This window comes from Ruegeria sp. AF2 (assembly GCF_056542025.1).
This window is the reverse complement of sequence record NZ_JBQFZC010000003.1, coordinates 1-56,033: the sequence shown is the minus strand read 5'-3', so window position 1 is coordinate 56,033 and position 56,033 is coordinate 1. Positions and strand designations below refer to the sequence as shown.

The 56,033-nt window shown below is 58.3% G+C and carries 52 protein-coding genes, 1 tRNA gene and 1 riboswitch (1 of these 54 running past the window's edge); of the genes, 21 read left to right on the top strand and 32 right to left on the bottom strand.

Features of this window, described 5'->3' with window-relative positions; all coding sequences use genetic code 11:
• The 3 genes in view from ACR0NM_RS11005 to ACR0NM_RS10995 are tightly spaced (each overlapping or abutting the next) and all read right to left on the bottom strand, a layout consistent with a single transcriptional unit that may run on beyond the window.
• Positions 1 to 1,385, bottom strand: the 5' portion of a protein-coding gene (locus tag ACR0NM_RS11005; RefSeq protein WP_480614687.1) for a monovalent cation/H+ antiporter subunit D. It extends 154 nt beyond the left edge of the window; the window shows 1,385 of its 1,539 coding nt (coding positions 1-1,385); it begins with the start codon at positions 1,383 to 1,385; its stop codon lies beyond the left edge, outside the window.
• Entirely contained in the window at positions 1,382 to 1,741 is a 360-nt protein-coding gene (locus tag ACR0NM_RS11000; RefSeq protein ID WP_170391885.1) for a Na+/H+ antiporter subunit C, read from the bottom strand. The genes ACR0NM_RS11005 and ACR0NM_RS11000 overlap by 4 nt, the downstream gene beginning before the upstream one ends.
• On the bottom strand, positions 1,741 to 4,611 hold the full coding sequence (locus ACR0NM_RS10995; RefSeq protein ID WP_170401275.1) for a monovalent cation/H+ antiporter subunit A: 2,871 nt from the start codon (positions 4,609 to 4,611) through the stop codon (positions 1,741 to 1,743). The genes ACR0NM_RS11000 and ACR0NM_RS10995 overlap by 1 nt, the downstream gene beginning before the upstream one ends.
• A gap of 220 nt (positions 4,612 to 4,831) precedes the next feature.
• Between ACR0NM_RS10995 and ACR0NM_RS10990 the strand changes: the two genes are divergently transcribed.
• Together ACR0NM_RS10990 and ACR0NM_RS10985 are read left to right on the top strand one after the other, a co-directional pair.
• Positions 4,832 to 5,305, top strand: coding sequence for a rhodanese-like domain-containing protein (locus ACR0NM_RS10990; protein ID WP_170401273.1), 474 nt, complete (start codon positions 4,832 to 4,834; stop codon positions 5,303 to 5,305).
• The gene (locus tag ACR0NM_RS10985) at positions 5,302 to 6,117 is read left to right on the top strand and encodes a PHB depolymerase family esterase (protein ID WP_170391879.1); all 816 of its coding nucleotides are present in this window, start codon (positions 5,302 to 5,304) and stop codon (positions 6,115 to 6,117) included. The genes ACR0NM_RS10990 and ACR0NM_RS10985 overlap by 4 nt, the downstream gene beginning before the upstream one ends.
• On the opposite strand, the gene mdoH is transcribed toward ACR0NM_RS10985, so the two are convergent.
• The 13 genes from mdoH to cbiE form a co-directional block, all read right to left on the bottom strand.
• Positions 6,118 to 7,989 carry a glucans biosynthesis glucosyltransferase MdoH gene (mdoH, locus tag ACR0NM_RS10980; RefSeq protein WP_480614684.1) on the bottom strand — a complete coding sequence of 624 codons (1,872 nt, stop codon included), beginning with the start codon at positions 7,987 to 7,989 and terminating at the stop codon, positions 6,118 to 6,120. It abuts the gene before it with no gap.
• Entirely contained in the window at positions 7,986 to 9,485 is a 1,500-nt protein-coding gene (locus tag ACR0NM_RS10975) for an OpgD/OpgG family glucan biosynthesis protein (protein WP_480614681.1), read from the bottom strand. The genes mdoH and ACR0NM_RS10975 overlap by 4 nt, the downstream gene beginning before the upstream one ends.
• Positions 9,482 to 10,699, bottom strand: a complete 1,218-nt coding sequence (locus ACR0NM_RS10970; RefSeq protein ID WP_170594865.1) for an OpgC family protein — start codon at positions 10,697 to 10,699, stop codon at positions 9,482 to 9,484. Before ACR0NM_RS10970 ends, ACR0NM_RS10975 begins: the two co-directional genes overlap by 4 nt.
• A 33-nt stretch (positions 10,700 to 10,732) precedes the next feature.
• The gene (locus ACR0NM_RS10965; RefSeq protein WP_480567158.1) at positions 10,733 to 12,103 is read right to left on the bottom strand and encodes a tetratricopeptide repeat protein; all 1,371 of its coding nucleotides are present in this window, start codon (positions 12,101 to 12,103) and stop codon (positions 10,733 to 10,735) included.
• A gap of 180 nt (positions 12,104 to 12,283) precedes the next feature.
• Positions 12,284 to 13,468 (bottom strand): CaiB/BaiF CoA transferase family protein, encoded by a 1,185-nt coding sequence (locus tag ACR0NM_RS10960; RefSeq protein WP_480614678.1) that lies wholly within the window; start codon positions 13,466 to 13,468, stop codon positions 12,284 to 12,286.
• Entirely contained in the window at positions 13,455 to 15,074 is a 1,620-nt protein-coding gene (locus ACR0NM_RS10955) for a thiamine pyrophosphate-binding protein (RefSeq protein WP_480614675.1), read from the bottom strand. The genes ACR0NM_RS10960 and ACR0NM_RS10955 overlap by 14 nt, the downstream gene beginning before the upstream one ends.
• A gap of 79 nt (positions 15,075 to 15,153) precedes the next feature.
• Positions 15,154 to 15,618: a DUF302 domain-containing protein gene (locus ACR0NM_RS10950; RefSeq protein ID WP_170594872.1), complete on the bottom strand. Its 465-nt coding sequence runs from the start codon at positions 15,616 to 15,618 to the stop codon at positions 15,154 to 15,156.
• Positions 15,619 to 15,694: 76 nt separating this feature from the next.
• Entirely contained in the window at positions 15,695 to 16,438 is a 744-nt protein-coding gene (cobF, locus tag ACR0NM_RS10945; RefSeq protein WP_480614673.1) for a precorrin-6A synthase (deacetylating), read from the bottom strand.
• Positions 16,431 to 17,159, bottom strand: coding sequence for a uroporphyrinogen-III C-methyltransferase (gene cobA / locus ACR0NM_RS10940; RefSeq protein ID WP_170512197.1), 729 nt, complete (start codon positions 17,157 to 17,159; stop codon positions 16,431 to 16,433). The genes cobF and cobA overlap by 8 nt, the downstream gene beginning before the upstream one ends.
• Positions 17,156 to 18,478: a cobyrinic acid a,c-diamide synthase CobB gene (locus tag ACR0NM_RS10935; protein WP_480614670.1), complete on the bottom strand. Its 1,323-nt coding sequence runs from the start codon at positions 18,476 to 18,478 to the stop codon at positions 17,156 to 17,158. The genes cobA and ACR0NM_RS10935 overlap by 4 nt, the downstream gene beginning before the upstream one ends.
• On the bottom strand, positions 18,465 to 19,259 hold the full coding sequence (cobM, locus tag ACR0NM_RS10930) for a precorrin-4 C(11)-methyltransferase (RefSeq protein ID WP_170735399.1): 795 nt from the start codon (positions 19,257 to 19,259) through the stop codon (positions 18,465 to 18,467). Before cobM ends, ACR0NM_RS10935 begins: the two co-directional genes overlap by 14 nt.
• On the bottom strand, positions 19,256 to 19,624 hold the full coding sequence (locus ACR0NM_RS10925) for a cobalamin biosynthesis protein (protein ID WP_170391855.1): 369 nt from the start codon (positions 19,622 to 19,624) through the stop codon (positions 19,256 to 19,258). Before ACR0NM_RS10925 ends, cobM begins: the two co-directional genes overlap by 4 nt.
• Positions 19,621 to 20,820 carry a precorrin-6y C5,15-methyltransferase (decarboxylating) subunit CbiE gene (cbiE, locus tag ACR0NM_RS10920; protein ID WP_480614667.1) on the bottom strand — a complete coding sequence of 400 codons (1,200 nt, stop codon included), beginning with the start codon at positions 20,818 to 20,820 and terminating at the stop codon, positions 19,621 to 19,623. Before cbiE ends, ACR0NM_RS10925 begins: the two co-directional genes overlap by 4 nt.
• Here cbiE and ACR0NM_RS10915 point away from each other — a divergent pair.
• Positions 20,819 to 21,550, top strand: coding sequence for a cobalt-precorrin-6A reductase (locus ACR0NM_RS10915; protein ID WP_170401244.1), 732 nt, complete (start codon positions 20,819 to 20,821; stop codon positions 21,548 to 21,550). The two genes, cbiE and ACR0NM_RS10915, sit on opposite strands and share 2 nt — an antisense overlap.
• Here ACR0NM_RS10915 and cobJ read toward each other — a convergent pair.
• Genes cobJ through ACR0NM_RS10880 form a run of 7 tightly spaced genes read right to left on the bottom strand, consistent with a single transcriptional unit; the run spans position 21,547 to position 29,511 of the window.
• Positions 21,547 to 22,305 (bottom strand): precorrin-3B C(17)-methyltransferase, encoded by a 759-nt coding sequence (cobJ, locus tag ACR0NM_RS10910; protein ID WP_170401242.1) that lies wholly within the window; start codon positions 22,303 to 22,305, stop codon positions 21,547 to 21,549. The genes ACR0NM_RS10915 and cobJ overlap by 4 nt on opposite strands.
• Positions 22,302 to 23,030, bottom strand: a complete 729-nt coding sequence (locus tag ACR0NM_RS10905; protein WP_170401239.1) for a precorrin-2 C(20)-methyltransferase — start codon at positions 23,028 to 23,030, stop codon at positions 22,302 to 22,304. Before ACR0NM_RS10905 ends, cobJ begins: the two co-directional genes overlap by 4 nt.
• The gene (locus tag ACR0NM_RS10900; protein ID WP_170391845.1) at positions 23,027 to 23,656 is read right to left on the bottom strand and encodes a precorrin-8X methylmutase; all 630 of its coding nucleotides are present in this window, start codon (positions 23,654 to 23,656) and stop codon (positions 23,027 to 23,029) included. The genes ACR0NM_RS10905 and ACR0NM_RS10900 overlap by 4 nt, the downstream gene beginning before the upstream one ends.
• Positions 23,656 to 24,783, bottom strand: a complete 1,128-nt coding sequence (cobG, locus tag ACR0NM_RS10895; RefSeq protein ID WP_480614664.1) for a precorrin-3B synthase — start codon at positions 24,781 to 24,783, stop codon at positions 23,656 to 23,658. Before cobG ends, ACR0NM_RS10900 begins: the two co-directional genes overlap by 1 nt.
• The gene (cobN, locus tag ACR0NM_RS10890; RefSeq protein ID WP_480614662.1) at positions 24,780 to 28,073 is read right to left on the bottom strand and encodes a cobaltochelatase subunit CobN; all 3,294 of its coding nucleotides are present in this window, start codon (positions 28,071 to 28,073) and stop codon (positions 24,780 to 24,782) included. The genes cobG and cobN overlap by 4 nt, the downstream gene beginning before the upstream one ends.
• A 5-nt stretch (positions 28,074 to 28,078) precedes the next feature.
• A complete protein-coding gene (cobW, locus tag ACR0NM_RS10885; RefSeq protein ID WP_480614659.1) occupies positions 28,079 to 29,134 on the bottom strand; it encodes a cobalamin biosynthesis protein CobW in 1,056 nt (351 codons plus the stop codon).
• Entirely contained in the window at positions 29,131 to 29,511 is a 381-nt protein-coding gene (locus ACR0NM_RS10880; RefSeq protein ID WP_170391837.1) for a DUF1636 family protein, read from the bottom strand. Before ACR0NM_RS10880 ends, cobW begins: the two co-directional genes overlap by 4 nt.
• 85 nt (positions 29,512 to 29,596) lie before the next feature.
• Positions 29,597 to 29,803: riboswitch (cobalamin riboswitch) on the bottom strand.
• A 105-nt stretch (positions 29,804 to 29,908) separates the two neighbouring features.
• Here ACR0NM_RS10880 and ACR0NM_RS10875 point away from each other — a divergent pair.
• The 3 genes from ACR0NM_RS10875 (at position 29,909) to ACR0NM_RS10865 (ending at position 32,621) form a co-directional block, all read left to right on the top strand.
• Positions 29,909 to 30,895, top strand: a complete 987-nt coding sequence (locus ACR0NM_RS10875; RefSeq protein WP_480615119.1) for an NAD(P)-dependent oxidoreductase — start codon at positions 29,909 to 29,911, stop codon at positions 30,893 to 30,895.
• Between the two features lie 114 nt (positions 30,896 to 31,009).
• Positions 31,010 to 32,017, top strand: a complete 1,008-nt coding sequence (locus ACR0NM_RS10870) for a glycosyltransferase family 2 protein (protein ID WP_480614656.1) — start codon at positions 31,010 to 31,012, stop codon at positions 32,015 to 32,017.
• On the top strand, positions 32,010 to 32,621 hold the full coding sequence (locus ACR0NM_RS10865; RefSeq protein WP_170391833.1) for a class I SAM-dependent methyltransferase: 612 nt from the start codon (positions 32,010 to 32,012) through the stop codon (positions 32,619 to 32,621). The genes ACR0NM_RS10870 and ACR0NM_RS10865 overlap by 8 nt, the downstream gene beginning before the upstream one ends.
• A 124-nt stretch (positions 32,622 to 32,745) precedes the next feature.
• Here ACR0NM_RS10865 and ACR0NM_RS10860 read toward each other — a convergent pair whose 3' ends face one another.
• Genes ACR0NM_RS10860 through ACR0NM_RS10850 form a run of 3 tightly spaced genes read right to left on the bottom strand, consistent with a single transcriptional unit; the run spans position 32,746 to position 35,748 of the window.
• Positions 32,746 to 33,744 carry an ABC transporter substrate-binding protein gene (locus ACR0NM_RS10860; protein WP_170464927.1) on the bottom strand — a complete coding sequence of 333 codons (999 nt, stop codon included), beginning with the start codon at positions 33,742 to 33,744 and terminating at the stop codon, positions 32,746 to 32,748.
• A complete protein-coding gene (locus ACR0NM_RS10855) occupies positions 33,723 to 35,090 on the bottom strand; it encodes a sensor histidine kinase (protein WP_170420953.1) in 1,368 nt (455 codons plus the stop codon). The genes ACR0NM_RS10860 and ACR0NM_RS10855 overlap by 22 nt, the downstream gene beginning before the upstream one ends.
• Positions 35,080 to 35,748 carry a response regulator transcription factor gene (locus ACR0NM_RS10850; protein WP_170609335.1) on the bottom strand — a complete coding sequence of 223 codons (669 nt, stop codon included), beginning with the start codon at positions 35,746 to 35,748 and terminating at the stop codon, positions 35,080 to 35,082. Before ACR0NM_RS10850 ends, ACR0NM_RS10855 begins: the two co-directional genes overlap by 11 nt.
• Before the next feature lie 108 nt (positions 35,749 to 35,856).
• Here ACR0NM_RS10850 and ACR0NM_RS10845 point away from each other — a divergent pair, with 108 nt between their 5' ends.
• The 5 genes from ACR0NM_RS10845 to ACR0NM_RS10825 all read left to right on the top strand — a co-directional run bounded on the left by ACR0NM_RS10845 (position 35,857) and on the right by ACR0NM_RS10825 (position 40,843).
• Positions 35,857 to 36,834: a tripartite tricarboxylate transporter substrate-binding protein gene (locus ACR0NM_RS10845; protein ID WP_170391824.1), complete on the top strand. Its 978-nt coding sequence runs from the start codon at positions 35,857 to 35,859 to the stop codon at positions 36,832 to 36,834.
• A 66-nt stretch (positions 36,835 to 36,900) separates the two neighbouring features.
• The gene (locus ACR0NM_RS10840) at positions 36,901 to 37,383 is read left to right on the top strand and encodes a tripartite tricarboxylate transporter TctB family protein (protein ID WP_170401217.1); all 483 of its coding nucleotides are present in this window, start codon (positions 36,901 to 36,903) and stop codon (positions 37,381 to 37,383) included.
• Position 37,384: 1 nt separating this feature from the next.
• A complete protein-coding gene (locus ACR0NM_RS10835) occupies positions 37,385 to 38,896 on the top strand; it encodes a tripartite tricarboxylate transporter permease (protein WP_170391820.1) in 1,512 nt (503 codons plus the stop codon).
• Positions 38,886 to 40,073, top strand: a complete 1,188-nt coding sequence (locus ACR0NM_RS10830) for a CoA transferase (RefSeq protein ID WP_170401215.1) — start codon at positions 38,886 to 38,888, stop codon at positions 40,071 to 40,073. Before ACR0NM_RS10835 ends, ACR0NM_RS10830 begins: the two co-directional genes overlap by 11 nt.
• A complete protein-coding gene (locus tag ACR0NM_RS10825) occupies positions 40,070 to 40,843 on the top strand; it encodes a citryl-CoA lyase (RefSeq protein ID WP_480614653.1) in 774 nt (257 codons plus the stop codon). Before ACR0NM_RS10830 ends, ACR0NM_RS10825 begins: the two co-directional genes overlap by 4 nt.
• 257 nt (positions 40,844 to 41,100) lie before the next feature.
• On the opposite strand, the gene ACR0NM_RS10820 is transcribed toward ACR0NM_RS10825, so the two are convergent.
• Positions 41,101 to 41,174 (bottom strand) — tRNA-Cys (locus ACR0NM_RS10820).
• A gap of 225 nt (positions 41,175 to 41,399) precedes the next feature.
• Here ACR0NM_RS10820 and ACR0NM_RS10815 point away from each other — a divergent pair.
• The 3 genes from ACR0NM_RS10815 to ACR0NM_RS10805 all read left to right on the top strand — a co-directional run bounded on the left by ACR0NM_RS10815 (position 41,400) and on the right by ACR0NM_RS10805 (position 44,378).
• A complete protein-coding gene (locus ACR0NM_RS10815) occupies positions 41,400 to 42,053 on the top strand; it encodes a protein-L-isoaspartate O-methyltransferase family protein (RefSeq protein ID WP_170401191.1) in 654 nt (217 codons plus the stop codon).
• A gap of 95 nt (positions 42,054 to 42,148) precedes the next feature.
• Positions 42,149 to 43,567, top strand: a complete 1,419-nt coding sequence (locus ACR0NM_RS10810; RefSeq protein WP_170391809.1) for a TolC family outer membrane protein — start codon at positions 42,149 to 42,151, stop codon at positions 43,565 to 43,567.
• A gap of 73 nt (positions 43,568 to 43,640) precedes the next feature.
• Positions 43,641 to 44,378: a hypothetical protein gene (locus ACR0NM_RS10805; RefSeq protein WP_170391807.1), complete on the top strand. Its 738-nt coding sequence runs from the start codon at positions 43,641 to 43,643 to the stop codon at positions 44,376 to 44,378.
• Between the two features lie 3 nt (positions 44,379 to 44,381).
• Here ACR0NM_RS10805 and ACR0NM_RS10800 read toward each other — a convergent pair whose 3' ends face one another.
• Complete coding sequence (locus ACR0NM_RS10800; protein ID WP_480614650.1) at positions 44,382 to 45,839, bottom strand: cobyric acid synthase; 1,458 nt, start codon at positions 45,837 to 45,839, stop codon at positions 44,382 to 44,384.
• A gap of 60 nt (positions 45,840 to 45,899) precedes the next feature.
• On the opposite strand from ACR0NM_RS10800, the gene ACR0NM_RS10795 reads away from it, so the two are divergent.
• The gene (locus ACR0NM_RS10795; protein WP_480614647.1) at positions 45,900 to 46,469 is read left to right on the top strand and encodes a cobalamin biosynthesis protein CobQ; all 570 of its coding nucleotides are present in this window, start codon (positions 45,900 to 45,902) and stop codon (positions 46,467 to 46,469) included.
• Positions 46,470 to 46,542: 73 nt separating this feature from the next.
• Here the strand turns inward: ACR0NM_RS10795 and ACR0NM_RS10790 are convergent, their stop codons facing one another.
• A complete protein-coding gene (locus ACR0NM_RS10790) occupies positions 46,543 to 46,863 on the bottom strand; it encodes a DUF6280 family protein (protein ID WP_008757056.1) in 321 nt (106 codons plus the stop codon).
• A gap of 219 nt (positions 46,864 to 47,082) precedes the next feature.
• Between ACR0NM_RS10790 and efp the strand changes: the two genes are divergently transcribed.
• Positions 47,083 to 47,646 (top strand): elongation factor P, encoded by a 564-nt coding sequence (gene efp, locus ACR0NM_RS10785; protein WP_170391801.1) that lies wholly within the window; start codon positions 47,083 to 47,085, stop codon positions 47,644 to 47,646.
• Between the two features lie 44 nt (positions 47,647 to 47,690).
• Here the strand turns inward: efp and ACR0NM_RS10780 are convergent, their stop codons facing one another.
• Together ACR0NM_RS10780 and ygfZ are read right to left on the bottom strand one after the other, a co-directional pair.
• Positions 47,691 to 48,626, bottom strand: coding sequence for an ABC transporter transmembrane domain-containing protein (locus ACR0NM_RS10780; RefSeq protein WP_170391799.1), 936 nt, complete (start codon positions 48,624 to 48,626; stop codon positions 47,691 to 47,693).
• A 106-nt stretch (positions 48,627 to 48,732) separates the two neighbouring features.
• Positions 48,733 to 49,470: a CAF17-like 4Fe-4S cluster assembly/insertion protein YgfZ gene (ygfZ, locus tag ACR0NM_RS10775; RefSeq protein WP_480614644.1), complete on the bottom strand. Its 738-nt coding sequence runs from the start codon at positions 49,468 to 49,470 to the stop codon at positions 48,733 to 48,735.
• A 73-nt stretch (positions 49,471 to 49,543) separates the two neighbouring features.
• On the opposite strand from ygfZ, the gene ACR0NM_RS10770 reads away from it, so the two are divergent.
• Positions 49,544 to 50,218 carry a TIGR04283 family arsenosugar biosynthesis glycosyltransferase gene (locus ACR0NM_RS10770; protein ID WP_480614642.1) on the top strand — a complete coding sequence of 225 codons (675 nt, stop codon included), beginning with the start codon at positions 49,544 to 49,546 and terminating at the stop codon, positions 50,216 to 50,218.
• An 844-nt stretch (positions 50,219 to 51,062) separates the two neighbouring features.
• Here ACR0NM_RS10770 and ACR0NM_RS10765 read toward each other — a convergent pair.
• Positions 51,063 to 51,926: a MurR/RpiR family transcriptional regulator gene (locus ACR0NM_RS10765; RefSeq protein ID WP_255611699.1), complete on the bottom strand. Its 864-nt coding sequence runs from the start codon at positions 51,924 to 51,926 to the stop codon at positions 51,063 to 51,065.
• 128 nt (positions 51,927 to 52,054) lie between these two features.
• Between ACR0NM_RS10765 and ACR0NM_RS10760 the strand changes: the two genes are divergently transcribed.
• The 4 genes from ACR0NM_RS10760 to ACR0NM_RS10745 are packed head-to-tail and all read left to right on the top strand — an operon-like array spanning position 52,055 to position 55,829.
• A complete protein-coding gene (locus tag ACR0NM_RS10760; RefSeq protein ID WP_480614639.1) occupies positions 52,055 to 52,846 on the top strand; it encodes an N-formylglutamate amidohydrolase in 792 nt (263 codons plus the stop codon).
• Positions 52,843 to 53,427 (top strand): TRAP transporter small permease subunit, encoded by a 585-nt coding sequence (locus ACR0NM_RS10755; RefSeq protein ID WP_170420973.1) that lies wholly within the window; start codon positions 52,843 to 52,845, stop codon positions 53,425 to 53,427. Before ACR0NM_RS10760 ends, ACR0NM_RS10755 begins: the two co-directional genes overlap by 4 nt.
• On the top strand, positions 53,424 to 54,743 hold the full coding sequence (locus ACR0NM_RS10750) for a TRAP transporter large permease (protein WP_170391787.1): 1,320 nt from the start codon (positions 53,424 to 53,426) through the stop codon (positions 54,741 to 54,743). Before ACR0NM_RS10755 ends, ACR0NM_RS10750 begins: the two co-directional genes overlap by 4 nt.
• Before the next feature lie 51 nt (positions 54,744 to 54,794).
• Positions 54,795 to 55,829, top strand: coding sequence for a TRAP transporter substrate-binding protein (locus ACR0NM_RS10745; protein ID WP_170391784.1), 1,035 nt, complete (start codon positions 54,795 to 54,797; stop codon positions 55,827 to 55,829).
• The last annotated feature ends 204 nt before the right edge of the window (positions 55,830 to 56,033 follow it).

Sequence of the window (56,033 nt, the reverse complement as noted above, 5' to 3'; positions counted from 1 at the left end):
GGATAGGGCTCGGGCGCGGTTGGTAGGCCGGCTTCTTCGGTTGGCTCAGGCGTCACATTATGTTGGGCGTCGTGACTTTTCCAGAAGATCAGCGTTCCCGCGCGGGCCAGACCCACGATTGTGACGAACGACCCGATCAAGATCACGGCCCAGACCGCATTTGCATCGGGCGCGCCACGTGAGGCGTCCAGTACCAGCAGCTTGCCCACAAAGCCCGATAGTGGCGGCATGCCAGCCATCGCGATGGCGCCGACAAAGAACAGGGCTGAGATCAGACCGGATTGCGGCATCGGCCTCGAAGGGGCTATGGCTCCGCCACGGCGCTCCATTACCATGTCCGCGACAAGGAACAGCAGGGCCGTCGCCAGAGTCGAATGGAAGATATAGTAGAGCGCTGCCGCCGTCGCGGCCTCGCTAAACAACGAGATCGCAATCAGCAATGTGCCCATCGATGCGATGGCGCAAAAGGCCACCATTCGCGCGATATGTTGCGAGCCCAGAATGCCAATAGCGCCAACGGCCAATGTCAGCAGTGCTGCAGGTTGTAGCCAACTACCGACTAGCCCTTCGGTTGCGGCTACATCGGGCCCAAAGACCAGCGTATAGACCCGCAGGATCGAATAAGCACCGACTTTGGTCATGATCGCGAACAGCGCCGCAACGGGCAGCGGTGCATTTGCGTAGCTTGCAGGAAGCCAGAAATGCAGTGGCAACACTGCAGCCTTGATACAGAAAACCAGTAATAGCAAGACTGCTCCAACCCGCAGCAAGGCGGTGTCTTCGGGTGGGATATCGGCCACGCGAACGGCCAGATCAGCCATGTTGAGCGTGCCGGTCACAGCATAGATCGTGCCCAAGGCAAACAGGAACAAGGTCGAGCCGAGCAGGTTATAGGCGACGTACTGAACACCGGCCTTCAACCGCACTGCGCCACCTGCATGCGTCATGAGGCCGTAAGAGGCAATCAGCAGGACCTCGAAAAACACAAAGAGGTTGAAGGCGTCGCCGGTCAGAAAAGCACCGCAGACACCCATTAGCTGAAAATGGAGTAGAGCATGGAAGTGTTTGCCTCTCTCATCCCAGCCAGAGCCGATGGCATAAAGGACAACCGGCAGGGCCAGCAGGGCCGTCAACAACACCATCATGGCCGAAAGTTTGTCCAACACCATTACGATGCCGAACGGTGCGGGCCAGTTGCCGAGCTCATACACCTGAACCTCGCCACCCGATGCCTGGGCGGTAATGGTCAAGGCGATACCCAGCAATCCCACGACGCCGGCGACCGAGAAGATGCGTTGAAGGTCCAAATGATATCGCAACACCATAATGATAAACGGGGCCAGGATCGCGGGCAGGACGATCGGCGCGACGATCCAATGGTTCATGCGTCTTCTCCCGGCGCGTCCACGCTATCGCTTGCGCTCATATCGATATGGTCATCCTTCGAGGACAGATAGGCAGACAGCGAGATCATCACGATCACCGCCGTCATCCCGAATGAGATCACGATGGCCGTCAGCACCAGCGCCTGCGGCAGCGGGTCGGTATAGGGGACATCTTCATATTTGTTCAGAACGGCAGGTGCGTTCAGCGCCAGCCGCCCGGTGGCGAATAGGAACACGTTCACCGCATAGGTGATCAGGGACAGGCCCAGAATGACTGGGAATGTACGACGGCGCAGGATCAGAAATATCCCGGCGGCGGTCATGACGCCGACTGCAGAGGCTACGAGCGCTTCCATCAGGCCTGCTCCTTCTCGTTATCTTCATCCTGAGGGCTATCCCGCAGCGGGTTGATATCCATCGGGAATTCTTGTGCCATTCCCGGCTGCCACGCGAAGCGCGACAGGCTGTCGAGCGCCAGCATCACAGCGCCCAGTACCGCAAGGAAGACGCCGGTATCGAACAGAATCGCGGTGGCCCATTCGAATTCTTCCAGCGGGGGCCAGTGGATATAACCGAAATCGCTGGTCAGGAACGGGCGTTCATTGAACCATGCACCCAGACCAGTGGCAGCGGCGATCAGAACGCCCCAACCGATGGTGCCGTGATAGTAGAACCGCTGCCGTTCAATCGCCCAGGTATAGCCGCTGGCCATATATTGCATCAGGAAGGCGATCGCGACGATGAGGCCTGCGATGAAGCCGCCGCCGGGCTGGTTGTGGCCTCGGAAGAAGATATAGGCCCCGACCATCAATGCGATGGGCATCATCACGCGGGTGACGACCACCATCATCAATGGGTGAGAGTCACCCGACTGCGGCCAATGTGGTTTACGGTTCAGCAGGTAACTGCGCACATTGGTGCTCAGCACTGCTTCGGTCAGGGCGTAGATGATCAGGGCTGCGATGCCCAGCACGATGATCTCGCCAAAGGTATCAAAACCCCGGAAGTCGACGAGGATCACGTTCACGACGTTGGTGCCACCGCCACCTTTGTACGAATTGGCCAGATGGAATTCCGAGATCGTTGGGAAAGCAAAATCCCGCATCATCAGCGCATAGATCAAAGCGCCTGAGCCGATCCCGGCAACCACCGAAATTGCCGCATCACGCCAACGCCGTGCCGCGCTGCTGTCCCAGGGTGTGTCGGTCGGCAGAAAGTTCAGCGACAACAACAGCAGGATCATCGTCACCACTTCGACCGAAATCTGTGTCAGCGCCAGATCGGGGGCAGAAAGGTAGTTGAATGCCATCGAAACGATCAGGCCAACCACCCCGATCAACACCAGTGACAGCAGACGGTTGCGGTGGAACCACATGATCGCCAGCGTCGCACCCACCAGACAGATCCAGCCGATGATCGGGATGACCTGAGCCTCAAGCGGTACGCGTGTTTCAACGCCAATGGTGCCGGTGGTGTAGGCGTAGTAGCCAAGCCCAACGACAAAAGCCACGAAGATGATCGCATACCGGCTGAGCACACCATTATGCAGCTCGTCCGTAATCCAGCGGCTGAGACGGGTCAGCGCGTCGATGATTGCCTCGAAGATCACCTTTGCCTCGGGCCGGGGCAGGGCGTTCCATATCTGGTCGCCGCGTTTGTGCAACGACAGCAGGAACAGGCCTCCCAGCGTCGCGACCACCGACATGTAAAGCGCAGGTGTAAAGCCGTGCCACAGTTTCAGCGAGTAATAAGGCAGCTTCTCGCCCCCGATCACCGCGCTGGAGACAACCGCGACAAGCGGGCCAACAATGGCTGCGGAATAAAGACCGATCAGGACGACCAGCACCACAAGGAACGCCGGCGCCAACCAAAGACCGACAGGCGGGTCATGCGGATGCGCGGGGTAATCGTCCCGCTCGGGCCCAAGGAAGACATGGCTGACAAAGCGAAAGGAGTAGGCCGCTGAAAATAGCGCAGCCAGAAGCGCCAAGCCGGGTACCAAGTAAGGCGAGTTAAGCCAAGTCGTGTGGACTGTCTCTTCCAGCATCATCTCTTTCGAGAGGAAACCATTCAGCGGTGGCAGACCGGCCATCGACAGGGCAGCGATGGTGCCGATAGTAAACGTGATCGGCATCAGATGCCGCAAACCACCCAGCCGTTTGACATCGCGTGTGCCGGTCTCGTGGTCCACGATCCCGGCGGTCATGAACAAGGCCGCCTTGAACGTCGCGTGGTTGATGATGTGGAAGACGGCTGCAACAGCGGCGATCGTCGTGCCAAAGCCCAGTAGCATCGTCACGAGACCCAGATGGGACACCGTCGAAAACGCCAACAGCGCCTTTAGATCATCCTTGAACAGCGCAATCACGGCACCCAGCAGCATGGTGATCAAACCGGTAGTGGCGACGATGTAGAACCACGCATCCGTACCCGCCAGAACCGGCCACATCCGGGCCATCAGGAACAGGCCTGCCTTCACCATTGTGGCCGAGTGCAGATAGGCCGACACTGGCGTCGGAGCCGCCATCGCGTGCGGCAGCCAGAAATGGAACGGGAATTGCGCCGATTTGGTGAAACAGCCAAGCAAGATCAGGATCAGCGCAGGAAGGTAGTACGGCGAGGACTGGATCAGCTCTTTGTTCTGCAGAATGACACTCAGGTCATAAGATCCCACGATATTGCCGAGGATAAGCATCCCTGCGATCATCGCCAGCCCGCCCGAACCGGTCACGGCCAAAGCCATACGCGCGCCTTGACGACCCTCGGGCAGGTGCTTCCAATAACCAATCAGCAAGAATGAACTGAGCGACGTAAGTTCCCAGAATATTAGCAGAAGCAGGATATTGTCAGACAGAACAATTCCCACCATCGCGCCCTGAAACAGCAGCAGGTAGGTATAGAACTGCCCCATCGGATCCTCGCGCGACAAGTAGAATCGTGCGTAGAGGATGATCAGAAGACCGATGCCCAGGATCAGCAGGGCGAACAAAAAACCCAGGCCGTCCAGCATGAAGTTCGCGTTTAGTCCAAGCCCGGGTATCCAGTCGAACCGCGCGGTCACAACATCACCGCGCATGACGCTGGGAATGTGGATCAGCAATCCCATCAACGCGAGGAAGGTGGTCAACCCAGCCGCTGATGCTGCTGCGTTTCGTCCTGCCCGGATCAGGAGGGCCGGAAAGACAGCTCCGAGGAAGGGAAGGGCCGCGATAAGGAATAGGGACAAGTGCGATACTCCGGTCTGTGCGGTCAATATGACTGAATTACTAGGGATAATTTATTGACTGTCCGGAAATTGCAAGGTTCCGAAAGGTCCTAAAGCGCACATATTGGACGTGATCTACCTGTGTAACTATGACGCGAACTTGATCTGAGGGTTGGATTTCCTGAAAGCGTCGCGAATTGCCATATGATAATACCGATCTGACAATGCAGGAGAGTGCCGCATGGCAGAAGGGAAACGCCGAACCCGCAGATGGGTCCTATTGGGCGGAGGGGCCGCCATTGCAGCGGGTTTCGCAATCCGCGAATACCGGCTGATCCCGCAGGCCTATGCTGGTGGTCAGATAGCGGCGGCCACCGCCCATCAACAGGCTCTCGACGGCGCGATCCATCTTATCGATATCCGAACCCCACGCGAATGGCGGGCGACCGGGGTCGCCGAAGCGGCCCATCCGCTCGACATGCGCCGTGAGGATTTCGTGCAGGCCTTGGACCACCTGCTCGGCGGGGACCGATCTGCACCTGTCGCACTGATCTGTGCACGCGGGGTGCGCTCGGCACGATTAAGCAATCGACTGACTGAGGCTGGATTTACCAATATCATCGACGTGCCCGAGGGCATGCTGGGTTCGGCGGCCGGGCCCGGTTGGGTGCGGGCTGGGTTGCCTGTCAACGATTATGAAGAGGAAACGGGATGAGTGTCAGACACTGGTTGGCCGCGTGCTTTGTTTTTGCCGGGCAACCCGGCCTTGCGGCTTGTGGCGATACCGAGGGGATGTGCGAAACCGCATCAGGCGGATATCACATCGAACTGCCGAAAGCGGAGAACCCTCCGCTGGTTGTGTTCCTGCACGGCTATGGCGGCAGCGCCACCGGTACGCTCAAGAACCGATCCATGGTCGAGCCACTGCTGGCGCGCGGCTACGCGGTGATGGCACCGGAAGGGTCCGAGAGAAACGGCCGAAAAAGCTGGAACTTCTTTCCCGGTTGGGAAGGTCGGGATGAACCCGCGTTTCTTCGTGAAGTAGTGCAGGACGCTGCCGACCGGTTTGATATCGACCCGGATCGCGTGGTGCTGGGCGGCTTCTCGGCTGGCGCGTTCATGGTTTATTACCTCGCCTGCGCTGCGCCGGATTCATTTTCTGCTTATGTCCCGGTTTCAGGCGGGTTCTGGCGGCCACATCCCGAAAGCTGTGATGGTCCGGTACGCATGTTCCACACCCATGGTTGGACGGACAATGTGGTGCCGCTGGAGGGCCGCCTTTTGGGCGGAGGCCGTTTCCACCAGGGCGATATCTTTGCCGGATTGGAAATCTGGCGGGTCGCCAATGAGTGTGCCGATACCAAGCCCAGCGGGTTTTCTACCACGGGCCAGTTTATGCGTCGCAACTGGATGGGATGTGCCGAAGGTAGCGCCTTGGAATTTGCTCTGTTCCCGGGCGGCCATACGGTGCCAAACGGCTGGGCTGATATGATGGTAGACTGGTACGAAGGCTTACCCGGCGGGTGATCATTCCGCCGGTGTGATCACGCCCTTGCCTTCGATCAATCGCTTCAACTCATCGCGATAGCGCCGGGCCGAGCGTGTAATTGCAGGCTCACTGACATCTTCGCGCATACCAACCATACGGCGCGCGGTGCCTGCCGATACGCCGCTGAGCGCAGACAGTGGGATCGCCAGTGCCAGGCTGATCGCAATCGGGGCCAGCCAGACCGAGACCAGACCGGCGAGGATGCCAACGCTAAGCGCGACGCCGATGATAGTCTCAAGGCTGTGGCACAGGATCAGCGTGCGCAGCCCGTAGCTGCCACCATCGCGCGCTTGCGGGGACCAGCCCTTTTGAATGCCCAACGCGGTGCGGAACACTGCAATCATCTGCTGCACCATAAGTATAGGGGCATAGAGGATCGACAGGATGACTTCGGACAGAAATGAAGTGAAGAATTTTCGCGTTCCGCCGAAATCGGAATAGCGCACACCGCTGAGGGGCAGGGCAGCGACGCCCAAAACCTTGGGCGCCAATAGCATCGCATACATCACCAGAATGATCAGCACATGGCGTGTTTCGGACATTTCTGGCCATTGCGGGAACAGCGGATTGTCCGGGCTGAAGTAATGCAGGACCGAGGCGTCCTTGCCCTGACCGATCAAGGCCCACATCACCAAAAGTGCAAACCATAGCGGCGACATCAGATATCCGACCGCGCCGTGGAACATATGGAACCGCGAGACTGCGCGGAAGCCGGTCGAACCCAGCAGTTTCAGGTGCTGCAGGTTGCCCTGACACCAGCGGCGATCGCGCATTGCGTGGTCAATGAGGGTGGGGGGCGTTTCCTCATATGATCCGCGTATGCGCGGCAGAAAGCGCACGGCCCATCCTGCGCGGCGCAGCAATCCGGCCTCGACGAAATCGTGGCTCATGATCAGCTTGTCTTGTCCGTTTAGCGACCGCAACTTGGGTAGACCTGCGCTAGAAGCAAATGCACAGGTGCGAATGATGGCGTTGTGGCCCCAATAATTGCCTTCTTGCCCGCACCAGCGCGCGAGGCCTTCGGCAAAGGCGATACCATAGACGCCGTTGGCAAACTGCTGCATCCGGGCGAAGACCGATTGCGCGCCAATCAGCTGCGGATAACTTTGGATCAGGCCCGCGCCGGGATCGCGCGCCAGCGCATCTGTCAGGCGCGAGATCGCGCGACCCGTCATCAGGCTGTCGGCATCCAGCACCAACATCGCATCCCAGTTCGCGCCCCAGCGGCTGACCCAATCGGCAATATTACCGACCTTGCGATCCGTATTCTGGGGGCGGCGGCGGTAATAGAGTTCAAGCCCCGGTGCCAGCGTGGTCCGCAACGCCTCAACGCTGGCCTGTTCCTGCGCGGCGATCTCGGGGTCGCGCGTGTCGGATAAAATGAACATGGCATAGTGGTGCTGACCACCGCGTTTCTGCAGGTCTTCCAGCATCGTACGGGCGTTCCCCAGCACGTTCCACGGCACTTCGTTATAGACAGGCGTCAACAGCGCCACGCGCAATGGTTGCGAGCGTCCTTCACGCTTTGGCTGCTCTTGCCGGGACAGCGAGACCATGCCCAGCAGTACGGTGCAGACCGTGAAGGAAATCCAGAAGAAATTGAACGAGATTAGCGTCAGCAGGATACCTTCGACCAGATTAATCCCTTCGGCGCTGAACCAGTCGGACATGACCCAGAGCAGACCCAAAGCCGCCGCCATGGCAGGTGAGAAGACCAGCGCGCGCCAGAACCCGACGGAGGGAATTCGACCCCCGGCAGGTACCTGCGCATCGCGGAATCCCTGCGCAAAGTTCTGCGCTGGCATCGCCAGAGGGGCCTCGGGCGGCATGATATGAAGATCGCGGTTCATATGGTCCAACGGTAAAGCCAGACTTCAGAGGCTGGTTGTTTGTCTTTCAGCAACTGCGCGCGCAGTTCCACGTGGTTGCGTTCGCCTGGTTCGAATGAGAACGCCAGCCGCAACCCGCCCGTGTCTGGGTTACGCTGCAGAACGCCTTCTGAAGTTTCGGCATGGGGCGAGTCGACAAACACCGTGATGGCCTCGGGATCGTCAAGCAGCTCACTGGCTTCGAAATCAATCACAGCTAAACGGCCCTCGCCGAATGTGTTGTCGCCCATCGCGGTGTTGATCACGCGGGCCATAGGGGTGTGCTGAGGTTCCTCGCCCCAGATCAGGCGATAGGACAGATCAATCTGGCTGCCTGCGGCGTAGGGTTCCATCGGGCGCCAATAGGCGACGATGTTGTCATAAATCTCCTGATCCGCCGGGATTTCAACAAGCGTGACGGTGCCTTTACCCCAGTCTTCGCTGGGTTCGACCCACAAGCTTGGGCGTTTGTGATAATTGGCTTCAAGATCCGCATAGTCCGAGAACTTGCGCTTGCGTTGCATCAGACCAAAGCCGCGGGGGTTTGTGTCGACAAAAGACGAGATCTGCAGGCGAGTCGGGTTCGCAAGCGGGCGCCACAGAACCTCTCCTGCGCCGTTGCGGATCATCAACCCGTCACTGTCGTGCACTGCGGGGCGAAAATCATCGAAACGGCTGTGATTGGTCTGATCGAACAGGAACATAGATGTGCCGGGCGCGATGCCGACATGGGGCAGTTCGGTACGTGGGAACAGGGTGGCTTCAATATCCATCACGCAATCTGAACCGGCGGTAACGTGGAAGCGGTAGGCCCCTGTAACGCTGGGGCTGTCCATGAGCGCATGAACGATCATGTTACGTTGATCCGGTTCTGGACGCTCCAACCAGAAACGAATGAATTCGGGGAATTCCTCGCCATCCGGATCGCCGGTCTTCAAGGCGAGCCCTCTGGCCGAAAGGCCATAGACTTCGTGCAAACCGATGGCGCGGAAATAGCTGGCCCCTTGCCAAACGCAGAACTCGTCTGTCTCGCCAGGACGGTGCATCTCAGTACGCAGGCGTAGACCTGAAAAGCCCAGCGTGTCGTCAATGGGCAGCTCAGGTACGTCTTCAGACTTATCGAACATGGCCAGATCAAAGGCGACCGGCTTGGTCATACCTTCCTCGACGGTCGACACTTTCACTGTGCGTGGAAAATACAGGCCCGGCGTGAAAAAATCGACGTTGAAGGGCGTCTCGGTCTCGTACCACAGCGCGCGATCCAGCCGGAACCGGATTGAACGGTATTGCTGATACGTTAGGTCCTGCCACTCCTGCGGAACCATCTCACGCTCGGCATAATCACGGCTGGCCAGATCGCGGGCCATTGCGATGACGTCGTCTCGGCTGAACGGGGTCTCTCCACCTGTGGCATATGCCGCTGGGGCGAAGGCCAGAGCCGTTGATGAGGCGAGAAAAGCGCGACGTGTAAAGTTCATTTCTTTGATTTCCAAGGTTGTGACTTGAACCAGGCGGCCAGATAAGCCACGCCGATGATCATGGCAAAGCCAATCATGTTGGCGATGAACACACTGGCAACATCCCGCCCACTCAGGTCCAGTCCGACGCCGATAAGTCGTGCTGCTGCCATAGAAAATACGAACACCGCGAGCGATTGCTGACCCACTTTGGTGATGATGGTCAGCAGGAACTGCCAGACCTTTGCGGCTGCCCCATGACCGGTCGCTATCAGGCGACGGCCATGCTCACCGGCGATAACCCAACCCAGATAGGCAAGCGACAGAAAATGCAGATATCGGAATAGACCAAAGTCGGTCTTGTCGCGAAATTCTTTGGTCACTGGCCAGACCTTGCGAATCTCATCAGCCAGATCAGGGGCTGCTGCATTGATCCAAGTGAATACCTTCCACGAGCCGAACGGCATCGAGAAGATCAAAAACAATGCTGCCGCCCAGATCAGAGTTTTCGACACCGGCGGCGCTGGAATCCAACCTCGCATGAACGCAAAGCCGGTGAAGAACAGCAATTGCCACCCGAATGGGTTGAAGAACCACTGGCGCTCTGACCAGGGCTCGGCCGGCAGGTCAAGGTAGTCGAATTGTGCAACGAGCCAAATCGTGACCGAGGCCATGGCGACCGCCCAGAATCCGATACGATATAGCCCCATAAACAGGGGCATCATCGCCAGTACCACCAGATACATCGGTAGAATATCGAAGTAGTTCGGCACATAGGTCAGGGTGAACAGTCCGACGATCTGTGACGCCGGATCGTTGAAGAAATGCTGTAGATTGAGAGAGGAGATATAGTTTTTCTCGAACAGCCCACTCTGGTTCAGGGCCGCCATTGTCATCGCGACAAAGAAGAACAGGCAGATATGCGCCCAGTAGACCTGCCAGATGCGAAAGCTCACGCGTGCGGTGCCCATCCACCAGCCTTTGCGCATGAACGCCCCCCCAAAAGCAATTGCTGAAGCCATGCCTGAACAGAATACGAAGATCTCGGTTGCGTCCGAAAAGCCAAAACGGGCAGGTATCCATTTGGCCCACGGATCGTTCGGAATATGGGCAATCAGGATGATGAACATCGCGATGCCGCGATAGAAATCCAACCGCGGATCGCGCGTAGCGGCGGGGGCGGCGACCTGAGACGCCACCGGAGCAAAATCAGAAGCGGGCGATGCGGTCGCCATACGGTTTCTGTCCTTCTTGGTCTTTTATTGTTGTTATTCGGCTGGGACGCTTTGTGCGTCGCCGCTGTCGCGTGCGGCCTCGATCAATTCTCGGCGGGCGAGGGCGTAATTGTCCTCTCCCCCGGCACGTTTGGCGCGGCGGTCGTCCAGGATGCGCTCGACAGCATCCAGGCGGCCAGCGCGCAGGCCGGAATCAATGGTGATACGCTCGAATACATCACGTTGGGCGTGGCTGCCACCCGCCAGTTGCATCCCACCCCGGGCATTTGAAAGAAAATCAAAGGCTTGGCCGTAAAGGCCTTCTCCAAAGGCCTCAAGCCCCTTGGCGGCGGCAATGCCCGGGTCGGACATGCGGATCGGCGTGTCACCCTGATTGCGCTGGGCGTCATTTTGAATACGCTGCAGCATATTTGCTGTAGCCTCCGAACGATTGTCCCCGGTCAATGCCAGCAAGTAGTGAAGATCGGCGAAGATCAAGCATCCGTCTTCGGTTCGTGCTGCGCTGAGATCGGCCAGTTCTTCCCAGCGGTTGCCAACATCAACGCCCTCAAGCTCTAGCCGGGACAGCAGCGAGGTTGCATTCGAGATATCGCGATAGTCGTCGGTTTTGTCCTGGCGGATGTGATGATCGTAAAGCGCCATAACTTGATCGACTTGCCCCAAATCCAGATGCATCAGCGCCTTGTGCCACCAGACATGATAGCGAAAATTGTTGCAATGCGCCCAAGCGTCCTCACGTCCCGCGAGCCAGTCCAGTCCCAGCTGCGCGTTGCCCGTCATCTCGTGCACGTGCGCTACAGCGTGCAATCCCCAGGCGTCGTCCGATACCATCCATAGGGCCTGACGACCGGCGATTTCGGCTTTCTCGTAGGCGCCGGTTTCCTCCAGCGCGAACGAGTGGCATCCCAGCAAGTATCCACGTCCGGCGTGGTCGGGTTCATACGCTGGCATCACCCGTTCGATCGACCGACGCATCCCCGCCGCATCGCCCAGAACGAAACGCGTCGCATGACTGAGCTTCATGGCCAGAGTATCCGTTGGGTGCGCTCGCAGAATCTCTTCAAATTTCTGAACGGCCTGTGATGGAAGGTCGGCCATATACAAACCAAGCGCCTCGACATATCGCCTTTCCCGGGCTGAAACTGTCTGACGCTCCATCGCTGCATTCGCGGCACTCAGCGCTTCGGCAGCGACCGCGATCATCTCACGCCGGCCCAGCAGAACCATGAACAACCCTTTGACCGCATGGCCCAGCGCAAAGTCCGGCTCAAGCTCCAGCACCTTGCCCAGATGTTGCGGTGTTACAGCGGCATGCGCCATGAACCCAAGGAGAACACCATCCCATGCCTCGACGCTTGCGGGCTGGTTCAGGGTGTTCATCTGTCCAAAGACGTCTTGTTTCATACTCGGGTCCAATCTGATTGCGACGTTCTACACTGTTCGATGTAACAGAGTGTGCAGCCGGGTCGTAACAGTATCGACCCTGCTCTCGAATTGGTGAAATCCCGTGTGTGAGAAACGCGAAAAAAACCGCCGATTCAAGGGCATGTTTCAGCAACTTGCCGCCTAAACGGGCAGAGTGTTTCAATCTTCGAAGGGGTTTTCCGCGTTCAGAACAGCCTGTGTGTCAGCCCCACAGACCGGTGGTGCGCTGCGATATGTTACAGGCGTGCGTGACAGGTTCAGGGGATTCCCGATCAGTTGCACCTCGCCAGGCTCAGCTTGCATCGAGATCTGCATCTGGCGGGCAGCGACCTGATCCGAGGCAAAAACCTGATCGAGCGTCCGCACCGGGCCAACAGGGACTTTCAGGTCTTCAAGCCCCGCGATGATGCTGCCTGTATCCAGCGCCTGAACTGCCGGGCGCAGGATCGCATTCAACGCATCCCTATTTTCAAGACGGGCCGGGTTGGTGGCAAATCGGGGATCGTTGGCAAGCTCTGGCTTTTCGATGAAGCTGCAAAATCTTTTGAACTGACTGTCATTTCCAACGGCCAGAATCACGTGCCCATCCGCCGTCTGATAGACCTCGTAAGGCACAATATTGGGATGCCCGTTGCCGCGCCGCTGAGGCACTTCGCCCGAGGTCAGATAATTCACGCCTTCATTGATCAGCCAAGAGATCTGTGCATCCACCAGCGCCAGATCGATCTGCTGACCCTCGCCAGTCATGTCGCGATGACGCAGCGCAGCCAGAATACCAACGCAGGCATACATACCACACATCACGTCAGCAATTCCGACGCCTACTTTCATCGGCGCGCCGTCGGCGTCTCCGGTCAGAGACATGATCCCGCCATATCCTTGCGCCATAAGATCATATCCGGGCTTCGATGAGTTTGGGCCTGTCTGCCCGTAGCCTGAGATCGAACAGTAGACGAGGTCAGGAAACTCATTGGACAAGGTTGCGTAGTCGAGCCCGTATTTCGCCAGTCCACCGGGCTTGAAATTCTCGATCAGAATATCAGCGTGCGAGGCTAGGCGTCGGACTTCTGCCTGTCCTTCGGGTGTTGCGATATCCAAGGCGACCGATTTCTTGTTGCGGTTGGAGGACATGAAATATGCGCTCAGGTCTGAGCGGTTGCCATCCGCATCCTCGGCGTAAGGAGGGCCCCATTGCCGCGTATCATCACCACCGGTCGCCGGGTTTTCGACTTTGATGACGGTAGCGCCAAGGTCGCCCAACAACTGCGTACAAGTGGGTCCTGCCAGAATGCGAGACAGGTCCAGTACCTTGACGCCTTTCAGCGGTCCTTCAGATGCGGCCATCATATCCTCCACGGTCAATTTCCGCAGCAATGACAGTGAACTTGTCTGCTTTCAACGCCTGATCCAATGCAGCCCGCAAATCGTCGCGGCTACGAACTGTGTGACCATAACCGCCGAATGCGCGGCCTAAAGCCGCAAAGTCATGGCGGTCAAAGTCCACTCCGCGATTGCCCATCTGGCGCTGGCGTTGTTTCAGTTCGATAAGCGCAAGGCTGGCATCGACAAAGACCAGAAAGATTGGGTTGCCACCCAATTCGGCGGCAGTCGACAGCTCTCCAGCAACCATCAGAAAGCCGGCATCGCCAGAAAAGCTGATCACGGGGCGATCCGGTTCGGCCATTTTCAGACCGATCGCCATCGGAACGGCACACCCCATGGTGCAGAGCGCCGAGGACTGGATCAACCCTCGTGCCTCCGAACACTCCCACATCTGACTGAGCAGAATGCGATGCGCGCCGCTGTCGGCCGTGGCGAGGGTCTCGGGTGGCAGAACGGCACGAGTTTCTGCGATGATCGCCGCCGGTCCCCAGTCTTCATCTGTCGGAAAAGCATTCGCCAGCGCAGCCTTGACCTGTTCAGGCTCACCATTCGGCCAGGTCTTGCCGGCAGGGTTGCCCTTGGCAATGGCCTCAAGCGTTGCGCCGGTGTCGGCGACCAGATTTAGCCCAGCCTGATGCATGTAATGATCGTTCACCACGGCTGATATGTCGATTACGCGCTTGGTTTCTGGGTCCCAGATCTCGCGCCAGCCGGGGCGCATCTCGATAGGGTCATATCCCAAACACAGTACCAAATCAGCCTGTTCCACCAGCGGGACTAGATGCTTATCGGCCAGCGGAGACAAACCCGCCCCGCCCAGGCAGAGTGGATGATCCTCGGGCACCACCCCCTTGGCCTTGTAGGTGGTGACAAAGGGAATGTTGAATTGCTCTAAAAATGCTCGCACCACACAGCGCGAGTCGTCGTAAAGAACATCAAGACCGATGATCGCCAAAGGTCGCTCAGCCTCGGCCACCCATCGGCGGGCCTTTTCCAGACATTCCGCGCCAGGCGCGACAGGAGCAACTTTTGCCAGTCGACGACGTTTAACCCCTGATACGCGCGTATCGGCCACCGAGATAGGCACATCGATGTGTACCGGGCCGGGGCGCGCTTGGTTGGCAAGCGATACCGCCTTGTCGGCGATGATATCGGCCCCGTCGGCCGTCAGCATAAAGCTGCCTTTGGTGATCGAGCGATAGACTTGCGCGTGATCCATCACTTGATGGGTGTAGGTCAACGCCTCATCCGCGTCGACGCATCCGGTCAGCACGATCATCGGCACCCGATCCTGCAGGGCGTTGGCGACCACATTGATCCCGTTCATCGCTCCGGGCCCGAGTGTGGCCACGAGGATTGCAGGTGCACCATCGCGATGGTGGACCGCTTCGGCCATGAAACCTGCTGAGTTTTCGTGTTTTGCAAGGTGGAAAGCAATGCCCGCGCTTTCCAGCGCATCCACCAATGTCAGAACCTCGCCGCCGGGCATACCGAACGCATGGCGGCATCCGGCCTCGAAAAGGCGTTGTGCCAACAAATCCGCAGCGCGGGGAGACAGGTCCTGCATTAATCAAGCTCCGACAAAGTTATCTGTCAGCAGATTGCGGAGGACGCGTCCGGACGCAAGCAGGTTCACGTCAGTGTGACTATTTGACGGCGTTTTCCGCTACGGCCTGAAACTTTGCGTCCAATTCTATGGCAATCTCGCGCAGAGCGTCTCCGCCCTCGTCTGCGTAAGGGGCAAAGACGAAGCTTGGTGTCTTGTAAGAAAGGGTTGCAGTGCCGTCCTCGTTCTCGGTTACGTAGAAGCGGATGGGCGCTTCGATCATCGCGTTGGTCGAGGTTTCAAGAACACGAACCGCGTAATCGTTGTTGAATGCGCCAATCACCCGGTTGCCCGGAATGGTGATACCGCGCGAGGCCGCCGCTTTGGTCGGCCCGGCCTGTGTCACAACGATCAGGCCGTTTTCCTTTACCGCGGCCTTTGTGTCATCCACGAGGGTCTCATAGCTTTTTCCGCTGGAGTAAACCGCCCATCCAGTAAGAGGTTCGATGCCGTTGGCCCAAGCAGGCATCGCCAGCAGGCAGATCGCAGCCCAAAGCGCCCTCATGTTCTTTCCCTTCCTGTTGACTAGGGAATTGATGACAGAAAAGCGCTGAAACGGGGCTCACAATCCTGTGCGCGCGTCAGGCCGCACGTTTCTTCAGCAGATAGATATCCATGATCCAGCCGTGATCAGAACGGGCCTGCGCGCGGGTATCCAGAATGTCTTGCGCCACATCCGCCAATGGGCCTTTGATCAGAATCTCTTCTTTCATGCCCACATATGCCCCCCACCAGATGTCATAATCGGTCATCTTCAGGCTCTGGAACGAGCATTCGCCATCCAGCATTACGGCCACTTTCGACGCCGTTTCAGGCCATCCATCATCGCGGATGCGACGGCCTGTGGTCACGACATAGGGCGCACCCAGATCATTGATCGGGATCGCATGGGCTGCAGTCAACGCCTGTAACGCTGTGATTCCCGGCATAACCTGGACTCGCGGTTGCGGGTCCAGCCGCGCTGCAATTCTTAGCGAACTGTCATACAGCGACGGATCACCCCAGATCAGCAACGCCACCTTCTGCGCGTCCGGGTAGGCTGAAATCGCCTCGTGCCAGCGCAGGGCAATTGCGTCGTGCCATTCGTCGACGCCTTGGAGATAGCCGTCATCGGCCCGGCGTTTGGGAACGTCGAAATAGGCGATCCGTGCAGGTTTGTCGGTTACCTGCGTGATGATGTCTTCGCGCAAACCGGCCAGATCGGCTTTGTTCTCTCCTTTTCGCGGAATCAGGATCAGGTCCGCTGATCTGATCGCCTTCGCCCCCTGAAAGGTCAGGTGGTCGGGATTACCCGTGCCGATTCCGATCAGGATCAGTTCAAACATCTTCGAACTCTGCCAGCGGGCCATACAGGATCAGGGCCGGGGCGGTTCCAACCTCGGATCGCAGCTTGTCGGACAGGTCTCCGATTGTGGAGCGCTCCAAGGATTGCTCAGGAGTTGAAACAGATTCGGCCATCAATGCAGGCGTGTCCAAAGGCAAGCCATGCGCGCTCAGGGCTTCGACCAGCAAGGGAAAAGTGCGCTTGCCCATAAATACGACCGTTGTCGCGGTAGCGTCAGCCAGGGCGGGAAGGTTCAGATCGGTCGGCAATTTGCCACTTACGTCATGCCCGGTGACGAATTGAACACGACGTGCAGTCAGGCGTCGGGTCAGAGGAATACCAGCTGCAGCTGCCGCCGCGACAGCAGAGGGGATGCCGGGAATGATCTCATATTTGATGCCGGCTGCCTGCAACGCGACCAGTTCTTCCTCCAGTCGACCGAACAATCCTCCATCACCGGATTTCAGGCGTACCACCTGCTGACCGGTCTGCGCATACTCCACCAACAATCGGCTGACGTGATCCTGCTTTGGCGAAGGGCGACCGGCGCGTTTGCCAACACCAACCAGATCAGCATCGTCACGCGCATGGGTCAGGATCGGGCCGCTGCTGAGATCATCAAACAGCACCGCATCGGCCTTCTGCATCCGGTCTACGGCCTTGAGCGTTAGTAGCTCCGGATCACCCGGACCGGAGCCAATGAAAGAGACAAAACCGGTCATGCCGAGGCCTCTGCAATAAGATGGAAAAATGTGCCGGTGACATTGCCACGTCGCGATCCTGTCTGAGGGCCTTCGGCCCCCTCGGCATCGAAGACTCGCGCAAGAGGAGCGTCAGGTTGTTCGATGATCGAGGAATAGTGGAACTCATGTCCGCGCAAGGCGGTACCCTTGGCAAAGCCAGGCATCGACGCCAAAAGTTCAGCCCTACGATAGCCAAGGTTGAATTTGCGCTTTTGGTATGAGGTTTGCAGACCCAACAACCCCGCCATCTGATGTGGCGCGCCTTCCTTGTCGACCAGAACTTCCCCCAATGCCATATAGCCCCCGCATTCACCATGCACGGGCCGCGTTTCCGCGTGTTTGCGCAGCCCCGTCAAGAAAGTATCTGCTGCCGCCAATGTTCCTGCGTGCAGCTCGGGATAGCCCCCCGGTAGCCAGACCAGTTCAGCGTCTGCAGCTGGCGCTTCGTTTGCCAGTGGCGAAAAGGGCAGTATTTCTGCACCGGCGCTGCGCCACCCTTCCAGCAGATGCGGGTAGGTAAATGAAAACGCTGCATCACGGGCCAGTGCGATCCGCTGCGCGGGGGGGCGCGGCAGCGCGGCTGACGATGGCCCAGCAGGGCCTGAGGAGGCCGCCCGTTTGATCGCATCCAGATCGACATGTTCACGCAGGAATGCGGCATATCCGGCGATTGCCGTTTCCAGATCCGGATGCTCAACCGCCTGGATCAGGCCTAGATGTCTTTCGGGCAGGGTCAGGTCACCTCGGCGCGGAAGAACGCCCAGAACCGGCAATCCAGCCCGTTCCATGCCCAGCCGCGTCAGCCGCTCATGTCTTGGGCTGGCACAGCGGTTCAGGATCACCCCGGCAAAAGGTAGATCGGGGTTATACATCTGAAAGCCAAGCGCAGTCGCCGCCGCCGATTGCGCCTGTCCTCCGACATCCAGGACCAGAACGACCGGCCATCCCATGCGTAGCGCCGTTTCAGCGCTCGACCCATGCCCCAGCTCTCCGGGTTTGGCGACGCCATCAAACAAACCCATTGAGCCTTCGGCCACCACAATATCCGCGCCCGTGGCCTGCTTGGAGATCGCGCTTAGCAGCGGCTCCCCCATCGCCCAGCTATCCAGATTGAACGAGGCTCGGCCCGCTGCAGCCCGGTGAAAAGCCGGGTCGATATAGTCCGGTCCGCTTTTGAACGGTTGCACGGTCAAGCCGTCCTCGGCCAAAGCCCGGAGCAATCCCAGCATGACAGTGGTCTTGCCTGTACCCGACGACGGAGCGGAAATCAGTATTCCCGGTGGGTTAGTCATCACCATGGCTCCAGCTCGACCACGGACTGTCGGCGCTTTGAGGGCGATAGCGGCGGTCATATGTCTTGGAATACAGACAGCTTTCGTCAAACCCTTCACCTGCAAGCGCTGGACCAACCATGATCAGTGCGGTGCGCGAGATGCTGTTGTCCAGCGCCTCCTTCAACGTGGCAAGCGTTGCGCGGATGATCTTCTCATCCGGCCAACTAGCGCGGTAGACCACGGCGACCGGGCAGTCTGCCCCATAGGCAGGTGTCAGGTCGGCGATGACGTTATCCAGATTTCCGATCGAAAGGTGGATAGCCAAAGTCGCACCTGTTTTAGCGAAGTTTTTCAGTGTCTCGCCTTCCGGCATCGAAGACGCACGCCCGGGCGTGCGGGTCAAGACCACTGATTGCGCCAGACCGGGCAGTGTCAGCTCGGTCCCGAGTGCTGCAGCCGCAGCCGCAAACGAGGGTACACCGGGCGTGACGCTGACCGGGACACCCATCTCTTTCAGACGTCTGATTTGCTCACCCATCGCCGACCAGACCGAGAGGTCCCCGGAATGCAGCCGCGCCACGTCCTGTCCAGCGTTATGCGCTGCTTCGATTTCGGCCATGATCTGATCCAGATCCATGGGTGCGGTGTTTACGATCTTCGCGCCTTCGGGGCAGTGGCCTAGAATCTCCTCGGGTACCAATGAACCCGCATAGAGGCACACCGGGCAGGAGGCGATGATATCGCGCCCGCGCAGGGTCAGCAGGTCGGCGGCGCCCGGTCCGGCGCCGATGAAATGAACGGTCATGTCTGTCCTCCGATGGCGACGGCGCAGGTTGCAAGCCGGTCGTCCGAGATTTGTCTGGGTGAAATCAGCCGCGCGCCATGTCCGGCGGCGGCAAGAGCGGATGCTTCGGCCACGCTGCCGGTGCCATATGTGGCGCGACTGCGGGTTGAGCAAGTAAGTGTGCGTTGTTCGGCAAGATCATTTGCCGGAATGAAATGTACCGGCAGCTCAGTTGCTTCTGCAAGCGCGGCAAGTGCGGTGTGTCCGTCCTTGTCCGCAACAGTCGCAAGGGCATCGACAGTTTTTCCTGTCGAGGCAAGCTCGAAAGCGGCACGAAGACTGGCCAGCGTAGCAGAGGATGAGAAACCTAACCCCGCGACGATCATAACGTGAGGCTCCACTGCACCACGGGATATGCAGATTTCCATCCTCGCCGCGGACCAAGCGCAGCTGCCTGCGCAAGTTCGATACGCAGCAGGTCTCCGCCCAGCTTGTCGTGCCATTCAGCTAGCAGCGCTTCGCTTTCGAGTGTCACCGCATTGGCGATCAGCCGCGTGCCGGCCTGAAGATTAGCGTGTAGCCAGTTCAGCAGATCCGCACTCAGACCGCCACCGATGAACACCACATCGGGTCGGTCAAGATCAGCCAACGACTCTGGTGCAGAACCGTGCACAACGCACAACCGATCCTGCCCTAACGTATTGGCATTGCGGCGAATGCGTTCGGCCCGATCAGCACGCGGCTCGATAGTCGTTGCAGTTAGCGTCGGATCGCACATCAGCCATTCGATGCTGATCGAACCAGTGCCGCCGCCAATATCCCACAGGTGCTCACCCCGCTGAGGGGCAAGCGCCGACAGGGTTAGCGCGCGAATGGGGCGCTTGGTGATCTGGCCGTCGGTTTCAAAGATGTCATCGGGTTTTCCCGAGGCTTTGGGAAAAGCACGCCCAGTACCCGCGACATCAAGACCGACACAAACCGGATGTTCGAAGGTTCCAAGCAACGCCTCGGTCAGCGACACGCTGCGCGCGCGTTCACGGGGGCCACCGAGCGCTTCCATGACGTGCAGAGTGCAATCGGCAAAATCGGTTTCGCCCAGATAGGTCGCAAGCTCGGTTACGGCTTTGCCGTCGCGCAGCAAGAGAATCGCGCGCAGGCCGGGTGCCAAGTGAGGGCGAAGGCGCGTCAGAGGCGCGGCATGTAGCCCGAAGGTCAACGTGTTTTCAAGCGGCCAACCAAGCCGCGCAGCAGCAAGCGAAAAAGTCGACTGGCCGGGTAGGGCAATCCATTCGTTCTCGTCGAAATTACGCGCGATCACGGAACCGGCTCCGAACCAGAACGGATCACCCGAGGCCAAAACAACGGTCTGCCGACCTCGCAATCCGGTCAGAATCGGAAGACCATCGGCAAATGGGGCTGGCCATTCAATCCGTTCCGCCGCGCTGTCTGGGATCAACGACAGATGACGCGGCGGACCCATAACGACGTCGGCGCGGTCCAGCACTTGACGGCTTGCGGGGGACAGGCCATCCAGTCCATCTTCGCCCAAACCCAGAACGGTCAACCACGGAGTTTCAGACATGCCCAACCTCCTGATTCTTGGTGGCACGACCGAGGCGAATGCTCTGGCAAAATCGGTTGCCGATCAAGGCATTCCCGCTACATATTCCTACGCTGGACGTGTCGATAACCCGCGCTCGCAACCCGTGCCGATGCGCGTGGGCGGGTTTGGTGGTGCAGCGGGACTGGCGCGGTACATTCACGAGCACGGCGTCAGCCATGTTGTCGATGCGACTCATCCCTTTGCCGCGCAGATGAGCCGAAATGCGGTGGATGCCTGTGCGAGGGCTGCAACGCCCTTGGCCGCTCTGACCCGGCCTGCCTGGGTCGCGCAAGACGGAGATAACTGGCAGCACGTACCGGATATTGAAGCTGCGGTTGAAGCTTTGGCTGGTCCAGCCCGCCGCGTCTTCCTGGCAGTTGGCCGCATGCATCTTCATGACTTCGCAGCCCAACCTCAGCATCACTATCTTTTGCGGCTTGTAGACGATCCGGACGCATTGCCGCTTCCGAAAAGCGATGTGATCGTTTCGCGGGGCCCGTTTTCTGTTGAAGAGGACCGGGCCTTGATGGAACGTCACCATACGCAATTGATTGTGTCCAAGAATGCGGGTGGCACCGGCGCGCGGGCCAAACTGGATGCCGCAAGGGCGCTGGGCTTGCCGGTTCTGATGATAGACCGTCCGACCTTGCCGAAGCGGACCGAGTTGGCAAATGTCACGCAGGTCTTGGACTGGCTGGCGCATACTTAATCCTTGGCCAGCGTGAATCTCGGGGTGTAGACGATCGGGGCGCTGTTGCGCTCGACTATGCGGGTCAGGGACGAGCCGACGATGACGACGGTCTGCATGTCCGCCATATCTGCCGTGGCTTCTTCCAGAGTTGAAATCCGCAAAGCCTCATTCTCGCGGGATACAGCGCGTGCAAACAGGATCAGGCGTTCCGGCTCACATTCTTCCCGCAGGATTTCCAGCGTTTTTTCAAACCCTTCCGGTCGAGACTTCGAGCGAGGGTTATAGAACGCCATGGCGAAATCGCCCTGCGCGGCAAGTCGGAGGCGCTTTTCGATCAGTGGCCATGGCTTCAGGTTGTCGCTCAGGTTGATGGCGCAGAAATCATGCCCTAACGGTGCCCCAGCGCGGGCCGAAGCCGCCAGCATCGCAGTGATCCCCGGCAGCACGTCGATCTGTATGTCACGCCAGTCTTTCGGCCCGTTTTCAAGCGCTTCAAACACCGCAGCGGCCATTGCAAACACGCCGGGATCCCCTGACGAGACTACAACGACGCGCTTACCGTCGGCAGCCATTTGCAAAGCGTGCTGAGAGCGGTCGATCTCGACCCGGTTATCGCTGGCGTGCAGGGTCAACCCCTCTCGCTCGGCCACCCGAGCAACATAAGGGATGTAGCCAACCACGTCCGTCGCTTCTGCCAGAGCGGCAGTGACTTCGGGAGTGACCAGTGCTTCGTTTCCAGGCCCAAGGCCAGCGATCTTGACCCAACCGCTCATGGTCGGCGTCCCTGTCCATGAACCAGTATGATTGAGAAATAGGGCGTGATTCCTTCGCAATTATCAGACAGTTTGCAGACCCGTTGGTTCGGCATCTGAGCGTATTCGACGATCCACGCGCGGTCATACAGCCCGGCCTGTTTCAGCGCGCGTTTTACCTTGTCGAAGTTCCGCCCGATCTTCATGACAACCAGCGCGTCGGTCTGGGTCATGCGTTCAGTCAGCGTATCCTCGGGCAAGGTTCCAACAAGAACCGTGAGGACATCGTCGCCCCAAGTTATCGGGTCACCGGTTGCGGTCCAAGCGCCGGACATGCCGGTTATGGCAGGTACGACTTCGACTTCAGATATATCTCGTAGTCGATTGTAAAGGTGCATAAATGATCCATAGAAGAACGGATCGCCTTCGCACAGAACCACTACATCCTCACCATTTTCGGTAAGCGACTTCAGATGTGCGGCACAGTCTTCGTAAAACACCGAAAGGAGTTCATTATACCTTGGATCCGTCACCGGGATTTCGGTTGTTACCGGGTACTCCATTGGAAACTCGATGGCGTCGCCGGGGATCATTCCATTGACGATCTTGCGGGCCTGACCTGTGCGGCCAGGTTTGCGAAAAAACGCCACATGGCGGGCATTGCGCAGCAGGCGGTCCGCACGGACACTCATCAGGTCCGGATCGCCGGGGCCAAGGCCTACGCCGTATATCTTTCCCCCGCTCATTCGGTGCGGCTCGCGATGGCGTTGATTGCGGCTACGGTGATCGCACTGCCTCCCAAACGGCCTTTGACGATGCAGGAGGGTACGGGCTGCGCTTCCCACAAGGCATCCTTGGACTCGACCGCTCCCACGAAGCCCACCGGGCAGCCGATAATGGCAGCGGGGCGTGGGCAGTCGGGATCTTCCAACATGTTCAGCAGGTGGAAAAGCGCGGTAGGGGCGTTACCGATCGCGACCAGTGCTCCTTCCAGATGCGGACGCCACAGCTCTAGCGCGGCGGCAGAGCGCGTGTTGCTCATTTCGGCAGCCAGAGGGCGAACACGCTCGTCATGCAGGGTGCAGATCACTTCGTTGTCAGCGGGCAGGCGAAAGCGGGTGACGCCTTCGCTGACCATGCGGGCATCACACAGGATCGGCGCGCCATTTTCCAGCGCGGAACGCGCCGCCGAGACAAAACCGTCCGAGAAATGGACGAACTCTTCCAGCCCGACCATCCCTGCGGCGTGGATCATCCGAACGGCGACCTGTTCTTCATCGGCATCGAACCGGGCCAGATCAGCCTCGGATCGGATGGTGGCAAAGCTCTGCTTGTAGATCGCCGCGCCGTCGGTTTCGTATTCATAGGGCATCAGGTGAAGTCCATGGTCATGAGTGTTTCTTCGGTCAGGCCGCGTTGGCAGGGCTCATCCCCCGCACGGCCTTGTTTGACAAGGTCAAATCGTCCGGAATTGCCAACCAAAGTGACATCGGCCGGACCCATTCGGGCGCATCCCTTGGCGCAGCCCGATACATGCAGGCTGCCTGCAACGCGCGCGGCCAGGGCGCGCGCCACACCGCGGGTTTCGACCTGCGCCTGCGGGCAGTATGGCGCGCCGGGGCAGGCGTCGGTTGTTCTCAGCGGGTCGGTGCCATCTGTGACAAAGTCAAGGGCGGGTATCGCCGCCCCGCCTTCCAACAGGAACAGCCGCCATGGTGTGACCCGCAGGGCAGTGGGGTTGCTGTTTTCAATCAGTGAATGGAGTTGCCGCGCCGGTAGTTGCCCAAAGGCAGCGCCATAGAGTGTCCCCTGCGCGCAGGCTCCCGGTTGAAGAGGCACACCAATGGGGCCGGGCGCGCTGCCTTGCCACTCGTTGGGCAAACCATATGTGGCAACGGTCCGCGCCATGCGGCGGGTCTCGGTTGTGTGGGTTTGCGCAAACCACTTCGCCAACGCGATCACTTGGTCGATTGCTTGGGCTTCGCTCACCGCACGCCCGGTTTCGGCCCCGTCCGCGCGCAGGATCAGGCTGCCCGAACCGAGTTCAAGCCGGATATCCGCCGAGTCATCGGCCAATAAACGCTCGGAACCTGTGTCGATGGCAAAGCCGAACTTGGCAGGTAAATCCGGAAGCTCGGCCAGACGCTGGATCAATTCCTGTGTCAGCCGAGCGGTCAGATCACCGGCTTCATAGAGTGGCGAGACCAGAATGTTGCGGCGAATTTCGATTCCGGGTTCGGCGTCCAGCAGGTTCAGCGAGGAAAGCGCGGCCAACAAGGATTGATGGTCGGTTTCCTTTACTCCACGCAGCTGAAGGTTGGCGCGGTTGGTAAGGTCGATCGTGCCATTGCCGAACCGTTCCGCCAATTCGCACAGCCCTATCGCCTGTTGGGCATCCAGGCGCGCCAGCCGAGGGCGCACACGCACGACCAGCCCATCACCGGACATCATCGGGCGATGGGCACCGGGGCACCAGCCCTGCACGATGGGCGCACTCATCCCAACCCCTCCAGGTCGGCGCGGATCGAGTTCCGGCGGGTATGCCATAGCCCTGCCTCCAGCAGTGCCCGGAACCGATCCTGCATGGCCTGATGTGCTTGCGGGTTTGCCTGTTGCAGGAAGGCGTCGACCTCTTCATTGCCCAGCGTGGCGTCGTGGTACAGATCGAACAGATGCGGTGCGACTGTGCCGGACAGATGCGCGAAAGATGCCATATGATCCAGCGTCGCCGCGATTTCAGCGGCGCCCCGGAACCCGTGCCGCTGCATTCCGGCAATCCAGCCCGGGTTGGCGGCGCGGGCATAGACGACGCGGCTGATTTCCTCGGGTAGGGTGCGGGCGCGCGGGTTGTCCGGGTTGGTATTGTCCAGATGATAAAGCTGCGCAGTACCACCAGTGATTTTCTTGGCGGCAGCAAATCCGGCCTCGTGCGTTGCATAATCATTGGCCAGCAACAAGTCCGTCTCGGTCAGGTCCTGTAGGTGCACAAAACTGTCGGCGTTGGCGACGCGTTGCGAGATACCGTCCTTATCTTGCGCTATATGCTCGCCTTCCAAAGCGAAGGAACTGGCATCAAGCCAAGCCTCACCCGCTTGCACGCGTGCCTCATCCGTATAGGTTTCGGACAGATGAGTCATGTTCAGACCATAGCTGCCGGGGGCTGGCCCATAGACCCGCGCCGCAGGCTCCTGACCGGCGTAAGGATTCCAGTCGGGTGCTTCATCTCGTTTGGTCAATGCGCGGACAGCCTGACCGTACAGCGCTGAAAGCGTCGGGAACACGTCCCGGAACAGGCCAGAGACGCGCAGTGTTACGTCCAGACGCGGGCGGCTGAGATCGGTGATCGGCAAAACTTCGATGCCCGAGACCCGCTCAGACCCTTTATCCCAAACCGGCTTCACTCCCAGCAGGTATAGCGCCATGGCGAATTCCTCGCCCGCTGTGCGCATAGTGGCCGAACCCCAAAGATCGACGATCAAGCCCTTGGGGTAGTCGCCTTCTTCCTGCAGATGCCGCCGAACCAGCTCTTCGGCGAGCTTGACGCCTTGTGTGTAGGCCGCGCGCGTGGGAACCGAGCGTGGGTCGGTCGTATATAGATTCCGCCCGGTCGGCAAAACATCCGTACGCCCGCGATAGGGGGATCCGGACGGCCCGGCCTCGATTCGTTTGCCCGCTAAAGCGTCAATCAGGGCAGAGCGTTCAGCTTGGGCTGAGGGGGCAGCGTCGAAATTGCCCGTCTCATCGGGGACGCGCCCAAAGATATGCAGCCCATCACCGAATTGGCTTTCCTTGATGTCGCAGACAAATCGGTCAATGCGCGTGATCGCCTCGGCGGTACAGGTGGCCTGATCGAGGCCAAGATCGCTTTCCAGCCCGATCGCCTGCGCCTCGTCCCGGATATCTTCCTGCAGGCGATCGCGGCGTTTGGGGTCTAGCCCGTCCGCGTTCGAGAACTCGTCCAACAGCGATTCCAGCCGCACCATGCGATCTGGTGTGCCGCTTTCCTTCATCGGGGGTGGGATATGGCCCAACGTAACCGCCCCGATCCGACGCTTGGCCTGCGCGGCCTCGCCGGGGTCGTTGACTATGAAGGGGTAGATCACCGGCAGATCGCCGATTAACGCCTCGGGCCAACATTCGTTGCACAAGGCGACTGATTTTCCCGGCAACCATTCCAGCGTGCCATGCGCGCCGATATGGATCAGCGCATCCGCGCCCAATCCTTTGCGCAGCCACAAGTAAAAGGCGACGTAGGCGTGGCGCGGTGTGCGCGACAGATGGTGATAGTCGTCATCGCGCAGTTCGGGTGTGCCGCGCTCGGGCTGCAGCGCGATCAGAGCCTTTCCGCGACGCAGCGCAGTGAAGTGGAATGCGCCGTTTGTGAAAGCAGGGTCGTCTTCGGGAGTGCCCCAAACCTTATTGAGATCGGCGCGGAGTGTTTCCGGTAGCGCCGCCAGCGCCGCCTGATAATCCTCTAGCGGCCATGAAATCCGGGCATCAAGAAGAGTTTCAGCAATTGGCTCGGCAGGCGCGGTGTCATACCCGTCGCCTTGCAGGTCGAGCAACATTGCCTCGGCCGAGGCCAGCGCATCCAGACCCACTGCATGTGCCATCTGCCAGTCTTTGCCGGGATAGGTCGATAGTACCAGCGCCGGAACCTGCTCCGCTCTGGGTTTGTCGTGAAGGTTCAGCCAGCCGGAGATGCGGTTGATGATGGCTTCGATCCGTTCGGGTTCAGCCCGATGAGCGAAGCGAGAATATTCGAGATGCGGGTCGCGTTTGCCCGGCTCTTTGAAGGATACGATGCCCGCGTTGATCCGCCCGTCCACTTCCGGAAGGACCACATGCATGGCAAGATCAGCTGGTGAAAGGCCACGTTCCGCTTCGGCCCACGCTTTGCGGCGTGAGGTGGCCAGCGCCACCTGAAAGACCGGCACCTCTGCCACATCGAGAGGTGAGGTGCCTGATGCGCCCTTGCCTGAGAATGAGGTGGCGTTGACGATCGCCGAAGGCTTCAGCGCCACAATAGTCTCGCGCAGCCAATCGGCGGCATTTGGTGCTTTGAGCGACGGGGCAAACAGGCCGACGGCCTCAAAACCTCGCGCGCGCAAGCTGCGGATCAGCGCTGCGATTGGGGCTGTGTCCGCCGAGGTCAGATAAGCACGATAGAAGGTTACGATGATACGTTTCGCATCACCGGGCAGAGCGTTTTCTGCAGGGATCACACCGCGATCCGGGCACCAGGCGCCGCATTCGGGGATGGTCTTCGCGCCCATGACCGGACCTGCATACAACCCCGCAGCCAGTGCCATCTGCGCCAGAGCGGCCTGCGCCGCGACCTCACCGCCGGTGTCGCACAGATGCGCCAGCCGCCGCAGGGTCGAGACAGGCAGGGTAGAGTAATCATCCAGCCGCGTATCCTCGCGACCGTCTGCGGGCAGCACGGCCAGTGCAATCCCTTTGGCCTGCGCCAGCGCCAGAACCTGCTGCAAGCCGTAGGCCCAATAGGGCACTCCACCGATCAGACGGATCAGGATGCCCTTTGCGCCCTCCAGTGTCTGCTCGACATATGTGTCGACTGAGAGGGGATGCTTCAGCGCCGTCAGATTGGCCAGCCGCATCGTTGGCATGCGTCCTTCAGGCCCACCTCCACGATGCCATCCCGCCGCGAAAGCGCCAAGGTCACTGTCGGAAAAGGACAGCACCACCAAATCCGCCGGGCTCTGACCCAGATCGGTCGGGGTCTCGGTTTCTTCGAGCCCATGGCTTTCGCGGAAGACGACGTGCATAGGTCTTACTCGGCAGCCTCGGTTACACCCACGAGGATATCGCGGATCTCGGCCACTTTGATATCGTCATGCTCGGCAATGACCACAAGGCGCGAGCGACGGTCTTCGCCGGGCTCCCACGGGCGGTCATATTGGTGACGCACGCGCGCACCGACGGCCTGAACCAGTAGGCGCATGGGCTTGCCCTGAACGGCGGCATAGCCTTTGACGCGCAGGATATTCAACTCGTTGGCCAATCGTTCAATCTTGGCGACCAGATCAATCGGATCGGTTTGCTCGGGCAGTTCAACGATGATGCTTTCGAAATCGTCATGCTCGTGATCGTGATGGCCGTCGTGATGGCTGGGACGCGCGTCCATGTCATCCTCGGCCGCGGCTTCTAGACCCAGCACGACGCGGACGTCCACGGCACCCTCGGCCACTTCGACTACGGGCAGGGGGCGGGGCGCTTCGGCGGCGATGATCTCTTTCGTTTTCGCAACGCCTTCCGGGCCAGCCAGATCGGGCTTGGTCAGCAGAATGATGTCGGCGCAGGAAATCTGATCCTCGAACACCTCGGACAAGGGAGTTTCATGATCAATCGAGTCATCTGCCATGCGTTGCGCATCCACCGCCTCGACATTCGGAGCGAACCGACCAGCGGCCACGGCCTCGGCATCGGCCAGAGCAATCACGCCATCGACGGTGATTTTCGAGCGGATATCGGGCCAGTCGAACGCCTTCAGCAGCGGTTTTGGCAGGGCAAGACCGGAGGTTTCGATCAGGATGTGATCGGGGCGCGGCTCTAGTGCCATCAGGGCTTCAATGGTCGGGATGAAATCATCGGCCACGGTGCAGCAGATGCAACCATTGGCCAGTTCCATGATGTTTTCCGCCGGGCAATCAGGAATGGCGCAGGACTTCAGGATATCGCCATCGACGCCGACATCGCCGAATTCGTTGACGACCACCGCCAGACGCTTGCCCTGCGGGTTCTGCATCAGATGGCGCACCAGTGTGGTTTTGCCCGAGCCCAAAAAGCCGGTGATCACAGTGACGGGGAGTTTCTCGAGATTGCTCATTTCAGGGCTCCAATCGGGGGAATGCGGGCCGCACAGTTTTTGCGGAAATGTTCGGGACGTTCGCGCCATTTGACCAAACCGTCCTCGGTGGCGAGGTATTTGGCTGCGCCTTCGACGATGGTTTCGACATGGTCGATCTCGTTCAGATGCTCATACACGAAAGTCCAGCGATCCGGTCCTCCGCGTAGCACGATCGAGCAGCCTTCATCGCAATTCGACAGGCATTCCACAGCTTTCAAGGTAATGCCTTCGGGCAGGCCCGCCTGTTCAAGCGCCTTGTGCAGCAACGTGCCGGGGCGCTGGGCGTCATCCTCGACAGGCAGCCCGCGACGGCAGGTAGTGCAAACCAGCAGTTCGACCGGTGCGGTCTCGGTCATGTCTCTCATCCCCCCAAATCCTCTTCGTGGGGGACGGGGTTTCATGCGGGCCGATCACAGCCCCACACCGGAACACCCCGTCCGGTTTCATCTTCGGGCGTTGGCAGGTCTCCCGGCTTGCGGATGTCAGAGGAGGCCTCTGTCGGATGTCCCGCCTTCCCGGCCATACTGCCAGTGGCTTTGGGCACCCTCTCCGGTCACGGTCGCGGGGGCGGCTGCGTTTGACGGCAAAAACCGCTGACGCATTCCCTTTTCATCTGCTCTCGCAGACACCAACGAAAGGGACATGCGGCAGGGCAGGGTTGCTTGTCAAGCGAGTCGCGCCGATCCGTGAAAAAGCGGATAAAAAGCGACCTGTCGGGGTCGCTGGGCGGCATGATACTTCTGCAACGACGTGCTGGCATGGCAGCAAGATGCGAACAGGAGGATACCGCGCATGAAAGTAGGGTTTATCGGGCTGGGGAATGTAGGGGGCAAGCTATCTGGATCGCTGCTACGAAACGGTATCGATCTGACGGTTCATGACCTGAACCCGGATCTGGTGACCGAATTCGTCGCCAAGGGTGCCAAAGCCGCCAAAAGCCCGGCGCAACTGATGCGCGATTGCGATGCTGTTATAACCTGTTTGCCTTCTCCTGCGGCCTCGGATGCGGTGATGCAGGAAATGTTGCCAGAGGTCGGCCCTGGCAAAATCTGGATGGAAATGTCGACCACCGACGAAGCCGAAGTCAAACGCCTTGGCGCAATGGTCATCGAACGAGGCGGCGCAGCGGTGGATTGCCCGGTTTCGGGCGGATGTCACCGGGCAGCGACGGGTAATATCTCGATCTTCGCAGGCTGTGATCGTGAGACTTTTGAACGTATCCTGCCATTCCTGACCACCATGGGGCGGCGCATTTTGCACACGGGCGATCTGGGCTCGGCCTCTGTTCTGAAGGTGTTGACCAATTATCTGGCGACCGCCAACCTGATCACCTGCGCCGAGGCATTGGTGACAGCCAAGGCCGCCGGCATGGACCTTGGAACCACCTATGAGGCGATCAAGATATCGTCAGGCACATCCTTCGTGCACGAGACCGAAAGTCAGGTCATCCTGAACGGCTCGCGCGATATTTCCTTCACCATGGACCTGGTGAAAAAAGATATCGGTCTGTTTCAGGAGGTCGCCGACCGTGCCGGAGTTCCCCTTGAGATAAACCCATTGATGATCAAGATTTTCGAAGATGGCATCGCGCGATATGGTGAGCGTGAACTGTCCCCGAACATCATCAGGCGGCTAGAGGACGCGACCGGACTGGAGATCCAGGCGCCAGGGTTTCCAACCGAGATGCTGGACGACGAGCCAGAAGAACCGGGTTACGAGGTGATCCCGCAGAGTCGGTAGATCGATTAATCGGCAAGCATTGCGGCTGTCTGGCGACCTGGTTGGACAAAATTCTGGTGCTATTCTAAATAGGTCGACAGGAGTCCGACACCGGCACAGGCAAGAGAACAACTTATGACGAATGAGACCTTTCTCATCGTAACAACGATGAAAAACGAAGGGCCTTTCATGATCGATTGGGTGGCCTACAACCACGCAATCGGCTTTGATGACATTCTGATTTATACCAATGATTGCGCTGATGGTACCGATGCCATGGGCGAACGGTTGCAAGCGCTTGGCTGGGCTCACCACCAACGAAACAGGCTGGGTCCGCGCGCTGCGCCGCAGGTTCGTGCATTTTCGCTTGCGCGGAATCACCCAAGCTATCTGTCATCGGATTGGATTCTCAGTTTGGATGTGGACGAGTATATCAATATCCGTTTGCCCAATAGTGATATAAGAAGCCTCGTTGAGGCCAGCGGCGTGGCGGACGCGATCTCGATCTGCTGGCGCATGTTCGGAAACGCGGGTCAGAACGATTTCGTTGATCGACCCGTACCTGAGACTTTCTTTCTGGCCGCCACCGAAGACGGCTATCCGCATCATCGGACCAAAGGGTTCAAAACGCTGTTCCGCAACAATGGGAAATTCAGCCGTTTTCGCGCCCATCGTCCCAGGATCAATCCAGAAGATGCACCGAACCCTGACGCGCCATACGAAGGGGTGTTGTGGCGGGATTCGGGCGGGAACCTCTACCCAGCAGACCAAGTGAAATGGAAAGCATGGCGTGGTTTCAGCCATGAATTCGCGCGCATTCATCATTATGCTGTGCGCAGCACTGATAGCTTTTTAGTCAAGCGCGACCGTGGGCGCACCAATCATGTGGGGCAGGATCAAGGGCTCAAATACTGGCTCATGATGAACCACAATGATGTTGAGGATCGCTCAATTCTGGAACACATGCCGGCTATGCACGACATCAAAACTGAGATGATGGCAGATCCGCAATTGGCAGATCTTCATCATAAAGCATGTGAGTGGCACAGGTCGAAAGCCGAAGAATTGAGAGCCAGACCGGACTGGGTTGATCTGGTTGAAGCGTTGCAAAATTCCTCAACCGGAGAAGACGTCTATGGGTGAAGCTGTATCTGCTGAGGATCGCCGCAAGAAGCAAGCTGAGCAGCGCGAACGGAAGGATTCCCTGCGGCGCGAAATGCTCAAGACCATGCCGCATGGACGGTTGAGCGTTGAAATTGGCGTTTGGAAGGGCGAATTTTCGCGGATTCTGCTGGAAGAGCTGCAACCCTCGAAATTGTGCCTCATCGATCCCTGGCAAGTACAGCAAGACCCGGATGGCGGTGCTTCGCTTGCCGGAGCGCGCACGCAAAAGGATATGGATCGGATCTACGATGCAGTAACGGGTAAATACAGCACCGAGATCGCCAAGGGGCAAATTTCGATCATTCGCGACTATTCGCGACCGGCGCTAAGCCTGTTTGAAGATCAGAGCATCGGGTTTGCCTATTTGGACGGCGACCATTCCTACGAGGGCGTAAAAACGGATCTGGATGCTTTGCTGCCCAAGATGATCGAAGGCGGCGTAATCATGCTTGACGATTATCACAGGCGCGGTTGGTGGAAAGATGACGTGATGCGTGCGTTCCACGAATTCCTCGGGGCAAATTCTGCGGGGCTGCGGCTCAAGGCCATCATGGGGGCGCAGGTGGCCGTCGAGAAACTTTGAGCCGAGATCATTTTTCTGATTATAGATTCGTGCGACGTAACCCAGGCTGGCTAGTGTCTTCCAGCGTCAACAGTGTTAAGCAACAAGTTCAGCGATGACGGATAGGGTTGTTGTCTAAGTCCGATCATCTTTGAATAGCGGCACTTTCCCAGGCAGACAGGAACTTTCTGCGCTTCAGCGTATCGAGGAACGTCAACAACGCAGGGTCCAGCGCTATCGCTGCGCTTTCGGTCGTGGAGTCCTGCGTGTCCAGAAGTGGCAGTGCTGCCATTGATTCCGGATTCAGCGTGGTCAGGTGCCGGACAAAGGTCTCCGCTTCCTCCGGCAAGCGGCTTTTGCCAGTTACCATGGCGGTTCGCATCATCGTCGTCTGAAAATCCGAAGGCAGAATGATCTGAAGGGCATCCTTTCCTTCTGTTCGTACCGCCGCATAACTGCCAAGCACGTTGTAGGCCACCGCGATCGTACCATCCGCCAGGTCGTTAATCATGTCGCCCGAACAACAATACAGCCGCACGTCCAGGCCGCCCAAAACCTCCATCAAGCGCCAATAGGTTTCCGAGGCGCGGGCGTCCTGCGTGGCGAACAAATAGCCCAATCCCGACTGGCGCACGTCATAAGTGCCGACTTTGCCCCGAAAATCATCCGGGCGGGCGCGCAGCGCTTCGATCAGTTCCTGCCGTGTTTGCGGTATTGGTTGTCCTTCGAACGCGGTGCGATTGACAACGATGGTTGCGGGTTCCGAAGTGAAGGCGAACAGGCTTTGATGCCATTGCGCCCAAGGGGGGTGCGGAAGATCGTTAAGCGCCAGCGCATATCCGTCATTCGCGAGCTTCAGTTGCAGGTCCATCGCGCTGGAAACGACAACGTCGAACGCTTCTGGCGTGGCTCGGACGCGTCGGTCGATATCGGCCGTGCCGGTCACCAGATATTCGACCGATATCGCTGGATTCTGGGCGACGAAATCCTCGATCAGCGGCGCAAACAGGGCGGTATCGGTGCTGGAAATGACCCGCAGTCGGGGGCCGTCGGCACTTTCGTTGAATATTTGTCGGTCTTCCCAATCCTGAGCCCCTGCGCCGCTGGCGAACAGGCATAGGATCAGAGTGACAAGATAACGCATGCGCCGCCCTCCGCTTTGTTTGACAGTACCAGCGTGCCACCATGGGCGACCGCGACGTCCTGGGCAATGGTTAGCCCGAGGCCCGATCCGATGGTTCCTGCCGCGTTCTGACCACGTTCGAAACGTCTTGTGAGCGTTTCGATTTCATCGGGCGGAAAGCCTGGCCCCTGGTCGCTGACCGTGATCCGGGCTGTGGGTGATCCTGCGACATCGATGACTACGGTACTGTCCGCTGGCGCATATTTAAGCGCATTGTCTACCATGTTCCGCACCGCATTTTGGATGAGGATGGGGTCGCCCGAATACATGACCTGCGGATCGCCGCTCAAAGCAAGCGAAAGGTCCTTCATTTCGGCTATGGGCGTCAAGCGCTGGACAAGCTCTCGGATCAGAGTCACCAGATCGATATCCTCGCGCTCCAGATGGTCGGCGCGGAATGTGATCATGGCGTGATCCAGTAGTTGCCCCGCGGCCCGAGAGCTTTCGTCGATGGCGCGCATCATTGATCTTAACGCCTCGCGGTTGTCTTCTCTCTCGACCCGTTGCAGCGTCGCCTCGGCATAAGACCTCACCGTTGCCAGCGGGGTGCGGACCCTATGGGCGGCCTCGGCGATAAAGTCCTCGGATTGGCTGAGTGACTGGTCCAGGCGTCCCATCAGCGAATTCAGCGATGACACCAAAGGCGCCATTTCACGCGGTACTGGTTTTTTGAATGGGCTGAGATCTTGCGGTCCCCGACGGGTGACGGATGTCGTTAATCTGTCGAGCTGGCCGATGGTGGCCGAACTCACCCAGAAGGACAATACAGCCGCAAGCACAAAGAACCCCAATCCCAAAAGGCCGGCATTGCGTGAGATTTGATCCAGCGTCTCCGACAGCGCATCTTGGGTCTGTCCCAAGGCCACTTCGATTTCTGTCTGATTTCCCAGCCCGACCAGTGTGCGGCTGGCACTGACCTGACGAACGTTTTCACCACGCACCTCACCGAAGCGAAAGGTCCATTTTCCATCAGCGGGTCCTTGAGTTGGGGTCAGGTCTTCGTAGCCGGACAGGAACTCGCCATCCTGAAAGATCGCATAAAACACTCGGTCGTCCGACGGCGTGCTCAGCATTGAAAAGGCGGCATAGGGGATATCGACTTCAAGCTCGCCTCCACGCAGCGCCGCGGCATCGAGGATCGAGGTGACTGAGGCACCCAGAATGTTGTCCTGACCTTGCTGGGCAACCTGAACTGCATAGTCGCGGACAGCAAAGAACAGCACGAGGGCCAGAATCGCGGCACCGCCGATTAGCGTTAGCGCAAGACGGTTTCGGAGTGATCCGGAAACGTTTGGATTAGTTGCCATGATCCAGCCTGTAACCCAAACCGCGCAACGTTGTGATCCTGAGCTCCGATTTTTCCAGATGCTTGCGCAGTCGGCCGACATAGACCTCGATGGCATTGTCCGAAACACTGTCGTCGTAGGAGAACAACCGGTCCGCCAGCTTCTGCTTAGAAAACACCTGACCCGGGGCGTTGATCAGCAGTTCCAACAAGCGCAGTTCGCGGTTGCGAAGCGAGACGATATCGTCGCCCACCGTCAAATGACCTGCAACCGGATCAAAGACGACGCCGCCAATTTCAATCGTCGTTTTGGTCTTGCCGGATTTGCGTCTCAGCACTGCGCGGCAGCGCGCCTCAAGTTCGGCATGGTCGAAGGGTTTGGTGACATAATCGTCCGCCCCAAGATCGAGTGAGCCGATTCGATCCGACACTTGACTGCGGGCGGTCAGAACGATGACAGGTGTGTCCAGATGGCTGGCGCGATGCCGTTTGAGGAAATCCCGCCCGTCCCCGTCGGGAAGCATGATGTCCAGCAGGATCAGGTCATACTCATCGATTTCAACAAAGGCCACAGCATCTTCTATTTTCTCTGCGTGATCAACCACATGCCCGTCCAGCCGCATGCGCGAGCTTATGGCATTGGCGAGGTCCAGATTGTCTTCGACCAAGAGGAATTTCATCGGGATCCAATAGTAATTTCACCCATGACAGGTTGATGTCAGGTTGATGTGTTTAGGTTTCGAATAATCTGAGCCGCACTGCGGCCGGTTGTCAAACGGGAGGAATTCATGACGACAATCAAACTGGGCCGTCGCGCCCTGATCGCGGCTGTGACCGCTATTGGTCTGGCTGGACCGACTTTCGCTGAAGAGGTCGTAGATAGCATCCACTTTCTGATTCCCGGTGGCGCAGGAGGCGGCTGGGACGGCACGGCCCGTGGCACCGGTGAGGCGCTGACGAATGCGGGTCTCGTGGGAACTGCATCCTACGAAAACATGTCGGGCGGCGGCGGTGGTAAAGCCATCGGATATCTGATCGAAAACGCCGACAGCAACCACGGCACGCTCATGGTCAACTCGACCCCGATCGTGATCCGCTCTCTGACCGGAGTGTTCCCGCACAATTTCCGCGACCTGACACTGGTCTCGGGCACGATCGGTGATTACGCGGCGATTGTTGTGGGCAAAGACAGCCCCATCAATTCAATGGCGGACCTGCTAGCCGCGTATGACGCCGATCCAAGTACAACGGCCATCGGCGGCGGTTCTGTGCCGGGTGGGATGGACCATCTGGTCGCGGCGATGGTTATGGAAGCGGCAGGCAAGGACGCTTTGGGCGTGAAGTACATCCCCTATGATGCAGGTGGCAAAGCGATGGCCGCGCTTCTGTCCGGTGAGATCGCCGCGCTATCGACCGGTTTCTCGGAGGCTGTCGATCTGGCGAATGCAGGTGAGGTGAAGATCATTGGCGTCACCGCAGAAGAGCGCGTGGATGCAGCCCCTGATGCGCAGACAATGAAAGAGCAGGGCATCGACACAACTTTCGTGAACTGGCGTGGGTTCTTTGCTGCTCCTGGTCTGCCAGAGGACAAGCTGGTCGCTTATCAAGAAGCCATCGCCAAGATGTATGACACACCTGAATGGGAAGAGGTCCGCGCCCGTAACGGTTGGGTGAACATCCACAACTCGGGTGCTGATTTCCAATCGTTCCTGGAACAGCAGGAAAAGCAGATCGGCGATCTGATGAAAAAGTTGGGTTTCCTGTAAGGATACCTCGGGCAGAGCGGGCAACCGCTCTGCCTCAACCAACAATAAATCAAAGGAGGGGGAAACATGGCGCTGGATCGCTGGATCGCGCTCGTTTTGCTGGGCATATGCCTGACATATGGCTACACCGCCTGGTTCACGATGGATGGCAGTCTGCCCCCCTTCATGCAGCGCAACCCTATTTGGCCGAGCACCTTTCCCAAGGTGCTGTCGATTTTGGGGATAATTGCCACAACGATTATTCTGTTGGGCTTTGAAAAGGCTGAGCCCAAAGAGGCTGATATCGATTATCGGAGGCTGGGCGAATATCACCTGGGCCAGGCGCTGCTGTTACTGGCTTTGATGGTTGCCTATGCGCTGTGCCTGCGTCCGGTTGGATTTCTGATCTCGACATCCGGGTTCCTGATCCTCGGTTCTTTCATTCTGGGCGAACGCAAATGGCACGTCATGCTGCCGGTTGCCGTAATCGCTACAGGTTCAGTCTGGTACCTCGTGCAAGAGGTTCTTGGCATCTACATGCGACCCTTGCCGGGCGTTTTCGGAGGCTGACATGCTTGAAGGATTGTTGATCGGCCTACAAACGGCATTCTCCATCCAAAACTTGTTGATGGTCATAGCGGGCTGTCTGATTGGTACATTCATCGGCATGCTGCCCGGTCTTGGGCCGATGTCGATCATCGCCATTATGATTCCGGTCGCCATTTCGATGGGCGATCCGTCCGCCGCATTGATCCTGCTTGCCGGTGTCTATTACGGCGCGATCTTTGGTGGCTCGACATCTTCCATTCTTCTGAACGCGCCGGGGGTCGCGGGAACCGTGGCCTCAAGCTTCGACGGCTATCCGATGGCTCGTCAGGGCAAAGCCGGGAAGGCGCTCACAGTTGCCGCTATCGCCAGTTTCGCCGGGGGTACGATAGGCGCGCTACTGCTGATGGTCTTTGCGCCTGCATTATCCTCGGTCGCACTGCTGTTCCACTCGGCTGAGTACTTTGCCTTGATGGTAGTGGGTCTATCCGCCATCGCCGCCTTTGCGGGAACCGGGCAGGTGGCCAAGGCAATTGTCATGACCATTCTCGGGCTGATCATGGCCACTGTCGGCGAGGGCGCGCTGTTCAACTTGCCGCGTTTCACGATGGGGATCATGGATCTGCAGTCCGGCTTTGGTTTCATCACGCTTGCAATGGCGATGTTTGCCCTGCCCGAAGCGCTGTTTTTGGTTCTCAAACCCAAGGACCTGCAAGGCGACGAAGGCGAAATCAAGGACCTGCGCATCACAGGATCCGAGGCAAAGGCCATCGCTCCGGTGGTTGGTCGCCAATCTGTGCAGGGTTTCTTTATCGGTGTGCTTCCGGGGGCAGGGGCAACGATTGCCAGTTTCCTTGGCTATGCGGTTGAACGCAATATTGCCCCGAAAGAAGAGCAGGAGGAGTTCGGCAAAGGCTCGATCAAAGGTCTGGCAGCACCCGAGACAGCTAACAATGCTGCCTGTACCGGTTCCTTTGTTCCGTTGCTGACGCTCGGCATTCCAGGTTCCGGAACTACGGCCATTTTGTTGGGCGCCCTGATCGCGCTGAATGTGACACCGGGTCCGCGCCTGATGATCGACGAGCCACAGGTATTCTGGGCTGTCATCATGTCGATGTTCATTGGCAATCTGGTGCTGCTGATCCTGAACCTGCCGTTGATCCCCTATATCGCCAAGGTGCTTGCAGTACCGCGCAACTATCTGATCCCGTTCATTTTGTTCTTCACCCTCATGGGGGCCTATATCGGGCAGAACAATGCCACGGAACTGCTGATATTGGTCGGCTTCGGCGTCTGCGCCACGGCACTGAAATTTGCCGATTACCCTCTGGCACCACTGCTGATCGGTTTCATCCTTGGTGGCATGATGGAGGATAACTTCGCCCGTTCCATGCAGCTGTATGACGGCATCGCCTTTATCTGGGAACGTCCGATGACGCTGGGCCTGTTGGTGATTGCCCTCCTTCTGGTGCTGTTGCCCAGTTACCGCGCACGTCGCGCCAAGGCGCGAGCGGCAGGCGTGGCCGATGGCGACTGAGCCACTTTCAGGCATCCGGGTTCTTGACCTGACTAATGTCCTGGCCGGGCCGTATTGTTGCTACCAACTGGCCCTGATGGGGGCCGAAGTGATCAAGGTCGAACGCCCCGGCAGCGGAGATCTGGCCCGTGTGCTGGGGGCGGATCCTGATCGGAACAAGGCCGGCATGGGCATCAGCTTTCTGGCGCAGAATGCAGACAAGAAATCCGTGACTTTGGATATGAAGGCTGATCGGGGAAAGGCTCTGCTCAAGCGGCTGGTCAAGACTGCCGATGTGCTGGTCGAGAACTTCCGGCCCGGCGTGATGGACCGGCTTGGGCTGGGGTATCAGGTTCTGCGCGCCGAGAACCCCAGACTGATTTATTGTGCCATCAGCGGGTTTGGTCAGGATGGACCACGCCGGGATGACCCGGCCTATGACCAGATCGTGCAGGGGATCAGCGGTGTCATGTCAATCACAGGTGCGTCGGATACCGCGCCTTACCGGGTCGGCTATCCTCTGGCAGATACCGTCGGCGGGATGACGGCGGCCTTTGCCATAAGCGCGGCCTTGAATGCCAACCCGCGCGGGGCATTCCTTGATGTCGCAATGAACGAGGCGGTGGTTTCGACCATGGGGTGGGTGGTGTCCAACTATCTGGTCGGTGGCGTGACTCCTGCGCCGCATGGGAACGAAAACACAACCTCGGCCCCGTCCGGAACTTTTGCCACATCCGACAACCCTATTAATATCGCCGCCAATCGCGACGAACAATGGCATGCGCTCGCCCAACATCTGGGCCGCGCCGACCTTTTGACGCATCCGGACTACCTAACCCGCGAGGATCGCAAGACCAACCGGCATGAATTGCGTCAAGAGCTGGAACGCACGCTTTCTACCCGTCCATCCAGTGATTGGGTCCAAGAGTTGAATGCGTTGGGTGTACCGGCCGGGCCGGTTATGACGGTTCCGCAGGCTTTGTCCGACGATCAACTCTCAGGTCGCGGGCTGATTGGAACTCTGTCGGCGCACGGAGAGAGGTTACGCCTTGCGGGCAGCCCAGTGGTCATTGATGGCGCACGCCGCATGCCACGATCCGCGCCACCGGATCTTGGGGCCGACAACCTCTCGATTTGGGCCGAGCTTGGACTGTCGGACGCAGAGATCGAAACGTTGCGACATGAGAGGGTGATATGAGCGATGTTGCCGATTGGTGGCGCACCGCCATCATCGATATGGAGCCCGGGCGCATTGAACTGCGTGGCCAGCCGATTCAAGACCTGATCGGCAATCTGGGTTTCGCTGAAATGATCTGGTTTATGGTGCAGGGTGACAGACCGACACCTGCGCAGGCTCGATTGTTCGAGGCCGCTTTGGTCGCCGCCGTGGATCACGGCCCGCAAGCCCCTTCGATCGCGGCTGCGCGAATGGCGGTGACCTGCGGGCTGTCTCTTAACAACGCGATGGCGAGTGCTGTTAATATGCTGGGTGACATCCATGGTGGTGCCGGCGAGCAGGCGATGGAGCTTTATCACTTTGTAGACGCCCATGCCGAAGGCCCAGAACAGGCATTGGACGACTGGATCGCCGAGCGCGGGAAGATACTGCCGGGTTTCGGGCATCGGTTCCATACACCGACGGACCCGCGCGCACCCCGGCTGATGGCCCTGGTTGCTGATGCAGTCGAACAGGACGCCTGCGAGGGTCGGTTCATGAAAGTCGGGCAAGCCGTGGAAACCGACCTGATGCGCCGGAAAGGCAAGCCGGTGCCGATGAATATCGATGGTGTCACGGCAGTGATCTATGCAGAGCTAGGCTTTGCCCCTCCATTGGCACGGGGTTTGTTTTGCCTTTCGCGGTCGGTCGGTATTCTGGCCCATGCCTGGGAGCAGACCCAGCAAGGCGGACGTAACAAAGGTCCTACGCCGCCCCACTATCGCTGGACATATCTACGCAATGGAAGTTGAGTTATGCCGCCTGTCGTTCCTCATGGCTTCGGATGCCTTTTATCCAGATTCTGAAACACAGCGACATAGTTTGTCGCCAGCGCCTTCGCTTTTCAGCCAACACCGTCTAGAACTGCGTAGTACAGGAGCTGGATAATTTGGGAGAAGTGACGTCGCAGCTGACACAGGTAGGACTGGCGTAGCGTGTTGTCGTTTTCCAGGAAAATGCGCACAAGGCGGACAACGTAATCGCCCTAAGTCAATGATCTAGAGTGAATTGGAGGCGAGTACCGGAATCGAACCGGTGTACACGGATTTGCAATCCGCTGCGTCACCACTCCGCCAACTCGCCTTTTTAAGCAATATCAATAACTTGCCGTGGTGTGAGGGGCGTTCTATCAGCTTTCAGGATGAACGTCCATAGCCTTGAGGGCGATTATTTCTGTCTTGTTTGGAAATTTGACAATACCCCAATGGTACGTTTTTGCCGCGCCCGGAAATGCAATCTGGCCCGTTGCTGCAGGCAGGCGGATGTGGCAAAAGCCAGATAACAGTCTGATAAGGAATGAGCGATCACATGACAGATTTCGCAGCCCGGCGCCTTACGATGGTTGATACTCAGGTCAGGCCCTCGGATGTGACCAAGTTCCCTATCATTGATGCGATGCTGAGCGTTGCGCGCGAAAATTTCGTGCCGGATGCGCAACGTGAGGCAGCCTATGTTGGTGATCTGGTCGAGTTGGGTGATGGACGTTGTCTGCTTGAGCCCAGGACGCTGGCTAAGATGTTGGACGCAGTCAACATTTCCAATGATGAAGTGGTGCTGGATATCGCGCCGGGGCTGGGTTACTCAACCGCAATCGCCGCGCGAATGGCAGAGTTGGTTGTGGCCGTGGAATCCGACCCGGCATTGGCGGCTGAAGCTCAGACGCTTCTGATGGAAGCTGACGTAGACAACGCTATTGTTCATGAAGGACCGCTTGAACAAGGCGCGGTTGAGCATGGACCCTACGATGTGATCATGATTCAGGGTGGGGTCGAGCAGCTTTCAGACACTTTGCTGGATCAACTCAAGGATGGGGGCCGGATCATTTGCCTGTTCATGGAGGGTGATCTTGGCACGGTTCGTATGGGTCTCAAGTCCTCAGGCCGTGTCTCGTGGCGATTTGCGTTCAATGCTAGCGCACCGATTTTGCCCGCATTTTGCGCTGAGTGTGCATTTTCGCTATAGTTGGCAATAGAAGTATTTTGATGCCTTGATTACTTGAAAACACCGGCGCAAACTGCGCTGGTGGTTGCGTAATTTCGATTTGAGAGGACTTAGTTATGCGCGGGACGACGACAGGAAAGCTGGTCAAAGGCCTGACTTTGGCTGCTGGTGTTGCATTAAGTGTGATGCCCGGAAGGTCGGTTTGGGCAGATAATCTGACCGATGCATTCATCGGCGCGTATAACACCAGCGGCCTGCTTGAGCAGAACCGTGCCTTGTTACGCGCAGCGGATGAAGATGTCGCCATTGCGCTCTCAGCGCTGCGTCCGATCATCAACTGGACCGTGCGGGTGAGCCGGGATTACACGCGCACCAACACGAGCAGCTTGATCACGACGCGCGAGCCTTCGAGCTTTTTTTCCGGTCTCACGCTGAGCCAGTTGATCTATGACGGTGGCGCTTCCATCCTTGGCAAGCAATCGGCGCAGGAAACTGTGCTATCCACCCGTCAGTCTCTTATTGATATTGAACAACAAATCCTGATCAGAGCCGCGAACGCCTATCTGGGTGTTCTGCTGCAGGAAGAGACGGTCGCGATCCGCCAGAACAACGTGGAAGTGTCGGCGGAAGAACTGCGCGCATCGCAGGATCGCTTTGAAGTAGGTGAGGTTACACGTACAGACGTTGCCCTGTCCGAGGCACAATTGGCCAGCTCTCAGGCTGATTTGGCGGTCGCACGTGGTAACCTGAGCATTGCTCAGGCTGAATACGTAAACGCCGTTGGCAAGACACCTGGGCGGACGGCTGGCCAGCCAAGGCTGCCCAACCTGCCGCGTTCAGAGGCGGATGCGGTGAATTTGGCTCAGCGTAACCACCCTGCGATTCTTTCCGCACAGCATCAGGTGCGTGCGCTGGACCTGATCGTGCAGCAGCAGCGTGCAAATCTGGGTCCGAATGTCAGCCTGAATGCGGATGCGGGCATTACCGAGAGCTACGACAATGACGATTACATCAACGATGCGACGATCTCACTGAACTTCAATCAGCCGATCTATTCCGGTGGCGGTCTGGCGGCAGCGGTGCGTCGTGCGATGGCAACTCGTGATGCGTCGCGTGCCAACCTTCTGAACGTTCAGAAAGACATCACACAAGGTGTTGCCGATCGCTATGCTGCGTTTCAGGCGGCAACTGCAAGCCTGCGGGCGTCAACAGAACGGGTTCGTGCTTCGCAGGTGGCGTTTGACGGTATTCGTGAAGAAGCAACGTTGGGTGCACGGACGACCTTGGACGTCCTGAATGCCCAGCAGGATTTGCTGGACGCGCAATTGGCCGAGGTAGCATCCCGGACCGAGCGGTCGCGGGCTGCATATGAACTGCTGCAAGCCCAGGGGCTGTTGACGGCAGAGCGTTTGGGTCTTGCAGTGCAGATCTATGATCCGACCCTGTATTACAACCTCGTGAAAAAGGCGCCGTCGCAGGTCAGTAAGCAAAGCCGCGATCTGGATCGAGTGCTCAAGGCATTGCGCCGCGACTAAAGGGCATCGCTACCTGTTGTGGCGCTGGCTCAGATTGGCTACAATCGGGCCTAGGTTAGAGCGGTAGAAAATAATGTCAGATCGTGTTGTAAGCGCCAATATTCAGGACGTTCTTTCGTCGGTTAAGCGAATGGTCGACGAGGACGCGCATGACGAATCAGAATTCATATTTGTTCCGACGGCCCCGGCTGCCAAGCCGGGCCGGTTGGTTTTAACGGATGCGCTGCGCGTCAGCAATGAACCGCTGATCGCCAAGAAGGCCGCGCCCTTGAAACTGATGCCCCAGCATAGCGCGGGTGACAGTACCCCAAAGCAGGCCGCAAATGCGCCAAGCAACCCTGCCGAACCGATGCGGCTGCAACCCAGCGATATTGTGCGCGCTGGTGATGTCGACGCCAAGGCAGACGCACCAAAGCGCGACCTAGCGGGAAGCCTCAGCGCCAAGATTGAAGCTTTGGAAGCTGCTATCGCGCGCACCGAGGATCAGTGGGAGCCCGATGGCGAGAGCGATGACGACTACTCTGGCACCAAGACGCAGGCTGTTGAATGGCCGGCAGACAGAGCTTTTGCGCAGTCTCAGGCGGCTGAACCAAAATCCGAAGCCACATTTATTCGCGACCCGGAGGTGGTGGAAGATATGGCACAGAAGCCGACCGATGTGACAATCGGAGAAGAGGAATTGCGCGAACTCGTCGCCCAGATCGTCCGGGAAGAGCTGCAGGGCGCGCTGGGCGAACGGATCACGAAAAACCTGCGCAAGATGGTTCGGCGTGAGATCACGCGGGCGATCGCCGCAGCGGATGTTGACTGAGGTCTAACTGGTGCGTGGCGTCTGCGCCATCGCGAGAAGCAGATCCAGATCCATATGCTGTTCCAGATGGTCGGCAAGGTCGTCCAGCACTTGTTCGACGCCGTCTTCGTAAGCTGTTTCCGATGTCACGCCAAGTTCTGCCAGATAGCTGGCGCGAAACGTGTCCGAGGTGAAAATCCCATGCAGATAGCTGCCGCGTATGCGCCCATTGGCGCTGGCGGCACCTTCCGGGCGACCTTCGATCTGCAGCCAGGCCCGAGCGCAATCCGGGCCATCAGTACGGCCCATGTGGATCTCATATCCGCTGACGGGTTCATGACCGGGCAGGGCGGTTGCTGAGCGCAGGATAACCTGCTTTTCTCCGGCCATTGTCGTGCTGACATCCAGCAATCCCAGCCCTTCGACCCGACCGGGGCGTCCATCGACGCCATCGGGGTCCGAGATGGTTTTGCCCAGCATCTGATAACCCCCGCACAGGCCCAGAACATGACCCCCGCGGCGGACATGGGCATAAAGGTCGATATCCCAACCCTGCGCCCGGAAATAGGCCAGATCGCCGATTGTAGACTTACTGCCCGGCAACAGCACCAGATCGGCATCTCCGGGCAGGGGGCGGCCTGCTGGGATGATCTCGACCGTAACGCCTGGTTCGGCGGAAAGCGGGTCGAGATCGTCGAAATTGGCCATCCGCTCAAGCTGAGGCACAGCGATCTTGCATGCCCCCCCGGTATGAGAGCGGATGTCCATCATGTCTTCTGCCGGCAGCTTCCATGCATCATGGAACCAGGGCACCACGCCCAGGCAGGGCCAGCCGGTCCGGGATGCGATATCGTCGCGCCCTTCATCGAACAGGGAGACATCGCCTTTGAAGCGGTTGATGGCAAAACCCCGGATCATCGCAAGGTCCCCGGCCTCCAAGACGGCTTGCGTCCCCACGATCTGAGCGATCACGCCACCCCGATGAATGTCGCCCACCAGAACCACCGGAACCTGTGCGGCACAGGCAAATCCCATATTGGCGATGTCACCCTTGCGCAGATTAGTTTCTGCCGGACTGCCCGCGCCTTCGATCAACACCAGATCAGCGTCGCAGCAAAGCCTTTCAAAGCTTTCCAGAGCCGCCCCCAGCAGTTTAGACTTGTCCTTGCGATAATCGCCCGCCTTCATTGTACCTGCGCGCTGGCCCTGAAGAATGATCTGCGCGCCGGTATCAGTTTCGGGTTTGAGCAGGATTGGGTTCATATCCGTATGCGTCGGTCGTTTGGCCGCCCGCGCCTGCAGGGCTTGCGCGCGCCCGATTTCGCCGCCGTTTTCCGTAACAGCGGCGTTGTTCGACATGTTCTGCGGCTTGAACGGAGCCACGCGCAACCCGCGTCGCGTATAGGCGCGGGCCAACCCGGCCACCAAAACCGATTTGCCGACATTGCTGCCGGTGCCTTGAATCATGATGGACCGCGCCATGGCCTGTCTCCTATGCTCGGGCGCAGATGACCTGATTTAAGGCCAAAGGAAAAGCCCCATATGAATACGCCTGCGCATCTTTTGATCGGTGCTGCTGTTTTTGCGCGCCCGGCCCGGGGCGCGACGCTATGGGCAGCTCTGTTTGGGTCCTTGTTGCCGGATTTGTCGCTATACCTGATGGCCGGCGTTTCGCTGCACATCCTGAACATCCCGGCACAGGTGGTGTTTGATCAGCTTTACTTTTCACCCGCGTGGCAAACCGTATTCGCCATCGATAACTCGTTCATTTTGTGGGGAATGGCACTTGCACTCGGGCTGTGGCGCGGCTGGCACCTGCTAACCATTGGCGCATCCGCAGGGATACTTCATTTGGTGATGGATTTCTTATTGCACGCAGGCGATGGCCGACCGCAGTTCTGGCCGATCAGTTCATGGGTCTTTCACAGTCCGATCAGCTATTGGGACAGCACACATCATGCGGCTTGGATCGCGCCGATCTCAGTGACGATTTGCATTGCCGCCTATGTGGTGCTTTGGCAGCGCGGCCTGTCGGTTTCGGCAAAACTGTTCTTTGCGCTGTTACTGGCGGCCGAGCTTTGGGTGGCGCGGCAATGGATCATGTATTTTTGATCTGACCAATCAGCCCAAAGAAAAACGCGCCCCGATGTCAGGGCGCGTTTTTTCAATCGGATGCGGGGAACAATCAGGCAGCTTCGGCCTGCTGAGCCGCATTCCGGCGTTCGCTTTCTTCGCGGGACAGGGCGACAGACGTCCGTACGCCGCGACCAACAAATTCCATCAGCCCGCCTACAACCCGCTCATTGGGGTCGATGCCGGCGCACGATAGTACTTCGCGCCCATCGCGCGAACGTGCCCAACGGGCAATTTGTTCCGGTCCGTTGCCATACTTCTTGTCGTCGGCGATGGCATCATCCAGAGCAGCCAGTACAACGGCTGCGAAAAGTTTGCGTGCACGATTGCCTTGTTCGTTGTTAAAGGCAGTGCCGTCAACGAAATCTCTCATCTCGTCTTTCCTGTTTTTCTTGCTCTTGCAATTTTCGGCGTGACGGTCCTTATGACCTATTACATGCGATTCGGATACACCTAAAATGCATAGTTGCGTTGCGTCATTTGCATGGCTCGCTGCAGGTGCAGCACTAGGTTTCGTTGTCTTGTCAGGTGTGGTCACGCCAGATATAGGGACGAGAACTGACGCATCAACCGTTTGTGAAGGATTTAAGTCATGCCCAAGATAAATGGGAACGAAATTCGCCCCGGCAATGTGCTTGAGCATAATGACGGACTGTGGGCGGCGGTCAAAGTGGATCACGTAAAGCCCGGCAAAGGCGGAGCTTTTGCCCAGGTCGAGCTGCGCAACCTGCGCAATGGCTCAAAGCTGAACGAACGCTTCCGTTCGGCCGACAAAGTCGAACGCGTGCGCCTTGAGCAGAAGGATCAGCAGTTCCTGTACGAATCCGATGGCATGCTGGTGTTCATGGATTCCGAGACCTACGAGCAGATCGAACTACCTTCGGAACTGCTGGGTGAGCGCCGCCCGTTTCTGCAGGACGGCATGACTATCGTTGTGGAGTTTTACGAAAGCGAGGCGCTGAACGCCACGCTGCCCCAAAAAGTGACCTGCAAGATCGTCGAGACCGAGCCAGTTGTGAAGGGTCAGACTGCGGCGAACTCGTTTAAGCCAGCGGTTCTGGACAATGGCGTCAAGGTCATGGTGCCGCCTTTTATCGGGCAGGATGAGATGATCGTAGTGAATACCGAGACCATGGAGTATTCCGAACGCGCGTAAGCGGACGATAGTTCGGTGCAAAAGGGTCGCTCTGCGGCCCTTTTTTAGGTCCGAATGCGATAGCGCTCGGGATGATCTCCAAATAGCTCCAGCATCAGTTCGTACTTGATTCGATTGGCGCTGACCTGTCGGTAGAATGCGATCAAGAAAGCGGTCGGGCCTTGAATGCGTCCGAGACCGCTTATCGCGGCCACGACGGTGCCGACATCGGTTTTACCCTGCAACACCAGCCAGCCGCCCAGCATCAGAATCCCAACAGTCCCTGCGCCATTGATGACACTCAGCAGGAACTTGGCCGAGAGTTTCCAGATGAACATCTTGCGGCGGGTCTCGAATATCTCGTCGAACTGTTTCTCAATCGCTCGCGATGCCGCCTCGATATCCTCGTGCGTCAAGCGGTCGGTCGCGCTGCGCAGGATTCGAACACGCTCGGCCACGAAGATGTTCACTTTTCGCTGAGAGGCCAGAACGATAATGATCTGCGGAACGATCATGGAAAGTGCGATCAAGCCCAGCCCCGGTTGGGTGGAAGAGATGTAGCCGATTACGCTGATCAATGTGCCGATTTGCACCACGGGGTCAGAAAATGCACCGCCTGCGAACTTACCCAGCTCTTCCGCCTCAGCGGATACGGCCGTTGTCATCGTGCCCGAACGAAGGTCTTGCCCCTCTTCGCTGAGATCGATTGATCGGGCAAGCAACCGTCCCCGGATCAGTCGGATGATGTCCTCGCCCAGCGTTCCAGAGCGATACCCGAGCACCCATTTCAACGTGAGGCTCAACAGGATGACGCCCATCATCCCAGCGCCCAGCAACAGCAGGCGATCCACTTCGATGCTATCAGATGTCAGGTGATTGACGATGTCGCGCTGGAACTCAAGCGGAGCAGCCGCCAGCGCAGCCACCGCCAATGACAGCAGAATAAGGATGATTTGCCGTCCGGCGCTGACACGCCATATCGCGGTATAGAGGCGAAACATGCACGTATCCCGTTAGGCCAATTGCAGTCAGTGATACCGCGCGGCCCGGCCGCGTCAAATACGCAAACAGTTTCAAAAGAATGGGCGTGCCGGTTCAGCAACAAAATCAACCTGGCAGTTTTAGCGTCGCGCCACCTGCCTGCATCTCGTCCCCCGCGCGATCCAGCCGAAGGTATGCGATCGCCTTTCCGCCAGACTGTGTAAACAACACCCCGGCGGGTTTACCACTGGAGTGAATCTCGGTCCCGACCGGAGCGGTGCCCGCGATCTCGACAACGCGCAGACCTTTGCGCAACTCAGTCTTGTGCTTCATGCGCGCGGTGACCTCTTGTCCGACATAGCAGCCCTTCTTGAAGTCCAAGCCATTCAGCGCCTCGAACCCGGACTCAAGAATATAGCTGTCTGGCGTCAGTTCGATGCTGGTTTCGGGGATACAGTGACTGACGCGGATCGCATCCCAGTCCGTACCGTCATCACTTTCCAGAGCGGTAGAATAAGCGCGCCATCCCAGATCAGGATGCCGCGGGTCGGGTAGGGCGCCCTCGGGCGCGGGGCCGGTGCCGCGTTGTACGTTCAGGTCGGTCTGGTCGATGGTCACATCTGCACGCAGCTTGTACATAGTCAGTCGTTTGGCAAGCCCGTCGGCCAGCACATCGGCCACATCCAGCAGCACCGACTCACCGTCTCGTTTGAGAAAGAAGTCAGCCAGGTACTTGCCCTGTGGGGTCAGAAGGGCGGCGTAGACCAGCCCGTCGTCCAGCCGCTGCACGTCATTTGTGATCAGCCCCTGCAGAAAGCTATCAGTATCCTTGCCGGTCAGGCGCAGAATGCGGCGATTGGACATGGGTTGATCCTCGTCAATTCGTCTGGCTTCGTGATATAGGAAATCGCGCCGCCATGACCAGAGGGTTTCAGACGTGTCCGCCCCGATCAGCATCGTGATTCCGACCCTGAATTCGGGGCATTCCCTGCCGGGAACGCTGCAGGCTTTGATGGAAGGGCTTCATTCAGGCCTGATCCGAGAGTTAATCGTGACCGATGGCGGCTCAGAGGACCCAACACTTGAGATGGCGGATGAAGCCGGAGCCAAGATCGTAACAGGCCCGGCGTCAAGGGGAGGGCAGTTGCAAAGGGGGTGTGCCAAAGCATCTGGCGACTGGCTGCTAATCCTGCATGCCGACACCGAGTTGCAGTCAGGCTGGAGCGCCATCGTGGCAGAGCATCTGCGTTCGCACAGACCAGCAGCCTTCCGATTGCGGTTTCGCGTCAGTGGGATTGGTGCCCGCTGGGTTGCCGGTTGGGCCAACCTGCGTAGCAGAGTGTTTGGTTTGCCCTACGGCGATCAGGGGCTGTTGGTGCGTCGCAGGGAATATGACTCTGTCGGAGGATTCCCAGATCAGCCACTGATGGAGGATGTCGCCTTGATCCGCGCTTTGCCGCGCCCGGTGCTGTTGAAAGCAGACGCGGTTACGAGTGCGGAACGCTATATCCGTCAGGGTTGGTTTCGGCGGGGCGCGCGGAACCTTTGGACTCTGGCGCGGTACTTTCTGGGGGCTGATCCGCATCTGCTGGCGCAGTCGTATCGGCGTTGAAGGCTGTGCGTAGCTCAACGATGGATTTGCCCAGACGGAACGGTGCAGCAAAACTTACCAGACATAGGGCAATGATCTGCAGTACCAAAATATGCGCATTCGCCTGCAGATATTCCCATTCATCCTTGAGCTTGCCGACCTGTTCGATCAGATCGTCATAGCTTTGGGCCAGGATCAGATAATCACCAGCAATCGCAGGCACCTTGCGCCGCATGTTGTCAATTGCGGTTTGTGTATCATCGTCCAGAGATGTGAAGACGAGAAATTGATCGATGCTGAAGGCATCCGCTTTCGCGGCCATCTCGCGGGCCTCATCCATGTCATCACTCGACGTGCGGCCGAATAGAAAATGCAGGCCTTGAAGCGGGGCTACTTCGTTCGTGACCGCGATAAACAACGGTAAATCGGCATTGCTTGCGGTTGAGGCGGACAGAAACTCTACCTTTTCGCACAAAACAGCTGTATCCGGGTCGTAAGCGGGGTCACAGAACCTCAGCCGAAACCGCGCGGCATCACGGTCGAATGCAAGCGTGGCGGCATAAGCAACGTCGATCTGCCGGTCCAGCCGCGAACTGTCCGAGGTGTAAAGCCCGGCCAACACGGCGACCAGTGCACCGATCCCACCCAATACGACCCAGACCAGATCCGCCAGTTTCCACGCCCGATGCCCTGCAGGTTTGCGGAACAGAAATCCCGTGCCAAACAGGCCGATCATAAAGGCCAGTATCAGCAGAGGTAATTGGTTTTCAGCGATGAATGTCATACGCCGGAGTGTACGGTCTGCGCAGCATCTGACAACAGGGCTCACGCGCAGTTGTACCTTATGAAACGTCGCTACCTGACGTCAGGACCCCGAGCTTTGGCCGAACTTGCGAAACAGCTTCGTCCGGTCAAAGGCCTGCTCTAACTCGTCCGTGCGCTGCTTGACACTGTCCCAGAGACGTTCCTGCATTTCGGCAATGGCGCATTCCAATAGCACCATCAGCGAAGTCATGGAATCCCAGGCCGAAGGCACTGCGATCCTTACCGCAAAGGTGTGTTTGGCCAGCCGGTGGATGGGGGATCGCCATTGATCCGTCAGCAGGACAACCTCGGCCCCGCGTTCATGGCAAAGCTGTCCGATCAGCAAAGTGGTGTTCTCATAGCGCCGCACATCCAAGGCCACCAGCACGTCGCCTTCGCGCACTTCGAGCAGATCGTGAGTCCACGACGCTGCGTCTGACAGCAGCTTCACATCAGGACGGATCATCTGCAGGTGGAGGTAGAGATATTGCGCCAGGGTCCCGGTTATGCGTCCGCCGGTGATGAAAACACGCCGTTTGGGATCGCAAAGCATACGGCAGAAACTGTCAAACTCATCCGGGTCGACCTCATCAATCGAACGCCGCTGGTTCTCAAGCGCTTGGCGGGAGTAGCGGTTGAGAATGTGTTCTTCAGGCAAGTCATTCTGCCAGACATCCCGTTTGGCGACGGGCCCCGAGATCATCTCTTTCACTTCGCTGCGTATCGCGGACTGAAACTGCGGATAGCCATCAAAGCCGGTTTTCTGAAGCATCCGCGCAACCGTGGCGGTGGAAACCGAGGCGATACTGGCCAACTCGGTAATGCTGCCAAGCCCTGCCATGGGGTAATCATCCAGCAGCACGTTGACCAACTGCCGCTCGGTCGGTGTCATCATTTCGCGATGCGCAAGGAGCCTTTCTGTCACTCGCACGGAATACTCCTTTCCCTTTCTACCCATGTTTATGTGGAAAATTTGACAATGCAATCTGACTTGGAGAATTTTATACAGGAAATTTATTGACAGGTTAAGAACCTCTGTGGAATTTTTTCCAAATGGAATCACGTAGCGCCACTCTCACCTCTGCTCAGCCTGATTTCGGTCCCGTCGTTCACATCGACGACGCGCCGGAAGAGCCTTCGGTTGTGGTGGTGTGCGAACACGCCTCGGATCGTATCCCGGACGGACTGGGGGACATGGGGCTAAGTGCCGAGGCACTGCGCAGCCATATCGCGTGGGACCCGGGCGCGCTGCCGGTTGCACAGGCACTGGCCCAGCAGTTGAACGGCGTGCTGGTGCATGGCGGGGTGTCGAGGCTGGTTTATGACTGCAACCGCCCTCCCGAAGCCCCCGATGCTATGCCGGAATGCAGTGAAGACACACCGATCCCGGCGAACCTTGAACTGAGCGCCAATGCGCGTCAGCAGCGGATCGAAGGCGTATATGTACCGTTTTGCCAAGGGCTAGAGGATGTTCTGATCCGTCATCACCGCACGCTAAAACTCATGGTGACGGTTCATAGTTTCACGCCGATATACCGCGGAACACCGCGCGATGTTGAGCTTGGTTTGCTGCATGGCCAGGACGCCCGCTTTGCCAAGGCGATGTTGGCCAGCGCCGCGCACGAGCTGCCCCTGGTTACTCGATTGAACGAACCCTATTCGGCGGCAGACGGGGTGGCGCACACTTTGGATCTTCACGCAGCGCCCAACGGATTGTTGAACGTCATGATCGAGATCCGGAATGATCTGATTCAGACAGCCGAGCAGCAGCGGGTCATGGCCGATTGTCTGGCCCCGTGGATCAATCGTACCATTGCTCCGTTCTGTAGCGGGGTGGGCGAATGATCAAGGCAATGTCAGCATATGTGCGTGTAGTCGATGCGGTGAACTACCGGATCGGGCGGGTCATGATGTGGGGCCTGTTCGTGATGATGGGCATCCTGCTGTGGTCCTCGATCTCGAAGACCTTCTTTCTGCCTTCGCTCTGGACGCTAGAAATGGCGCAGTTTGCGATGGTGACTTATTACATCATGGGGGGGCCATATTCGATCCAACTGGGCTCGAACGTGCGAATGGATCTGTTTTATCATAATTGGAGCCATCGCCGGAAAGCCTGGTTCGATGCCTTCACGGTACTGCTGCTGATCCTTTATCTGGGTGTACTGTTCTACGGTGGGCTTGGATCCACGGCGTACAGCCTGGGCTATTGGGGTGATGAGCCTGTCGCCTATTTCACAGGCCTTCTGACCGGCAGCGAAGAAGTCGGACGGCTAGAACGATCCTCCACTGCGTGGCGGCCATACATCTGGCCGGTCAAGGCGATCATGGTCTTCGGCTTCTTCCTGATGCTGCTGCAGGCGATATCAGAATTTTTCAAAGACATTGCGCGGATCAACGGGCAAGAGATCGGAGCAGCGCGGGCATGAGCCAGGAATTTATCGCAATCTTCATGTTCGCTTCGATGATGCTGATGCTGTTCACCGGGCAGCGCGTCTTTGGTGCAATTGGTGCCGTCGCAGCCATTGCGGCACTGGCGCTCTGGGGGACAGGCGGGCAGGACATTCCGTTTTCGGCGGCGATGAAGCTGATGAAATGGTACCCGCTGCTGACCCTGCCGATGTTCATCTTCATGGGCTATGTCCTGAGCGAAAGTCGTCTGGCCGATGACCTCTATCGCATGTTCCACGTCTGGATGGGGCCGGTGAACGGTGGGCTTGCCATCGGCACCATCGGTCTGATGGTGCTGGTCTCGGCCATGAACGGGCTCAGCGTGGCAGGTATGGCCATCGGGGCGACGATTGCGCTGCCTGAACTGCTGCGGCGCGGATACGACAAGACCATGGTGACGGGGGTCATTCAGGCCGGGTCGAGCTTGGGCATTCTTGTGCCGCCCTCGGTAGTTCTGGTGCTTTATGCCATGATCGCGCGGCAACCCGTCGGTCAACTTTGGCTGGCAGGCATTGTGCCGGGGCTGCTGATGGCGTCTTTGTTCATCCTCTACATCTGGATTCGTTGCCGGCTTCAGCCGCATCTGGGACCAGCGATGGAAGACGCGCACGAGGTCCCAAGGTCCGAGAAACTCCGTCTGCTCTGGGCCGGGGCACTGCCATTGATGATTTTCGCTGCGATGATGCTGCCGTTCGTGAATGGTTGGACCTCATTGGTAGAAAGTTCGGCCATCGGAGCGTTGGCGGCGCTTGTGGCGTCAGTCCTCAAACGTCGGATGACGTGGAAGATTTTCGAGGATTGTACCAAGCAAACATTGGCCATCTCGTGCATGTTCATGTGGATCATCCTTGCGGCGCTGGGCTTCGGCGCGGTGTTTGACGGGCTGGGCGCGGTCAAGGCCATCGAGAACCTGTTCACCGAGCAGTTGGGGCTGTCACCGTGGCTGATCCTGATCCTGATGCAGCTCAGCTTCATCATCATGGGCACGTTCCTGGACGATACCGCAATGCTCGTCATCGTGGCGCCGCTCTATGTGCCGCTCGTGGGGGCGCTTGGTTTCGATCTGATCTGGTACGGTGTACTTTACACCATCACCACCCAGATCGCGTATATGACGCCGCCTTTCGGCTACAACCTGTTCCTGATGCGCGCAATGGCTCCACCAGAAATCAGCCTGCGGGACATTTACCGCTCAATCGTGCCCTTTGTCGGGGTGATGATCCTGGCGCTCGCAATAATCATGATATTCCCCGAGATCGCCTTGTGGCTGCCCGGGTATGTTTACGGAAATTAACCAGAAGGCCCGACACACGGGCACCCAAACTTAAACGGAGAGGAAATTGACATGACGACAAGACGTAAGTTTCTGAAAACTGCGGGGGTAGGGGTTGCGGCGGCACCTTTGGCAACGCCTGCACTGGCGCAAAGCACGATCACATGGCGGATGCAGACATATGCCGGTCCTGCACTGGCCGAGCATGTGATCGACCCGGCTATCAAGATGTTCAACCAGATCGCCGGTGACCGTATGCAGATCGAGCTGTTCTACGCCGATCAACTGGTCCCGACCGGAGAGCTGTTCCGCGCTATGCAGAAGGGAACCATCGACGCGGTTCAATCGGATGATGACTCGATGGCCTCGCCCACCGAAGTCACTGTTTTCGGCGGCTACTTCCCGTTCGCTTCGCGCTATTCGCTGGACGTGCCGGTGCTGTTCAACCAGTGGGGCCTGAACGAGATCTGGGATGAAGAGTATTCGAAGGTTGGCGTTAAACACATCAGCGCCGGCGCGTGGGACCCGTGTCACTTTGCGACCAAGGATCCGATCAATTCGCTGGAGGATATGAAGGGCAAACGCATCTTCACCTTCCCGACAGCAGGCCGGTTCCTCAGCCAGTTTGGCGTTGTTCCCGTCACGCTGCCGTGGGAAGACATCGAAGTTGCAGTTCAAACCGGCGAGTTGGACGGTATTGCCTGGTCGGGCATCACCGAAGACTACACCGTGGGTTGGGCGGATGTGACTAACTACTTCCTAACCAACAACATTTCGGGGGCCTGGGCCGGCCACTTCTTTGCCAATATGGATCGCTGGAACGAGCTACCGGAAGATCTGCAAACTCTGTTCAAGGTCTGCTGTGACCAGTCGCACTACTACCGCCAGTGGTGGTATTGGGGCGGCGAAGCCAACCTGCGGGTTAACGGTACCAAGATGCAATTGACGACCATCCCGGATGAAGAGTGGGCGACGGTTGAAGAAGCTGCTGTTAAGTTCTGGGACGAAATTGCTGCGGAATCCGAGACCAAGGCAAAGGTCGTGGATATCTTCAAGCGCTACAACGCCGAAATGCTCAAGGCCGGGCGGCCCTATCGTTACGGATAAAATACTTGACCGGCCCGTTCTTTCGCGGGCCGGTCGTTACAGGGACAAAGAATTTTCGTCGAAAATTCTCGCATATCACAGAGGTATTGCATGCTGACATTTGAGCATTTGAAGGCTGAGGTTTCGTCTGGCGAGATTGATACGGTATTGGTTTGTCTGGTTGACATGCAGGGCCGTTTGATGGGGAAGCGGTTTCATGCGGGT

Bases quoted from the DNA above. Each gene is read 5' to 3' on its own strand.
- ACR0NM_RS11000 (WP_170391885.1), bottom strand. From the start codon at position 1,741: ATGGAAGCGCTCGTAGCCTCTGCAGTCGGCGTCATGACCGCCGCCGGG.
- ACR0NM_RS10990 (WP_170401273.1), top strand. From the start codon at position 4,832: ATGGCAGAAGGGAAACGCCGAACCCGCAGATGGGTCCTATTGGGCGGA.
- ACR0NM_RS10985 (WP_170391879.1), top strand. From the start codon at position 5,302: ATGAGTGTCAGACACTGGTTGGCCGCGTGCTTTGTTTTTGCCGGGCAA.
- mdoH (WP_480614684.1), bottom strand. From the start codon at position 7,989: ATGAACCGCGATCTTCATATCATGCCGCCCGAGGCCCCTCTGGCGATG.
- ACR0NM_RS10975 (WP_480614681.1), bottom strand. From the start codon at position 9,485: ATGAACTTTACACGTCGCGCTTTTCTCGCCTCATCAACGGCTCTGGCC.
- ACR0NM_RS10970 (WP_170594865.1), bottom strand. From the start codon at position 10,699: ATGGCGACCGCATCGCCCGCTTCTGATTTTGCTCCGGTGGCGTCTCAG.
- ACR0NM_RS10965 (WP_480567158.1), bottom strand. From the start codon at position 12,103: ATGAAACAAGACGTCTTTGGACAGATGAACACCCTGAACCAGCCCGCA.
- ACR0NM_RS10960 (WP_480614678.1), bottom strand. From the start codon at position 13,468: ATGGCCGCATCTGAAGGACCGCTGAAAGGCGTCAAGGTACTGGACCTG.
- ACR0NM_RS10955 (WP_480614675.1), bottom strand. From the start codon at position 15,074: ATGCAGGACCTGTCTCCCCGCGCTGCGGATTTGTTGGCACAACGCCTT.
- ACR0NM_RS10950 (WP_170594872.1), bottom strand. From the start codon at position 15,618: ATGAGGGCGCTTTGGGCTGCGATCTGCCTGCTGGCGATGCCTGCTTGG.
- cobF (WP_480614673.1), bottom strand. From the start codon at position 16,438: ATGTTTGAACTGATCCTGATCGGAATCGGCACGGGTAATCCCGACCAC.
- cobA (WP_170512197.1), bottom strand. From the start codon at position 17,159: ATGACCGGTTTTGTCTCTTTCATTGGCTCCGGTCCGGGTGATCCGGAG.
- ACR0NM_RS10935 (WP_480614670.1), bottom strand. From the start codon at position 18,478: ATGGTGATGACTAACCCACCGGGAATACTGATTTCCGCTCCGTCGTCG.
- cobM (WP_170735399.1), bottom strand. From the start codon at position 19,259: ATGACCGTTCATTTCATCGGCGCCGGACCGGGCGCCGCCGACCTGCTG.
- ACR0NM_RS10925 (WP_170391855.1), bottom strand. From the start codon at position 19,624: ATGATCGTCGCGGGGTTAGGTTTCTCATCCTCTGCTACGCTGGCCAGT.
- ACR0NM_RS10915 (WP_170401244.1), top strand. From the start codon at position 20,819: ATGCCCAACCTCCTGATTCTTGGTGGCACGACCGAGGCGAATGCTCTG.
- cbiE (WP_480614667.1), bottom strand. From the start codon at position 20,820: ATGTCTGAAACTCCGTGGTTGACCGTTCTGGGTTTGGGCGAAGATGGA.
- cobJ (WP_170401242.1), bottom strand. From the start codon at position 22,305: ATGAGCGGTTGGGTCAAGATCGCTGGCCTTGGGCCTGGAAACGAAGCA.
- ACR0NM_RS10905 (WP_170401239.1), bottom strand. From the start codon at position 23,030: ATGAGCGGGGGAAAGATATACGGCGTAGGCCTTGGCCCCGGCGATCCG.
- ACR0NM_RS10900 (WP_170391845.1), bottom strand. From the start codon at position 23,656: ATGCCCTATGAATACGAAACCGACGGCGCGGCGATCTACAAGCAGAGC.
- cobG (WP_480614664.1), bottom strand. From the start codon at position 24,783: ATGAGTGCGCCCATCGTGCAGGGCTGGTGCCCCGGTGCCCATCGCCCG.
- cobN (WP_480614662.1), bottom strand. From the start codon at position 28,073: ATGCACGTCGTCTTCCGCGAAAGCCATGGGCTCGAAGAAACCGAGACC.
- cobW (WP_480614659.1), bottom strand. From the start codon at position 29,134: ATGAGCAATCTCGAGAAACTCCCCGTCACTGTGATCACCGGCTTTTTG.
- ACR0NM_RS10880 (WP_170391837.1), bottom strand. From the start codon at position 29,511: ATGACCGAGACCGCACCGGTCGAACTGCTGGTTTGCACTACCTGCCGT.
- ACR0NM_RS10870 (WP_480614656.1), top strand. From the start codon at position 31,010: ATGACGAATGAGACCTTTCTCATCGTAACAACGATGAAAAACGAAGGG.
- ACR0NM_RS10865 (WP_170391833.1), top strand. From the start codon at position 32,010: ATGGGTGAAGCTGTATCTGCTGAGGATCGCCGCAAGAAGCAAGCTGAG.
- ACR0NM_RS10860 (WP_170464927.1), bottom strand. From the start codon at position 33,744: ATGCGTTATCTTGTCACTCTGATCCTATGCCTGTTCGCCAGCGGCGCA.
- ACR0NM_RS10855 (WP_170420953.1), bottom strand. From the start codon at position 35,090: ATGGCAACTAATCCAAACGTTTCCGGATCACTCCGAAACCGTCTTGCG.
- ACR0NM_RS10850 (WP_170609335.1), bottom strand. From the start codon at position 35,748: ATGAAATTCCTCTTGGTCGAAGACAATCTGGACCTCGCCAATGCCATA.
- ACR0NM_RS10845 (WP_170391824.1), top strand. From the start codon at position 35,857: ATGACGACAATCAAACTGGGCCGTCGCGCCCTGATCGCGGCTGTGACC.
- ACR0NM_RS10840 (WP_170401217.1), top strand. From the start codon at position 36,901: ATGGCGCTGGATCGCTGGATCGCGCTCGTTTTGCTGGGCATATGCCTG.
- ACR0NM_RS10835 (WP_170391820.1), top strand. From the start codon at position 37,385: ATGCTTGAAGGATTGTTGATCGGCCTACAAACGGCATTCTCCATCCAA.
- ACR0NM_RS10830 (WP_170401215.1), top strand. From the start codon at position 38,886: ATGGCGACTGAGCCACTTTCAGGCATCCGGGTTCTTGACCTGACTAAT.
- ACR0NM_RS10825 (WP_480614653.1), top strand. From the start codon at position 40,070: ATGAGCGATGTTGCCGATTGGTGGCGCACCGCCATCATCGATATGGAG.
- ACR0NM_RS10815 (WP_170401191.1), top strand. From the start codon at position 41,400: ATGACAGATTTCGCAGCCCGGCGCCTTACGATGGTTGATACTCAGGTC.
- ACR0NM_RS10810 (WP_170391809.1), top strand. From the start codon at position 42,149: ATGCGCGGGACGACGACAGGAAAGCTGGTCAAAGGCCTGACTTTGGCT.
- ACR0NM_RS10805 (WP_170391807.1), top strand. From the start codon at position 43,641: ATGTCAGATCGTGTTGTAAGCGCCAATATTCAGGACGTTCTTTCGTCG.
- ACR0NM_RS10800 (WP_480614650.1), bottom strand. From the start codon at position 45,839: ATGGCGCGGTCCATCATGATTCAAGGCACCGGCAGCAATGTCGGCAAA.
- ACR0NM_RS10795 (WP_480614647.1), top strand. From the start codon at position 45,900: ATGAATACGCCTGCGCATCTTTTGATCGGTGCTGCTGTTTTTGCGCGC.
- ACR0NM_RS10790 (WP_008757056.1), bottom strand. From the start codon at position 46,863: ATGAGAGATTTCGTTGACGGCACTGCCTTTAACAACGAACAAGGCAAT.
- efp (WP_170391801.1), top strand. From the start codon at position 47,083: ATGCCCAAGATAAATGGGAACGAAATTCGCCCCGGCAATGTGCTTGAG.
- ACR0NM_RS10780 (WP_170391799.1), bottom strand. From the start codon at position 48,626: ATGTTTCGCCTCTATACCGCGATATGGCGTGTCAGCGCCGGACGGCAA.
- ygfZ (WP_480614644.1), bottom strand. From the start codon at position 49,470: ATGTCCAATCGCCGCATTCTGCGCCTGACCGGCAAGGATACTGATAGC.
- ACR0NM_RS10760 (WP_480614639.1), top strand. From the start codon at position 52,055: ATGGAATCACGTAGCGCCACTCTCACCTCTGCTCAGCCTGATTTCGGT.
- ACR0NM_RS10755 (WP_170420973.1), top strand. From the start codon at position 52,843: ATGATCAAGGCAATGTCAGCATATGTGCGTGTAGTCGATGCGGTGAAC.
- ACR0NM_RS10750 (WP_170391787.1), top strand. From the start codon at position 53,424: ATGAGCCAGGAATTTATCGCAATCTTCATGTTCGCTTCGATGATGCTG.
- ACR0NM_RS10745 (WP_170391784.1), top strand. From the start codon at position 54,795: ATGACGACAAGACGTAAGTTTCTGAAAACTGCGGGGGTAGGGGTTGCG.